The 57671-nt window shown below is 63.8% G+C and carries 48 protein-coding genes and 1 pseudogene (2 of these 49 running past the window's edge); 25 read left to right on the top strand and 24 right to left on the bottom strand.

The window, feature by feature from the left end:
* Together PQR32_RS19090 and PQR32_RS19085 are read left to right on the top strand one after the other, a co-directional pair.
* On the top strand, positions 1-236 hold the 3' portion of the coding sequence (locus PQR32_RS19090) for an RraA family protein (protein ID WP_408230037.1). Its footprint begins 433 nt before the window's first position; 236 of the gene's 669 nt are visible here — the last part of the coding sequence; its start codon lies off the left edge, out of view; its stop codon occupies positions 234-236.
* Between the two features lie 11 nt (positions 237-247).
* Positions 248-646 carry a hypothetical protein gene (locus PQR32_RS19085; RefSeq protein WP_408230104.1) on the top strand — a complete coding sequence of 133 codons (399 nt, stop codon included), beginning with the start codon at positions 248-250 and terminating at the stop codon, positions 644-646.
* Between the two features lie 22 nt (positions 647-668).
* On the opposite strand, the gene PQR32_RS19080 is transcribed toward PQR32_RS19085, so the two are convergent.
* The 5 genes from PQR32_RS19080 to PQR32_RS19060 all read right to left on the bottom strand — a co-directional run bounded on the left by PQR32_RS19080 (position 669) and on the right by PQR32_RS19060 (position 6844).
* The gene (locus PQR32_RS19080) at positions 669-1523 is read right to left on the bottom strand and encodes an AraC family transcriptional regulator (RefSeq protein ID WP_408230034.1); all 855 of its coding nucleotides are present in this window, start codon (positions 1521-1523) and stop codon (positions 669-671) included.
* 20 nt (positions 1524-1543) lie between these two features.
* On the bottom strand, positions 1544-2257 hold the full coding sequence (locus tag PQR32_RS19075) for an alanyl-tRNA editing protein (protein ID WP_408230031.1): 714 nt from the start codon (positions 2255-2257) through the stop codon (positions 1544-1546).
* 151 nt (positions 2258-2408) lie between these two features.
* Complete coding sequence (locus PQR32_RS19070) at positions 2409-2858, bottom strand: hypothetical protein (RefSeq protein WP_408230029.1); 450 nt, start codon at positions 2856-2858, stop codon at positions 2409-2411.
* Positions 2803-3747: a hypothetical protein gene (locus PQR32_RS19065; RefSeq protein WP_408230026.1), complete on the bottom strand. Its 945-nt coding sequence runs from the start codon at positions 3745-3747 to the stop codon at positions 2803-2805. The genes PQR32_RS19070 and PQR32_RS19065 overlap by 56 nt, the downstream gene beginning before the upstream one ends.
* Positions 3725-6844: a hypothetical protein gene (locus tag PQR32_RS19060; RefSeq protein WP_408230023.1), complete on the bottom strand. Its 3120-nt coding sequence runs from the start codon at positions 6842-6844 to the stop codon at positions 3725-3727. The genes PQR32_RS19065 and PQR32_RS19060 overlap by 23 nt, the downstream gene beginning before the upstream one ends.
* A 420-nt stretch (positions 6845-7264) precedes the next feature.
* Between PQR32_RS19060 and PQR32_RS19055 the strand changes: the two genes are divergently transcribed.
* On the top strand, positions 7265-8185 hold the full coding sequence (locus PQR32_RS19055; RefSeq protein WP_408230020.1) for a LysR family transcriptional regulator: 921 nt from the start codon (positions 7265-7267) through the stop codon (positions 8183-8185).
* A gap of 10 nt (positions 8186-8195) precedes the next feature.
* Here the strand turns inward: PQR32_RS19055 and PQR32_RS19050 are convergent, their stop codons facing one another.
* The 12 genes from PQR32_RS19050 to PQR32_RS18995 all read right to left on the bottom strand — a co-directional run bounded on the left by PQR32_RS19050 (position 8196) and on the right by PQR32_RS18995 (position 22108).
* Complete coding sequence (locus PQR32_RS19050) at positions 8196-11222, bottom strand: ATP-binding protein (protein WP_408230017.1); 3027 nt, start codon at positions 11220-11222, stop codon at positions 8196-8198.
* Positions 11223-11405: 183 nt separating this feature from the next.
* The gene (locus PQR32_RS19045) at positions 11406-11921 is read right to left on the bottom strand and encodes a DUF3331 domain-containing protein (protein ID WP_408230014.1); all 516 of its coding nucleotides are present in this window, start codon (positions 11919-11921) and stop codon (positions 11406-11408) included.
* 52 nt (positions 11922-11973) lie between these two features.
* Entirely contained in the window at positions 11974-12852 is an 879-nt protein-coding gene (locus tag PQR32_RS19040) for an alpha/beta fold hydrolase (protein ID WP_408230011.1), read from the bottom strand.
* Positions 12853-12896: 44 nt separating this feature from the next.
* The gene (locus tag PQR32_RS19035) at positions 12897-13847 is read right to left on the bottom strand and encodes an MBL fold metallo-hydrolase (RefSeq protein WP_408230101.1); all 951 of its coding nucleotides are present in this window, start codon (positions 13845-13847) and stop codon (positions 12897-12899) included.
* A gap of 117 nt (positions 13848-13964) precedes the next feature.
* Complete coding sequence (locus tag PQR32_RS19030; protein ID WP_408230008.1) at positions 13965-14129, bottom strand: hypothetical protein; 165 nt, start codon at positions 14127-14129, stop codon at positions 13965-13967.
* A gap of 53 nt (positions 14130-14182) precedes the next feature.
* Positions 14183-15718 (bottom strand): alginate export family protein, encoded by a 1536-nt coding sequence (locus PQR32_RS19025; protein WP_408230005.1) that lies wholly within the window; start codon positions 15716-15718, stop codon positions 14183-14185.
* Entirely contained in the window at positions 15708-16658 is a 951-nt protein-coding gene (locus tag PQR32_RS19020) for a VOC family protein (protein ID WP_408230002.1), read from the bottom strand. Before PQR32_RS19020 ends, PQR32_RS19025 begins: the two co-directional genes overlap by 11 nt.
* 48 nt (positions 16659-16706) lie before the next feature.
* Positions 16707-16958 (bottom strand): DUF1427 family protein, encoded by a 252-nt coding sequence (locus PQR32_RS19015; RefSeq protein ID WP_408229999.1) that lies wholly within the window; start codon positions 16956-16958, stop codon positions 16707-16709.
* A gap of 99 nt (positions 16959-17057) precedes the next feature.
* Positions 17058-17699 carry an HD domain-containing protein gene (locus tag PQR32_RS19010; protein ID WP_408229996.1) on the bottom strand — a complete coding sequence of 214 codons (642 nt, stop codon included), beginning with the start codon at positions 17697-17699 and terminating at the stop codon, positions 17058-17060.
* Between the two features lie 139 nt (positions 17700-17838).
* Positions 17839-19308 (bottom strand): mechanosensitive ion channel domain-containing protein, encoded by a 1470-nt coding sequence (locus PQR32_RS19005; protein WP_408229994.1) that lies wholly within the window; start codon positions 19306-19308, stop codon positions 17839-17841.
* A 39-nt stretch (positions 19309-19347) separates the two neighbouring features.
* Complete coding sequence (locus PQR32_RS19000) at positions 19348-21216, bottom strand: amidohydrolase (RefSeq protein ID WP_408229991.1); 1869 nt, start codon at positions 21214-21216, stop codon at positions 19348-19350.
* A 256-nt stretch (positions 21217-21472) separates the two neighbouring features.
* Positions 21473-22108, bottom strand: coding sequence for a hydrolase (locus PQR32_RS18995; protein WP_408229988.1), 636 nt, complete (start codon positions 22106-22108; stop codon positions 21473-21475).
* Positions 22109-22626: 518 nt separating this feature from the next.
* Between PQR32_RS18995 and PQR32_RS18990 the strand changes: the two genes are divergently transcribed.
* The 3 genes from PQR32_RS18990 to PQR32_RS18980 all read left to right on the top strand — a co-directional run bounded on the left by PQR32_RS18990 (position 22627) and on the right by PQR32_RS18980 (position 28121).
* Positions 22627-23448, top strand: coding sequence for an alpha/beta fold hydrolase (locus PQR32_RS18990; RefSeq protein WP_408230098.1), 822 nt, complete (start codon positions 22627-22629; stop codon positions 23446-23448).
* 540 nt (positions 23449-23988) lie between these two features.
* On the top strand, positions 23989-24906 hold the full coding sequence (locus tag PQR32_RS18985) for a helix-turn-helix transcriptional regulator (protein ID WP_408229985.1): 918 nt from the start codon (positions 23989-23991) through the stop codon (positions 24904-24906).
* A gap of 278 nt (positions 24907-25184) precedes the next feature.
* On the top strand, positions 25185-28121 hold the full coding sequence (locus tag PQR32_RS18980) for an ATP-binding protein (protein ID WP_408229982.1): 2937 nt from the start codon (positions 25185-25187) through the stop codon (positions 28119-28121).
* A gap of 69 nt (positions 28122-28190) precedes the next feature.
* On the opposite strand, the gene gcvA is transcribed toward PQR32_RS18980, so the two are convergent.
* Positions 28191-29081, bottom strand: coding sequence for a transcriptional regulator GcvA (gene gcvA / locus PQR32_RS18975; protein WP_408229979.1), 891 nt, complete (start codon positions 29079-29081; stop codon positions 28191-28193).
* Positions 29082-29213: 132 nt separating this feature from the next.
* Between gcvA and PQR32_RS18970 the strand changes: the two genes are divergently transcribed.
* From PQR32_RS18970 to PQR32_RS18940, 7 genes are all read left to right on the top strand, one after another.
* Entirely contained in the window at positions 29214-30059 is an 846-nt protein-coding gene (locus PQR32_RS18970) for a transketolase (RefSeq protein ID WP_408229976.1), read from the top strand.
* Complete coding sequence (locus PQR32_RS18965) at positions 30056-31054, top strand: transketolase family protein (protein ID WP_408229973.1); 999 nt, start codon at positions 30056-30058, stop codon at positions 31052-31054. The genes PQR32_RS18970 and PQR32_RS18965 overlap by 4 nt, the downstream gene beginning before the upstream one ends.
* Before the next feature lie 83 nt (positions 31055-31137).
* The gene (locus tag PQR32_RS18960; protein WP_408229970.1) at positions 31138-31902 is read left to right on the top strand and encodes an SDR family NAD(P)-dependent oxidoreductase; all 765 of its coding nucleotides are present in this window, start codon (positions 31138-31140) and stop codon (positions 31900-31902) included.
* 158 nt (positions 31903-32060) lie between these two features.
* Positions 32061-33104: a TRAP transporter substrate-binding protein gene (locus tag PQR32_RS18955; protein WP_408229967.1), complete on the top strand. Its 1044-nt coding sequence runs from the start codon at positions 32061-32063 to the stop codon at positions 33102-33104.
* A gap of 4 nt (positions 33105-33108) precedes the next feature.
* Positions 33109-34968 (top strand): TRAP transporter large permease, encoded by a 1860-nt coding sequence (locus PQR32_RS18950; RefSeq protein ID WP_408229964.1) that lies wholly within the window; start codon positions 33109-33111, stop codon positions 34966-34968.
* A gap of 135 nt (positions 34969-35103) precedes the next feature.
* Positions 35104-37167 (top strand): transketolase, encoded by a 2064-nt coding sequence (gene tkt, locus PQR32_RS18945; RefSeq protein ID WP_408229961.1) that lies wholly within the window; start codon positions 35104-35106, stop codon positions 37165-37167.
* Between the two features lie 18 nt (positions 37168-37185).
* The gene (locus PQR32_RS18940) at positions 37186-38151 is read left to right on the top strand and encodes a D-2-hydroxyacid dehydrogenase (RefSeq protein WP_408229958.1); all 966 of its coding nucleotides are present in this window, start codon (positions 37186-37188) and stop codon (positions 38149-38151) included.
* A gap of 58 nt (positions 38152-38209) precedes the next feature.
* On the opposite strand, the gene PQR32_RS18935 is transcribed toward PQR32_RS18940, so the two are convergent.
* Positions 38210-38986 (bottom strand): SDR family NAD(P)-dependent oxidoreductase, encoded by a 777-nt coding sequence (locus tag PQR32_RS18935; RefSeq protein ID WP_408230095.1) that lies wholly within the window; start codon positions 38984-38986, stop codon positions 38210-38212.
* A 196-nt stretch (positions 38987-39182) separates the two neighbouring features.
* On the opposite strand from PQR32_RS18935, the gene PQR32_RS18930 reads away from it, so the two are divergent.
* Entirely contained in the window at positions 39183-39770 is a 588-nt protein-coding gene (locus tag PQR32_RS18930; protein ID WP_408229955.1) for a TetR/AcrR family transcriptional regulator, read from the top strand.
* Between the two features lie 91 nt (positions 39771-39861).
* Here PQR32_RS18930 and PQR32_RS18925 read toward each other — a convergent pair whose 3' ends face one another.
* Positions 39862-40833, bottom strand: a complete 972-nt coding sequence (locus PQR32_RS18925) for a LysR substrate-binding domain-containing protein (RefSeq protein WP_408229952.1) — start codon at positions 40831-40833, stop codon at positions 39862-39864.
* A 101-nt stretch (positions 40834-40934) separates the two neighbouring features.
* On the opposite strand from PQR32_RS18925, the gene PQR32_RS18920 reads away from it, so the two are divergent.
* The 6 genes and pseudogenes from PQR32_RS18920 (at position 40935) to PQR32_RS18895 (ending at position 47279) form a co-directional block, all read left to right on the top strand.
* A complete protein-coding gene (locus PQR32_RS18920) occupies positions 40935-42014 on the top strand; it encodes an ABC transporter ATP-binding protein (RefSeq protein ID WP_408229949.1) in 1080 nt (359 codons plus the stop codon).
* Positions 42015-42078: 64 nt separating this feature from the next.
* On the top strand, positions 42079-42792 hold the full coding sequence (locus tag PQR32_RS18915; RefSeq protein ID WP_408229946.1) for an HAD-IA family hydrolase: 714 nt from the start codon (positions 42079-42081) through the stop codon (positions 42790-42792).
* A 4-nt stretch (positions 42793-42796) separates the two neighbouring features.
* A pseudogene (locus PQR32_RS18910) lies at positions 42797-44133 on the top strand (NAD(P)/FAD-dependent oxidoreductase).
* Positions 44130-45038: an ABC transporter permease gene (locus PQR32_RS18905; protein ID WP_408229943.1), complete on the top strand. Its 909-nt coding sequence runs from the start codon at positions 44130-44132 to the stop codon at positions 45036-45038. The pseudogene PQR32_RS18910 and the gene PQR32_RS18905 overlap by 4 nt, the downstream one beginning before the upstream one ends.
* Positions 45035-45829, top strand: a complete 795-nt coding sequence (locus PQR32_RS18900) for an ABC transporter permease (protein WP_408229940.1) — start codon at positions 45035-45037, stop codon at positions 45827-45829. The genes PQR32_RS18905 and PQR32_RS18900 overlap by 4 nt, the downstream gene beginning before the upstream one ends.
* Before the next feature lie 22 nt (positions 45830-45851).
* On the top strand, positions 45852-47279 hold the full coding sequence (locus tag PQR32_RS18895) for an aldehyde dehydrogenase family protein (protein ID WP_408229937.1): 1428 nt from the start codon (positions 45852-45854) through the stop codon (positions 47277-47279).
* A gap of 104 nt (positions 47280-47383) precedes the next feature.
* On the opposite strand, the gene PQR32_RS18890 is transcribed toward PQR32_RS18895, so the two are convergent.
* The 3 genes from PQR32_RS18890 to PQR32_RS18880 form a co-directional block, all read right to left on the bottom strand.
* Complete coding sequence (locus PQR32_RS18890) at positions 47384-49063, bottom strand: GMC family oxidoreductase (protein WP_408229934.1); 1680 nt, start codon at positions 49061-49063, stop codon at positions 47384-47386.
* A 126-nt stretch (positions 49064-49189) separates the two neighbouring features.
* Positions 49190-50251: an ABC transporter substrate-binding protein gene (locus PQR32_RS18885; protein WP_408229931.1), complete on the bottom strand. Its 1062-nt coding sequence runs from the start codon at positions 50249-50251 to the stop codon at positions 49190-49192.
* A gap of 220 nt (positions 50252-50471) precedes the next feature.
* Entirely contained in the window at positions 50472-51467 is a 996-nt protein-coding gene (locus tag PQR32_RS18880; protein ID WP_408229928.1) for an ABC transporter substrate-binding protein, read from the bottom strand.
* Positions 51468-51737: 270 nt separating this feature from the next.
* On the opposite strand from PQR32_RS18880, the gene PQR32_RS18875 reads away from it, so the two are divergent.
* From PQR32_RS18875 to PQR32_RS18855, 5 genes are all read left to right on the top strand, one after another.
* The gene (locus PQR32_RS18875; protein ID WP_408229925.1) at positions 51738-52742 is read left to right on the top strand and encodes an aliphatic sulfonate ABC transporter substrate-binding protein; all 1005 of its coding nucleotides are present in this window, start codon (positions 51738-51740) and stop codon (positions 52740-52742) included.
* A gap of 146 nt (positions 52743-52888) precedes the next feature.
* A complete protein-coding gene (locus PQR32_RS18870) occupies positions 52889-53521 on the top strand; it encodes a hypothetical protein (protein ID WP_408229922.1) in 633 nt (210 codons plus the stop codon).
* A 396-nt stretch (positions 53522-53917) separates the two neighbouring features.
* Positions 53918-55066, top strand: coding sequence for a peptidyl-alpha-hydroxyglycine alpha-amidating lyase family protein (locus PQR32_RS18865; RefSeq protein ID WP_408229919.1), 1149 nt, complete (start codon positions 53918-53920; stop codon positions 55064-55066).
* Positions 55067-55547: 481 nt separating this feature from the next.
* Positions 55548-55838 (top strand): hypothetical protein, encoded by a 291-nt coding sequence (locus PQR32_RS18860; protein WP_408229916.1) that lies wholly within the window; start codon positions 55548-55550, stop codon positions 55836-55838.
* Positions 55839-56242: 404 nt separating this feature from the next.
* A complete protein-coding gene (locus PQR32_RS18855) occupies positions 56243-56926 on the top strand; it encodes a glutathione S-transferase family protein (protein ID WP_408229913.1) in 684 nt (227 codons plus the stop codon).
* Positions 56927-56998: 72 nt separating this feature from the next.
* Here PQR32_RS18855 and norR read toward each other — a convergent pair whose 3' ends face one another.
* Positions 56999-57671 carry the end of a nitric oxide reductase transcriptional regulator NorR gene (gene norR / locus PQR32_RS18850; RefSeq protein ID WP_408230092.1) on the bottom strand. The gene runs 920 nt beyond the window's last position, so the window shows 673 of its 1593 coding nt (coding positions 921-1593); its start codon lies off the right edge, out of view — the gene reads right to left on this strand; it ends in the stop codon at positions 56999-57001.

The raw sequence follows: 57671 nt of genomic DNA, 5'->3' as shown, positions 1-57671 counted from the left end.
GACCGGGCGAAATCAACGTACCAGTCACGGTCGGCGGCACGGTGGTGCATCCAGGAGATATCATTGTCGGCGACGAAGACGGTTTGCTCGCGATCGCGCCCGCCGACGTGGCAGCGGTGATCGAAGGCGCGCGCCGCCAGCACGCGAAAGAAGCGGCGGCGTTGCAGTCGATTGCCGACGGCAAGTTCGACCGCTCGTGGGTCGTTCCGCAACGGGAACGGATGATGAACAACTGATCGTGGACTTCATGGCGCGATATCTGAACGCTGCAACACTCCTCGAACTCGCGCGCGCTGCGCAGACGCGCGCCACCGCGCCCTGCACGTGCACGAAAACACCGCTGGACGGCTGGCAATCGCAACCTTTGTCGCTCGACGAAACGCAGTTCGAGGAAATCGGCACGTTGTTGCCGGAGGACGATCCGGAGCCGACGTTCAGCGAGTATCTGCCGGGCAAGACGACATACTGGGCGGCGGATGCGCCTATCGCGCCGCGGTACTTTCCGTATAACCGCTGCGCCGTGTGGCAATGCTCACTGTGCGGACGGCTTTATCTGCGTTACGTGGAAGGCGGCGGCTATTTCGTCGACCGCAGGATTCGCGCGGTGCAGGCGGAGTTGATCGAGGATGTGCCTTTGCCGGTGTGAAGGCCGGCGAAACGCGTGCCGCCTAATGCCCCGGCTTCAACGCCGCATACACCCCTGGCGTGATCCCATACGCCCGCTTGAACAGCCGGTTGAGATGGCTTTGATCGTAGAACCCCACAGCCGCCGCAGCCGTCGCCGCACTCTGGCCCGAGGCAAGCATGCGCTTCGCCGCCAGCAACCTCACCTGCGTCGCGTAGGCGTGCGGCGGCAGCCCGAACTCCTTGCAGAACGCCCGCGTGAGGTAATAGCGGCTCAGCCCCACCAGTTCCGCCAGCTCATCGACCGAGATATCGCGCTCGTAATTCGCGGCGACGTACTCGCGCACCTGCTCCATCTTGCGCAATTCGCGCCGGGGTTCGACCGCCTCCTCACCCGAGCGTCCATAGCGGCCGACCAGCATCCCCATCGCAGCCCACCAGTTCGCCTGACGCTCCATCAGCGAGACGGCGCCCTGTTCGTCCAGGCTCGCATGCGCCTTCACCAGCAAGCCGGCGAGGTGCGGATCCTGATACAGCCCCGGCGGGATCAATAGCGGTTTGTCGGCGCGCGCGTCGGGAGAGAAGACCGCGCTGAGCGCGCCGAGCCCTTCCATGTCGAGATAGATCGCGCGATAAATCCATTCGCGGCCTGCCCAGACCTCGCCGCTATGGTATTCGCCCGGCCCGAAGACCAGCACGCTGCCGGGTCCGGCAACCTCGCTGCCCGCGCGCGTATGACATTGGCCCGCGCCGGTCTCCGTCATGACGATGACGAGTTCGTCGTGCAGATGCCGGTCGAACTTGTGATTGCCGTAACGGGCGCTGGCGAGACACGCGCCGTCGAGCGCGCCGTCGCGCCAGCAGACCACTTCCGGCTCGCTTTTATCCGATGTCTCCATAGCTCGCGCCCCCATGCCCTTCAAACCAGTTCGATTCTGACCCGGCGATTACGACGGCCCTTGTTTTCGATCTTCGCGATGCGGATGGGCCGCGACTGCGCGGTGTTGGTCAGATGAGTGCCGCCGCACGCCTGCCGGTCCAGATCGCCGATCTCGACGATGCGCACCGTTCCGTCCGGCGTCGGCGGCGGCGCCACCGAGAGGCTGCGGATCAGACCGTGCGTCGCTTTCGCTTCGTCAGCGCCGACATAGTAGGCGCGCACGTCCATCGCGTTGCGGATCACCTCGTTGACGGGTTCTTCCAGCAGGCGCAGCGCGTCGTTATCCGCGTCGGGCAGATCGAAGTCCATGCGCGCGGTGCCGTCGGCATTGATCTGCGCACCGGTCACGAGCGCGCCAGCAAAGCGCTGATACACCAGCGCGTTGAGAATATGCGTGCCGGTATGGAGTTGGGCGACCGTGGCGCGCCGCGCCGCGTCGATGGCCACGTGCACGTTGCCGGCCAGTTCGAGCGGTTCGTCGAGCAGATGCCAGAGTACGTCGCCTTCCGCCGCGACGCCGGTGATGCGCACCGCGCCGTGCGCGTGCGTCAGCGTGGCCGCGTCCGACACCTGGCCGCCGCCGCCCGGATGCAGGGCGGAACGGCCCAGCACGACCGCGCCGGGCCGCGCGGCGATCACGGCCGTTTCAAAGTCCAGCAGGTCCGGCTGCTCATGGCAAAGATAATGCGGCACCTTGATGTCCTCGCAGGAATTGACTGAGTATGCCTAGCATACCCAGTCCCGTGGGAGGCCGTCTTGGTTAAAAATGCCCTGCGGGGGCGGATCGCCGCGAGTTGGCTTTCGATCGGGCCCCTGCTCCACTGCTTGAAGGAGACTTGAACTGTCAGCTGATGTCCCCGAGGCGCCCCGCGAAAACACCGATGACCTCTCTCAGGTCCTCCGCCGGCAAATTTCGCACCAATACCAGGATCGTGCCCGAGAACACCTTTCCCTTCCAGAACTTGAACATGAGCGATGCAAGAGCGGTTAGCGAAACACCGGTCGCGGCGAACAGCGCCGTAATAGCCGATACGTTGTTGCGATTGACAAAGACGAGCAGGCAGCCGCCCAGAAACAGGATCGCGGTCATGGCAATGCACAGCTGGAAGTACTTGTCGCTGCGTGACTGGACGAGTGCCAGGTCCGCGACAAGGCGTTCCTGAGCAACGCGGCGCTCCTGTCTCAGATCGTCTTCGGCGGCAGGATTGACTGGAGCGCCCGGTACGGCGACGGGGTTTTCACCGAAGTGCGCGCCGCCGAGAAAGCGATCCAGCAGTCTTCCTATTTCTCTCATGATCCACCTCTGATTGGATGAGCGTACGGATCTTGAAGACAGCCTCCTCGAAAGATCCTGGGCGCTTTGACAGTAATTTCATGACATGCTGATAGATCAACATACGCGGGAGCGGATAGGTCAGCAGTTCGTTGCATGCCACATAACACCCCGGTGCTTTCTGCTTGACGCGCATGGCCATCAGCACGCAGGTGCAAACGGTGAGATCCAGCAGTCTGTCGAAGGTGCTCGGAATGAGGTCGACAATGGACTCGATTGTTTGCAGGCCGTCGGCAAACTCGATCGAAGCGCCTCCTCTGAACAGTCGGGGCGCGCACGATTCGAGATGCAAGCGCCGCTCATGCCAGAGAGTCTGCAACTCGCTACGACGTCCGGGCGGCACAGGACTCGAATCCGTCACCGGCGCATCGACTCCTCGCTTGAAAAGCGCGCGGTTCAATTCTGCCAATGGTTCGGCACCGCACGCCGGCGAGCCCGCCAACTCTTCCACGGCGCAATGAAGTGCATGCTGCGGGTCAGCCAGCGCCGCGCGCAGCGCCTGCGCATCGCACAGATCAGTCGAGCGAAAGATTGCGCTGCGCCAGTGAGAAAAGATGGTAACGACTTCATAGCGGTCCAACAGCGCCACCACGTCCGTCAACTGCGCCTCGCGCCGCACCTTCACGCCCATGCGCTCGACGCTTTTGAACTGCGTTTCGAGGCGTCCCGCCGCGTCGCTCCAGCGCCGCCATGCCGCATCCGGATCGCGCGTGCGCACCACGCCGGCAATCATGTTCTCGTGGATGAAGCTCCCCTCTTCTGCGGCAAGAAAGCGCTGAACGAAATGATCACGCGTCAGCGCCACGCCGACCGCGATCGCGCAATCACTAGGCGAGACGCTCGTTTTCATCGGGTACGTCCAGACGGGAACGATCGACCATGTAGAAATCCTTGCTCTCCTTGTCGATGACATGAATCGAACTATCGTCGAGCGGGCCGTAGACGTGATACAGGTCGTGCCTCAACGTCCTCGACGCCGCAAAGATTCCAGGAGTCTGGATACCTTTGAGCATGGCGCTGATCGCCTCGACATGCACCTTGGCAGCGTCGGCCAGAGTTTTGAAATAGAGCCGTATTCTGATCAGCAGGGACGCGCCGCTATCGACCGCGGGCACTGTCACTTCGATGTCGACCGCCACCTGCTCGCCAACCGTGACGGGTTCCGAGATGCGCACCGATTCCGCCGCCTTTGTCCAGTCGTAGCGAGTCTCAAGTACGGCCTGGATCGCATGCGGCTCCATCGTGCCGTCACGCGTCGCAATCAGCCGGAAATCCGTGGCTTCAGGATCCTGAAGCTTTGTCGAATGCAGAAGCGAACGTGTTGAACGTTCGTCCATGTCGCGGAAATGGAGGTGCAAGGAGCCATCCGGGTGCTCTGAGGCGAGCGTGCGCAACGCGTCCACCACGGCGGGCTGATTGCGTGCTTGAATAAACAGTCCATTCGGACCGTGTACGGCAAAATTCAGATTTTTATCGCGAGAGACGATAAGCGGAATAGCCGCTCCACTGTCTTTTTGCGTCGTCGCGAACGCCGAGATAAACGCGCTGTCCGGATTGCCGGCAGGTTCGGGCGCAAAGCTCCAACCTCCACCAGACCCACCCGGAGGAAGATGGCCGCCTCCCATTCCGCGGCCCCCGCCCTGCGCCGCGTCGGCCGTCAGATGCAGCGTGTCGTTCAGACTGCGGGTGTCCTGCGCAGCCTGTTTGAACGCACTTTCGACATCCCGCTCGATCAGGCTGGGATCCCTGCTCCCCGCGTCCCGGCCGACAATGCGTTCGACCGCCGGCAGACCATCGCGGTCTGCTTCGTTGTACAGGGCGACGACGCGTCCATTTTCCTCGACGAATTTCACCGTGCCACGTGCAACGGTGGAATCGGTTTGATACTCCAGAATAGCCGCGGAAAGGTTGTGCCCTCCTGTGATATTGCTGCCCAGCCTCTGGGCGGACGACAACACGATGGACGGCGTACGGATCCATTGATTTGACGGGCGTTCATCCCAAGCGTGAATGTAGATCCGGGCGGCATCCGCTCTCGCGCGACTGTCGAGCGTGAGAGCAATGGCCTCAGAGGTCTTTACCGACAACTCGATCATTTTTTGCGTCTGCTCGTCGTCTTTTCCCACCGCTGCACGAAATGTGCTCGGATCTGCGATGATGTCCACCAGCGCATCCTTCTGCGCATCAGTGGCCGTTTGCAGGTAAGTGCGTAACGCGCTCTGTGCCGCGCTCATTCTGGCGAATTCGTTTCTGCTGTCCTCATCCATCGAGTCGTTGGCGTAGGCGGCAAAATCTATGGCAAGAAACCAACGAATCAGGCCGTCAGTCTGCTCGTGCAACTGATTGGCGCCGGGTTTTTGCGGCTCGGATTCCGCTTTCGCGTGAATATCGTAATGGACGAATAGCTGATAAAGCGCCGCATATTGGACGACTCTCGCAAGGTTCGCGTCTCCCAGCGTGCTGAACCAGTCGTACGCGACATCTTCGGCGTTGCGCATGTTGGAATCGTCGCGGGCAAGATAATCGATCGGCAGTGCGCCTGTTCTATGCAAGGCATACACGTCGAAATCGCCGCGTTGGGTGGCGTAGCCTGCCCCTTTCGTATTCCAGTTGAATGTGACGCTGCTCTTATGGACGGCATCCTGCAGCAAGGGCGTGGCGGACGAAAACGAAGTCGGGCTGGCGTATCTGAAGTTGACATATTGGACCCCGCCGCCCATTGACCACGACTTGAGCATCTGATCCGTGACATTCAAAAGGCTTCCGTACTCGGTGTCGATCAACTGGTCACTGAGATAGATAGGCGCCCAATCAAGCTTGCGTTTCTGATCGACTCGGCCGGCCCAGGCGAACTTTCTTTCGTAACTCTGCGCGAGCTCGTTCCTGTCGGCCGACGCGACCAGCATGATCGTCTCGACCCGCAAGGGTGGCAGCGCGTCGACCCGGTTGAGCCGCTCCCTGCCGATGATCGCCACGTAGTTACCGAACCCCGCGCCGCCTAGCACCATGTCGCTATCGAGCGCAAACTGCCGTGCCTGCGCCTTCGACTTCGCCAGGTCCTGATCCTTGGCAAGACACCAGACGATGAAACCGCGCTCGGCCGAGGCATAGACGCCGACCGCACCGCGATCCAACACCTGTTGCAACGTAACGGGTGGTCCACCCTCCAGCGACTGAAGACGAACGACACCGGCGGACGGCGGAGTTCCTGCGTCCGGGATCAGGCCCACGACGATCGACCCGCAAACGACCATCCATACAGCGGTGAGAACAAAGCGGCGCCGACGCACGAGTCGGTAACCGAGTGCGGCGCCGAGCAGTACGGTCAGCACGATACCCGCGACGCCTTTCAGGGTCCACGCCTCGGCCTCGCGTTCGCGGTTGTCGCCGATCAGCCAGTTCCAGATCTGATTCGAGCTCAGGCTGACGTCGATGCCGCTCAGACGGGAGTTGGGCGGCGTTTCCGCAATAGGCAGCGCATAGGCTTTGTAAGACGTCCCGTATAACCGGGACGACAGCGCCGCAACGAGTGAATCGACATCGGGCTGGGACACAGGAGGAAGGTCGACCACGACATCGGTCAATTGCCCGTTGTATCCGATCCGGGACGTTTTGATCATGAGCCGGCTCATGAGCGGCGATACGTCCTTGATGTCATCGACCGTCACGTCGGGCGGCGGCTCCGAGACAACCATCGTTCGATGTCCCTGGGCATCGGCGGCGGACAATGCGATCGTCTGCATATTGAGCGGATAAACCGCCCGGAAGCGGGCCCAGTCCGATGCCGCCTTTTGTGCGTCCGCCCATGCAACAGACGCGGATGCCAGAGACAGCAGGAGAGAAGTGAGAAGGAGCGCGAAGAAGGTCCCGTAAGGACGCACTCTTTTAAGAACATTCCTGCGAGAAACAAACACGCGAGACACGCCGGCCGACAGGTACGATTGCATCTTGGAGCACATCATGCCCTCCAGATTTACGAGTACTGATGCAGTGGCTCCCCATGCCGCGAACAGGACGCTTACCTGGCGTCATGTCTGGAATTTTATTTTTGACGAGCAGCCCGGGCATGCAACGACTGGAACCTGTCGGTTTCGCCGTCGATATGGATGAAGGGAGGGTAGCCTTCGAATCGTGTGCCGTCGTACTGTGGCTTTCGCTGCGCGAGGCGCCGCGTTTTGCGAGGCGTTGCTGCGTCCGACGGAGCCAAAGCCATCACCGTGCACGAAGAACGAGCGAGAAAAGACTTTTTTCAAAGCAACGAATCCGCGCCGAAAGCACGCTGCAAGCGGCCGGATCATTGCGGAGCTCAGGAAATCCAGTATCCTGAACGTCCTGCTGAACGTACCCGACAGATCCGGCTCTTCTCCATGAATCTATCTTTTGAAGTCCTGCAGGTGCTCGATGCAATCGATCGAACCGGCACGTTTGCGAGCGCTGCCGAAACGCTTCACAAGGTGCCGTCCTCGTTGAGTTATCTGGTTCAGAAACTCGAACTCGATCTCGGCGTCAAGCTGTTCGACCGCACCGGCCGGCGCGCCACGCTGACGCACGCGGGGCGTGTGGTCGTCGAGGAAGGCCGCCGTCTGCTGGAAGCGGCCGAAGCGCTCGAATTGAAGGCGAAGCGCATCGAGCACGGCTGGGAGTCCGAACTGCACATCGCCGTCGACGAGATCATTCCGTTCGACCTGCTCTGGCATCACGTCAGCGAGTTCTACAAGCTCAAGCTGGACACGAAGCTGCATCTGTCGAAAGAAGTGCTGGGCGGCTCGTGGGACGCGCTGCTCACTCGTCGCGCGGATTTGATCGTCGGCGCGGCCGGCGATCCGCCGCCCATTCCCAATCTGATCGCGAAGCCGATCGGCTCGCTGCGGCATGTGTTCGTGGTGGCGCCGGATCATCCGCTGGCGTCGATACCCGGACCGCTCACGCTGGACATCGTCGCGCGCCATCGCGCGGTCGCCATCGGCGATACGTCGCGCAAACTCGCGCCGCGCACGATCGCGCTCGCCGTCAATCAGGAAGTGCTCACGGTGCCGACGCTCGAAGCCAAACTTGCCGCACAGATCAGGGGCCTGGCAGCGGGCACGATTCCGGAATGCCTCGCCGTCGATGCGCTGAGCCAGGGCGAACTGGTGCAAAAGGAAGTGATCGGCATGCGCGACGTCACGCATTTCTATCTGGCGTGGCGCGACAACGAATGCGGCAAGGCGCTGCAATGGTGGGTCGAGCAGTTGGACCGGCCGGACCTGATCGACGACGTGGTGCAACAGCGGATGCTGCACGGTTGAGGTTGAACTACTAGCAGGCTTCGCTGATTTCGTCCGGCGGCGGTGTGTCGAACGAAGCCGCGGCCGCATCCGCACTCAGATCCATCCGGGTCTCCACGTTGGCGCAAGCACCGATCTTCGCGCACGCTTTAGCCGCGACGCGCAGCAGTTCCTGAGCGGCTTTGAAGTCGTCCCAATCGCGGCCCTCCGTGATTTGCGCGCTGGCGGACTTCACCAGTTGCACCGCCTCAACGCTTCGGCCTTGCGCATGCCAAAGCCGCCCGAGGCTGGTCGCTACCCGCAGTTGCAACGAGCGGCAACCCTGCTCCAACGATTCCTCCAGTGCAGCGGTGAGACTCGCCTGTGCCTGCGTCGCCGCATCGCCGAATGGTGACTGGCCGGCGTACTCCATCAGCAGCAATTCGGCGTGCACGCGTCTGAGTTCGGCGGCATACCACTGGTCGCCGGTCTCGTCGCCCCGCGCGAGCGCATCGACCACGGCGGCGATGCCCTCCTCCCGTTGTCCCGCACGACCGAGCGCAAGGCCGTATTGCGCGGCGAGCATGGCGCGCGGCGCGGCGCAATCGAGCGCGTCGAGATCGTCCAACGCGGCGCGAAAGCTCTGCACACGCTGCGCACTGGTGTCGTCCAGCGAGTGCAGGTATTCGTCGAAGCAGCGGCAGCACGCATGCGACACGCGCAGCCCGACGCGCGCCGACACGTCCCGCAACAACGCGATGGCCTGGGCCGCCCGCTTTCGCTGGCCCGCCAGCAGCGCCAGCGGAATTTCCGCCTCGACCAGCACGTAGCACGTGACGATCGCCTGTTTCTGCCGGCATGCTTCGGCAACACATGCCTCGGCGACCCTGAGCGCCTGATCGCGCGCGCCCTGCAAGCCGAGCAGGCGGGCAAACGTCGCGCGGCCGACCGCGCCCTGATCGATCGATTGCCCGAGCGGCAGCCGATGTTGCAGGCGGCCGGTGTGCTGCAAGAACTGATCGAGCGAGGCGCGCGCCGCCTGCTGATCGCCCGCGTAGTGCGAGGCAATGCCGAGCAGGCGATGAGCGAGGATCCCGTTGGCCGTATCGCCCGTCTGCGCGGCGAGCGACGCGAAGCGCTGCGCGAACGCCAGCGCATTGCGCGCCGCACCGGCCGACTGGTTCGCGTTCCACATGCCCCACAACGCACGCGCTTCGAAGGTCTGATCGCCTGACGCGATCGCGAGCGCCAGCACCTCGGCCCAGATGCCGAGCGTTTCCCGGTTCGGTCCGTTGACGTAGACGAGCGCGGCGCCCAGCGTGGCCAGCAGTTGCATGCGCACGCGCAAATGGCGCGGCGAGCGCGAACCCTGATGCATCGCGTCCACGGCGTCGAGAGTGCGCGTTGCCCAGACGCAGCATTCGTCCACCAGCGAGAGTTCATAAAGCACCGACACGAACTTCACCGCCAGCGTTTCGCCCAGCGCGGCGTCACCTTTGGGTGATAACGCCCAGGCCAGCGCGGCTCGCAAATCGTCGAGTTGCTCGCGTATGCGGTGATGCCAGCGGTCCGGATCGACGCCCGCGGCGCTCGTATCACGGGCTTCATGCGCGTCGCTCGATGAATCGCGTTCGAGCAGGTCTGCAAAATAGCGCGCGTGCTTGAGCGTGACGAGGCGTCGCTCGCCGTTGTCGTCGAGCTTTTGCATCGCGTAGGCACGCGTGGTTTCCAGCAGCCGGTAGCTTGCCTTGCCGCGCTCCGCGTGCATCACCACCAGCGATTTTTCGACGAGTCCGGATAGCGCAGCGATCACGTCGGATTCACGCAACCCGGCGTCACTCACCATGGCGATCGCCGAGTCGATCGTGAAGCTGTTCACGAAGACACCGAGCCGGCGCAACGTCGCGCGCTCCGCGTCGTCGAGCAAGGCGTGACTCCAGTCGAGCGTCGCCTTCAAGGTCTGGTGGCGCGGTAGCGCAGTGCGATTGCCGCCCGTCAGCATGTTGAAGCGATCGTCGAGATGATCGGCGAGCGTCTCGATGCCGAGTATCGCGGCGCGCGCCGCCGCCAGTTCGATTGCCAACGGAATGCCGTCCAGGCGGCGGCACACGGTGCCGGTCAGATGAATGCTTCGATCATCGGACGAAAAGCGCGCGTCGATCGCGCGGGCGCGTGACAGGAACAACTGGACGGCGCTGCGTTGCAAAACATGCTGGCTCTCATCGTCGCGAGCGGGCACATCGAGGGAGGCCACCCAGTACAGATGCTCGTCCACGACACGCAGCGGCTCGCGGCTGGTCGCGAGAATCCGGATGGCCGGACTCACGTTCAATAGCGCTTCGGCCAGTTCGGCGGCAGGGCCGAGCACATGCTCGCAGTTGTCCAGCACGAACAGCACACGCCGTTCGCCGAGTTCCTTGCTGACGCGCGCCAGCGTAAGCGGGCCGCTCGCCGCACTCACGCCGACGCTATTGGCGAACATGGCAAGCACGCTATTCGCGTCCACGGTGGACGCAAGCGGCACCAGATAGACCCCTTCCGGAAAGTGCGTCAGCGAGCTGCGCGCGATCTCGATGGCCAAACGGGTCTTGCCGATCCCGCCGGGACCGACGAGCGTGACGTGGCGGGTCGAAGCGAGCGCCTGCGCAACGTCGCTGATCGCCTGATCCCGGCCGATCAGCGCCGAGCTATTGGCAGGCAGATTGTTGGGAACGTTGCGAACAGATGGGATTGGCCCGGCGGTCTCGAGTGCGTAGTCGCGAACGGTGTTGCCCCGCTGTTCCGCGGACGCCTCTCTCGATACCAGCCGGTAGCCTCTTCCCGACACGGTCTGTATCAGGTTGCGGCTCTCGCCCAGCACCTTGCGCAAGGCGGACATATGCACCTGAAGATTGTTCTCTTCAACGATGGTGTCCGGCCATACCTGCTCCAGCATGGCGCTCTTCGACACCAGCGCGCCGTTCGCGGCGATCAGCACGGCGAGTATGTCGAAGGCACGGCTGCCGATGCGCACAGGCTGTCCGTCGAGAAACAGCTCTCGGCTGGCGAGGTCCACCTGAAGCGGGCCAATGCGGGTCATTGCCTGAGTATCCAAGACACAGCGGGATGAGGAACCACTGAGGACTGACTGCTCAGCGTGGTGTCCCCGAAGTCTAGACCAACCGCGAGTACGCATGCGCGGAAAAAACTGATCGTATCGTTCAAATTTTTTGTAGTAAGCAGGCGGCTGCCGGATACGGATCGCGCGGCCGGCCTGGGCGTTCTAGCGCGAGTCGCCTGACATGACAGTGGGCGGCATACGCGCAATGACAGAAGCAAGAATCATGGCGTCCGCATTGGCTGGGATCGCGCTGCGTATTCTCGGCTTGTAGATCGCATCGTCACGGCGAATCGTCGCGCCGCTCAATGCGCAGCGTCCCTTGATGCGGGCGCGGCAGCAGATCCACACCTGGTCGACATACTGGCAACGGGTCGCGTCCTGCCAGAGCACGGCAATCGACGTGTCCGACAGACGCTCGAGCACTTCGATCTGGATATGCTGCGACGGCGCGTCCGCGGCGGCGACGCGTTTCGCCGGCGCCTTCAGATAGGCTTCCCCTTCGGTCTCGTTGCAATAGCCCGCCAACAGCCGGTTGATCACGTGATTCCACACGGGCGCGCGGCCGTCGTCCGGCATCGCCGACGGGTTCTCGCTGACCTGGCAATACGCTTCACCACGAACGCGCGTCTCGTGCCGAGCCGTCTCCGTGCGTTGCTTCAAGGGGGTTTCGATATGCATGATGCTGCTCCCGAAGTGTCTGCGGGTAGGGGTTGGCTCGTTCGGAGAATCATCAACTGCCCGTCCAGCCGCGCAGAAAATCCACCAGCAGTGCGTTGACCCGCTCCGGCTGCTCCTCTTGCGGCAAGTGTCCGCACTGCGCAATGGGCTCCGCGCGCAGATGGGTCGCCATGCCTTCCCAGACCGCCTTCATGTCGAACAGGCCGCCGACCGCGTAAAAGTCTTCGCCCCACAACGCCATGGTCGGACAGGCAATCTTGATGTCCGCATCGACCAGGTCCTGCGCGACGTCCTCGGCATTCGCGCGATAGTCCGACATCGCGCCCCGCACGGCGCCCGGCCGCTTGTAAGCCTTCATGTAGGTATCGAAGTCCGCGCCTTCGATGGTGTGCGGGTTGTAGCACCAGTCCGCGAAAAAATGATGCAGCCACGCTTCTTCCTTGCCGGCGATCAGCGTTTCCGGCAGATCGGCGACCAGATGGAACAGGAAGAACCAATAGGCGCGCGCCGTTTCGGGCGTCATGTTCTGCGCGACGACCCGTGTCGGCACGTTGTCCATCACGACGAGCCGGTCCACCCGTTCGGGATGATCCTTGGTCAGGCGCGTCGCCACGCGCGCGCCGCGATCGTGGCCGACCAACGCGACCTTGCCGATACCCAGTTCATCGAGCAGCCGGATGATGTCCAGCGCCATGTTCCGCTTGTCGTAGCCGGCCCCCGGCTTGTCGGTCTCGCCGTAACCTCGCAGGTCCGGCGCAATGACGCGGTATTGACGAGCCAGCACGGGAATCTGATGGCGCCACGCAAAACTCGTCTCGGGGAAACCGTGCAGCAGCACGACCACCGGGCCGCTGCCCGCGTCGAGATAGTGCTGACGGATGCCGTTCGCACGACGCGTGTGGTGCGTGACCGAAATCGTGTCGGTTTCCATGATTCGTTCCTCGAAGCAATGAGCGGGCGAAATGCGCCCGCGTGTCATCGGCCGGGTGCGGCCTCGTAGTTGACCGGCACCCAGTCATACGTGCGGCCGTTTTTTCTGACGTGCCCCAGGCCCGGGAAGGCGATATGCGCGGCGCCGATCAGATAGCGTTTGTTGGCGGCGAGTTCGAATGAGGAGCGGCGCGAGCGCTGCGCGTCGGCCGCGCTGGTGTCGTATTCGACCGAAGCTGCCGGATTCTGCAACTGGATCGACGCAACATGGACGATGTCGCCCCACACCAGCAGATCCTGCGATTCGCTCTCCACCAGATAGCCGGTGTGGCCCGGCGTGTGACCGGGCAATGCGACCGCGCGAATACCGGTGTCGAGTTCGACGTCGCCGCTGAAGGGCTTGAAGCGTCCGGCCGCGACATAAGGCGCGACGCAGGCGCTCGCGGCGTCGAAGAATGTGCTGAGAAAACCCGGCGCTTTCGACTTGTTGACCGGATTCAGCCAGTAGTCCGCTTCAACCTGGCTCACTCGCACCACCGCGTTCGGAAAAGTCATCTGGCCGTTCGACACGATGCCGCCGACATGGTCCTTATGCAGATGCGTCAGCAGCACTTCGTCGATTTGCTCGGGTTGATAGCCGGCCGCGCGCAAGTTGTCGAGCAGCTTGCCGCAGCAGTCGCCGTAGAGCACGCCCGCGCCGGAATCGATCAGGATCAGCTTCGAACCGGTGTTGATCAGAAACGCGTTGATGGAGCCCTGCACCGGCGCCTGCAGAAAATCGCGTTGGAGATCGCGTGCGATGTCGGCCTTCGGCACGTCTTTCACGACCGTGTCGATTGGAAACGGATGCGTGCCGTCGAGCAGCGCGGTCACCTCAAAGCCGCCGAGCATGATCCGGTAAAAGCCCGGCCCCTGAGTCTTCACCTGAGGCGCGGCGGCGAACGCCGAAGCGCTCGCCACACTCGCCGCCAGGCTCAATACGAATACGCGCCACATGCCCGTATGCGTCGCCCATTTGCGCTGTATCCACTTCATGATCCGATCCCTGGTGTTCTGCGTCAATCTTGCTGAAAAGCATAGCGGCCACCTGCCCGGCACACTCGCTAATTTTTATTAATCATCCTGAGTAGTCGCCGTCGCGAGTTGGCTCAGATACGCGCGAATCCGCGCGGGCGAAACGCGCGGGACCATCTGATGCTGCCGGCATTCCAGCAACGAATACGGAAACCCGAGTCCGGACGGCATCGCCGCTTCGACCTGTAGATCAGGCGTGCTCATAAAAAATCACCTCTTCTGACACGCCTCGCCGATGACGTGGCGCCGCTACCGCGTTACCAGCCGAACTTGAGTTCGGCGCCTACATAGTCGGAGTTGCGCGCACCCAGCTCGCGCAACGACGGTCCGACCTGGAAATGCACGGCTTCGAGCGCGGCGGCGAGATTCGCGGTGACCGCATAGTCGGCGCGCAGCTGCGTATAGAAACCGGTCCAGCGGCTACCGTGTCCGGCGGTCCCCGGCACGACCGCCGAGCCTTGTTGATACACCGCATCGGCGGTGGTCTCGCGCCATTGCAGCCCCACGCCCGCGAGCAGCGACAGCTTGCTATTCGGTTTGACGATGAGCGACGGCTTGACGTGAATCACGTTCGAGTAGCCCGTATAGCCGGCGAGCGCGAAGTAGTAGCCGTTCGGAAAGAGCGGGTTGAAGGTGCCGATGCGGCCGTCTCCAGGATGCGTGTCGCCCGAGGCCGCATCCACTTGCAGACCAAGACGCGGCGTCCACGGCAGCGAAGCCAGCGTGTAGCCGGCGAGCGTGCCCACCGCCCACGCGCCGATCGTCTTGTTGCCGACATGGCCCGACTGATACATCGCCTCCGCGTCCCAGTCGATGTGATTGACCGAACCGGCGTAACGCGTGTCGAACACGTCGCGATGCTCGTCGCCGGTGGCATCGAGAAAGTGCGCATTGCTGCGGTTGTAGCGGGAATAATAGGCGGACAGATCGCCCGGGCCGACTGCCTTGCGCTCTACCCGCACGCCGCTGAACGTCAGGTCGCGATTGGAGACGTCGTCGAAATCCGAGTTGTCGCGGTACTGCACCGGCTGCGTCGCATAAGCGATCCAGCGCCACGGCCCGGTTTCATAATCGGCCCAGATGGCGTCGAAGGCCTGGCGCACGTTCGGGCCGTCACGCACGGAGATGAACCGCTGCAAGTCGAACGCCATCTCCTGCCGGCCGACACGAAACTTGAAAGTGCCGGGCCCGAGCGGTTCGGTGATGGCGACGAACGCCTGGCGCAGGTCGAGCGGATTCTTGTCGACCGGCGAGACGCTGTCCTTGCCGAAAGGGCGCGCGTCCTCGAACTGCGTGAAAATCTGCACATGCGGGCCGAGGCGCACGTCCGCGTGGACTTCAAGACGTTGCAGCACGTACGTGTCGTCGCGGCCCGAACCGAGACCGAAGAGCGGCGCGTCGTTCATTTCGAGCCGCTCGCGCAGCACCATGCCGAGCGAGATATACGCGTCAGGATTGCCGAACAACGGAATGTATTTCAGCGAGTCGAAGGGTTTCTTCGGCACGCACGGATTGGCGAGCGCCGACCAGTTCTCCTGCCAGCGATTGAACATGACAGCCGGCCGTGCGCATGAAGCGCTGGCGGTCCCTGCCGCCGTGCTGCTGGGCGTACCGGTCGTGCTGGTGTCGTCCGCGCCGCCGAGCGCGGTATCCGCGGCCGACACCGGCAGCGCCGCCGCCAGTCCCGTGCTGATCAACAGCGCACGGGCGGCACGCAGCGCCGAGCGCCGCCGCAACCGCTGGCGCGGCCGCAGCGCCTGCACTGTCTGCATCACGCCTGCTTTACTGGCCATCGTGCACTTCGGCGATGTACCCGCCCGGGAATTCGAGCACGGCGCTCTTGCCTGCTTCGCTGCTGTATGGCTGCGACAGCACCTTCGCGCCGGCCGCTTGCGCGCGCTCGAGCGTCTGCGCCAGATCGTCGACGGCATAGCCGGTCGTCTCACGTCCGAACGGGAACGGCAGCTTGCCGTCCGTGACGAACACCACCATGCGGCCGAAGCCCGAATTGATCCGGATCTCGCGAATCGTCTCGCCAGCACGGCCGATCACGCCGGCATCCGCGCGCGGATTATCCGACACCACCTTGCCATGCGAAAAGTGCAGCCAGCGGCGCACGAAATTGTTGGCTTCATAACGCGACACATACACGCGGTTATCCGGCACGCTGTGCAGCGGCGCGTAGTTTGGCGCCTTGGTGTGCCAATAGAGCTGCATCGTCAGGCCGCCCGGCCACTGGATGATCGCGTCCTTGCCGATCGGATCGTCGAAGCTATCGACGAGCACGTCGGCGCCCGCCGCGCGCGCCGCCTTCACCGCCTGGTCGATGTTGGTGACCAGGTAGCCGGTCCGCTCATTGCCGAACGGATAGGGAACCGGCGTCTCGAAGCCGAACACCGACAGCATGCCGACCGGCGTCTGCACGTATTGCGACGCGGTCTTGCTCGGCGTCGGCGTCACGGTAAACACCGCGCGCGGCGATGCCTTGCCGCCGAACGTGGCGAGAAAACTGGTGACGAACGCGTCGAGATCCGCCGAGGCGACATACACGTGTGTCGTGTCGTACTGCGCGCCGACCGAGACGTCGGGCATGCGCGCCGCGAGCGCGGTCTTGCTGTTCGAGACTTCCGGCGGGCCGTTATCGGCGAAGGCGGACGACACCGGCGCGAGGCCGATCAGCAGGGCTGCGCAGAAAGCCGCAAGGGGACGGAAGCGTTGAAGCGAAGTGAACATGTGATTACCCGATGGTGTTAGCAATATCTGAATGGCCGGCTTGCAGGATCAGCCGCCCTCTTTTGTCGCGCCGGGCGTGGCCGGCTTTTGCGCCGAGGTGCTCTGCTGCGGGTCGTCGACCTGAACCGTGGCCGTCTGCGCGAAAAACTGCGCCTTGACGACCGGTATCGCGTGCTCGCCCAGCACCATCCCAAGCAGGCCGGCGAGCGCGATCAGCGGCGGCGCCGGCGACTGCACCTTGAGCAGCCAGTAGAGAAGTCCGATGCCGAAGCCAACGCCCAATGAAATGATGTAGCCCATTCTGATTTCCTTTCGATGCCCGCTTGCGGCGTTCGCGTGGCCCGGTTCCAGGCAGCGTCCGACACACGGCGAGCCAGTCGTCATATGCGGCGAACCGCGTCAATTCGCCCAGTCCGAACCCAGCACCAGCCCGCAGAAATTCAGCCGGCGATAGTTCGGGTCCCACCGGTCCAGCACGTCGGCATTCACGGTGCCGAACGTCGTCTCCGGACGATGCTCCATGCCGCGCGCGTAGGCTTCGATGATCTTCTTCTTGAAGCCGGCTTCACGCGGACAGGCCTGCACGATCTCGTCGCGCTGCTGCGCGGTGAATTCGTCGTAACGGGCGCCGCGAATATCCATCTGCACGCCCGCGCTCACCAACGCGACGAGCGGCGACAAATGTTCAGGAATGCCCGGCGTGGTATGCAACGCGATCGCCGCCCAGACCTCGTCGATCGCGCCGGCGGCGGCACCGTACTGCAGCATGAAGTCGCGCGCCGCATTCGCGCTGTCCACCTCGTAGCGATAGGGGGAACGCCGGTGTTGCACGTTCAAACCGACGTTGTGAAACAACGCGCTCACGTACAGCAACTCCGCGTCGAACGTCAGCTTGTCGCGCAAGCCGGTCAGCGCGCCGAACAGAAACGCCCTGAGCGCGTGATGAAACATCAAGCTGGACTCGGTGGCCCGGATCTGATCGGTTGCCGCCCGCGCCATTGGACTGTCGGGAATGTCGATTCCCGCAATGGACTTCTTCACGTCATCTCCTCCCTATCCGACACTCCGCTGCGGGCGCGCATCGCCGACCGGCTATTCAGTGCAGCGTAGCGAATTAACCTCATAAAGACTTTGGCGAATCCTTAAAAAGACTTAATCGATGCGGCACTTCTCGCTGCGCTCACACCGTGAGTTCATGGATGCGCCGAACGCCGTCGCGAATCCATTGCAGCAGACCGCCGGAGCTTTGGTCGGCGTCGTCCGGCGACGCCAGCATCAGCTTCTCCGTTTCATGGTGTTCGGACAGCAGCCGGCACATTTCGCGCGCCACTTCGGGACGCCGCACGAGAATCGGCGTCAACGCGGCCTTGTCGAGCTGGAACACCGTGGCGTGCGTCATCGCATGAACGATCACGCCGGTCCTGACGCCGGCGAGAATGCCTGACTGACCGATGGAGTCCCCCGGCGCGAGCCGGCGCAATTCGACCTCGCCGCTGTCCTTCGGCACGGTCACTTTCGCCACGCCGCGCGCCAGAATGTGCAACGCGTGGCCGCTTTCGTCGGCGGCGCTGTAGATGGTCTCGTCGATGTCGAACTCGTGGCACGTCAGTTGCGCGGCCAGTTCCGCGATCCCGCCGTCGTCGAGCGTCTGGAAGATGAGCACGTCGCGCAGCAGGCGCTGCTTTTCATCCGCGGCGTCGACCACGGGTTCGGGCACGGACAACGGACGCAGCACCACGCCGCGCGATAACAGATGCCGATGCGCCAGATCGAACAGTTCGTTGCGCACCTCGGTCTTCTTGCCCAGCGCATCGACGTAGCAGACGATCTCGTACTCGATCGCGTCATTGGTCGCCCGCCGCACGCTGACGGCCGGCTTCGGATCCGCGAGCACGTTCTCCGAACTCGCGGCGGCGTTGGCGAGCGCCTGCAGCACGGTAGCAGGCCGGATCGACGGCTCGACCGGCAGCAGCACGCTGATGCCGTGCGTATGCGAAGGCTGGTTGGCGTTGACGATATTGGTGCGTGCCGCCACGCTGTTGGGAATCACGACGATATTGCCCTGACCGTTGAGCAGGCTGGTCGCGCGCCAGTTGGTCTCCACCACCTTGCCTTCGACCTCGCCGATGGTGACCCAGTCGCCGATCGCAAAAGGCTCGGTCGCGTTGAGCACCACGCCCGAAAACACGTCGTTGAGCGTGCTCTGGATCGCGAGGCCGAGCACGATCGCGAGCGCGCCCGAGGTCGCGAGCAAACCGCGCACCGGCAGTTCCAACACGAAGGCAATCGCGCCGACCGCGGCCGCCAGAAACACCAGCGCGCCGAGCACGTCCTGAAACAGGCGCTCCTTGTGCCAGGTCTCCGGCAGCACGGTGCGATCCAGCACGATCGTCACGAGCCGCGCGCCTTGCAGCCACCACACCACCTCCAGCAATTGCGCGAGCAGATGGCGCAGCGGCTCGTCCGGCCACGGCGCCGCGCGCAGCGGATTCATGCCGTAACTGAACAGCACGTAAGTCGACAAACCAAACATCAGCGTGCGCAATGCGAGACGCCCTTTGTCCGTTTTACGGCCCATGAAGCGCCAGAAGAGGAAGTCGAGAACCAGGATACCTAGCCCATACAGCACGCCATCGTTGAAGGTCGGCATGACGGTTCTCGCTCGTCGGGTGGCACGAAGCCGTGGATGTCAGAACGCAAAGCAGCTACATCCTAGCGCACCCCAGAAGCCGTTCGAATCGCTGACTGGCACGTTCTTTCGCCATGCCCAGCCGTGCGCGTGGGCATGCACGCCGCACAGATTGACACAGCCGTCCACGCACGCCACAGCGGTGGGCTTGTAACGGCTATAGCCACCAAATTCGGCGACCGGCGACCACGACGGGCTGACCGGAAGATCAGGCGGCGCGAGTGGCGCGAACTCGTCGTCCGCATAGACCACCTTGCCGCCCACCACCGTCATGGCCGAGGTCAGGAACTTGATGCGGCTTTCGTCGACCGTGAAGTAGTCTTCGCTGAGCACCGCGAAGTCCGCGAACTGGCCCGGCACCAGTGCGCCCTTGCGCTCTTCTTCATTCGAGAACCATGCGCTGCCCACCGTGTAGCGGCGCAACGCCTCCATCCGGTCGAGCTTGTTCTCGCTCGAATACATCGACGTGCCGCCCACCGTCTTGCCTGATACCATCCAGTACAGCGAGACGAACGGGTTGAAACTCGCGACGCGCGTTGCATCCGTGCCCGCGCCGACCGGCAGGCCGGCGTCGAGCATGTGGCGGATCGGCGGCGTGCGCTTGACGGCCTCTTCGCCGTATTGATGAATGAAGTACTCGCCCTGATACGCCATGCGATGCTGGATCGCAATGCCGCCGCCGAGCGCGCGCACGCGGTCGATATTTTTCTGCGTGATGGTCTCGCAGTGATCGAAGAACCAGCGCAGGCCATTGAACGGAATCTCGGCATTCACGCGTTCGAACACGTTCAGGAAGCGTTCGATCGATTCGTTGTAGGTCGCATGCAGACGGAACGGCCAGCGGTTCGCCACCAGCAGTTTGACGACCGCTTCGAGTTCGTTTTCCAGCGTGTCGGGCAGATCGGGGCGCGGTTCGAGAAAGTCTTCGAAGTCCGCCGCGGAAAACACCAGCATTTCGCCGGCCCCGTTCACGCGCAGGAAGTCGTCGCCCTCGCCGGGCCTGGTCATCTTCACCCACTTCGCGAAATCTTCGATTTCCTTCCTGGCGTTCTGCGTGAACAGGTTGTAGGCGATCCGCACAGTCAGTTCGCTGTGCTTCGCCATGTCCATGATGACGGCGTAGTCGTCGGGATAGGCCTGATAGCCGCCGCCCGCGTCGATCGCGCTCGTCACGCCGAGGCGGTTCAACTCGCGCATGAAGTGGCGCGTGGAATTGCGCTGATCCTCGGGCGCGAGCTTCGGGCCTTTCGCGAGCGTCGCGTACAGCAGTCCGGCGTTCGGTCGCGCGATCAGCATGCCCGTCGGATTGCCGCGCTTGTCGCGCTGGATCTCGCCGCCGGGAGGATTGGGCGTGTCTTTCGTATAGCCGACCGCGCGCAATGCCGCTGCATTCAGAAGCGCACTGTCGTACAGATGCAGGATGAACACCGGCGTATCCGGCGCAATCGCATTGATTTCTTCGAGCGTCGGTCCGCGGCGCTCGGCAAACTGGAATTCGTTCCAGCCGCCCACCACACGGACCCATTGCGGCGCCGGCGTGCGGGCCACCTGCTTGCGCAACATGTCGAGCGCGTCAGTCAGCGACGGCACGCCGTCCCAGCGCAACTCCATGTTGAAGTTCAGGCCACCGCGAATGATGTGCAGGTGCGAGTCGTTCAGGCCCGGAATGACGGTGCGGCCTTTCAGATCGACGTGCCGCGTGGCGTCGTTGGCGTGCCGCATCACGGCATCGCGCGACCCCGCGGCGACGATGCGGCCGTTCGCCACGGCGAGCGCATCGGCGAAGGAGCGCTTGTCGTCCTGCGTGGCGATCTTGCCGTTGAAGAAGACAACCTCGGCCGGCGTCGGCGCGGAAGGTGTGGAAGTCATGGCGATCCTCATGGGAGAGCGCTCCGGTTGACGCGCACGGAGCTACGTCCGGGCAAGCCCGGAACTCGGGAAAATCAAGGGAACGGGGAAGCCCGGAAGCGCGCCGTCGCACACTTTCCATCGGGTATTCGTACGGGGGCCGGCGCGAACGTATCGGGGATGCCGCCTCACGGTCATCGAACTGCGCGGCATCCATCGATACGTGATTGGCCGGCGTCATGCCATGCCCGTTGCGCCGAATCAGCTCATCAGCCCATCAGCCCCCTTCGCTCGCGTGCTCGCCGAGAATAGACTTGGCGTAACGCACGCCGATGCCGTATGCGCTGTGCGCCTTCAGGATGTCCATGCAGCCTTCGTACGTTTCGCTGCGTCCCCAGTCGCGTTGCAGTTCGAACATGTACTGGAGCGAGGTCATCGGCACCGCGCCGGCCTGGATGATGCGTTGCACCGCGCGTTCGTGCGCTTCCGTGGTGACGTCGCCGCAGGCATCGGTCGGCACGTAGATTTCGTAGCCTTCGTTGATCATCTGGATGGTCGGGAACGACACGCACACTTCCGTCCACAGGCCGGCGATCACGATTTTCTTGCGGCCGGTCGCCTCGATGGCCTTGCGGAAGTTCACGTCTTCCCACGAGTTCATCGACGTGCGGTCGATCGGCGTGTACTCGGGAAATACCGATTGCACTTCCGGCACCAGGTCGCCGCTGAACGACTTGGCGGCCACGGTGGTCAGGATCGTCGGGACCTTGAAGAGCTTCGAGGCCTTCGCGAGCGCCTGGACGTTGTGCAGGATGGTGGTGCGCTCATGCGACGTCGTTCCAAAGAACATCTGCGGCTGGTAGTCGATCAGGGCAATCGCACATGAATCAGGGGTCAAGAGTTCTTTCGGCATTACGGGCTCCGTATTGAATGGACAAAGCAGTCTGAGAGACGTGCCGTGCTCGCTCGGGCAGCGAGTGAAACTGAAACCGAGTTTATCGACGGCGCTTCGCGGAGTCCTTGTCGAAGTCCTTAATCGTTATTAAAAAATCCCAAATGAAAGCTTGCGACGCGACCCGCGGCGTGGCTGAAGACGCCGACCGGCGAGGATCCGCATTCAGAACAATTAAGCAATCTGAAGTTCTCTACAGTGCCTCGCACCGTACGATCGAAAGCTGCGATGTCGCGTCATGCGTCGTCAGGACGGGACGTCCTTCAACATCACAAGACTGGAGAGCAAACTTGACTAGCCCAACTGGAATTCCGTCGGCGAATCGCCGCCAGCTACTCGTCGCGGGCGCGGGTGCAGCCGGCGCCGCAGTCGCTGCGATGGCCGCGCCGGGCGTCGCGATGGCCGCCGCGGCGGCCGGCGGCAGCAGCAGCACACACGCAGGCAATGGATCCCACTCACAGCATGGAGAGCGTCATACGATGAACACGGTAACCACTAAAGACGGCACGCGAATCTTCTTCAAGGACTGGGGCACCGGCAAGCCCGTCGTCTTCTCGCACGGCTGGCCGCTCGACGCCGATGCGTGGGATGCGCAAATGCTGTTTCTGGTGCAAAAGGGCTATCGCGTCATCGCCCACGACCGCCGTGGCCACGGCCGTTCGGATCAGCCGTCGCACGGCAACGACATGGACACCTACGCCGACGACCTGGCCGCGGTCATCAATGCGCTCGACCTGAAAGGCGCGACGCTCGTCGGCCATTCGACGGGCGGCGGCGAAGTGGCGCATTACATCGGCCGCCACGGCACCTCGCGGGTTGCGAAGGCCGTGTTGATCGGCGCCGTGCCGCCGCTCATGGTCAAGACCGAAGGCAATCCGAACGGCCTGCCGATGTCGGTGTTCGACGGCATTCGCGCGAGCGTGGCGTCGAACCGTTCGCAGTTCTACCGGGACCTCGCCATGCCGTTCTACGGCTTCAACCGCCCCAATGCGAAAGTCTCGCAAGGCACGATCGACGAGTTCTGGCGCGAAGGCATGCTCGGTTCGATCCAGGGCCAGTATGAATGCGTGAAGCAGTTCTCCGAAGTGGACTACACGGAGGACCTGAAGAAGATCGACGTGCCCACGCTGATCCTGCACGGCGACGACGACCAGATCGTGCCGATCGACGACTCGGCCCGCCTGTCGGCGAAGCTGGTGAAGAACGCCACGCTGAAGGTCTATCCGGGCGCACCGCACGGCATGTGCACGACGGAGGCGGACAAGGTCAACGCCGATCTGCTCGCGTTCCTGCAAAGCTGATGACATGCCGGGCGCCGGCCGTGGATCGATCCCCGCGGCGCCCGTTCGCTACACGCGGCGCCGCGCCCCTGACGGACTCAGTTCGCCGGGGCGCCGCGCCGCGTTGTCTTTCCTGCCTCGAATCAACCCATGCAATGTGGGCCGGCGATCTTCAGGCTATCTGCTTCCGCTATTTCCCGAGCGCCGGCTTTACCATTTTCATATCACATCCTCTATCTGTTACGCCAATATGTCGGCGCAAGAATAAAGACTTTCGACAAGGTCGGCCAAAATAAAACTGGCCGCCGTCATGGCCGATGGCGCACCGCCAGCGTTATCCGTTCAACGCTTGCAAGTCCGCCGCACGCGGGCTGGCGGGTGATCGGCAAACTGCTGATTGAAATATTTTCTCCTGCCTATTCTTAACGCAGCGAACGTTTAACTCACAATTTTCACATTTTGAGCCGATTAAGCCATAATGGCGACAGCTTACATTTTTTAATTTTTGGGTAAATTGCTGGAAGCAGTGCGACCGCTGCGCGACGATCGAGGCGACCCATTATGTTGAATGACATTCAGACAGCCACCACCGCCACTGCCGCGCGATCCAAAGACTCGCTGGGATGCCTGTCGAGCCATCTCGGCCGGGACCTCGAACTCGACACGGGCGAGTTCAAGTTTTATCGCAAGTGCACAGTCGACGACAAGGCAAGCGCGGTCGCCATGCACGGTTCGGATCGTGGCTTCCTGATCGGCGTGTCGCTGAAGCCAGGACACCGGCGGCGCATTTACTCAGCGCACCGCTGGACGACGCACGACTTCGGACAGGACAGCGTCTATATCCGCGACTTCGCGGACGACTACAAGGCCGATCTGCAAAGCGGATTCGATTTCGTGCTGATCGAACTGTCGCGTGCCTTCATCGCGAACGCCTGTTATGAGCGCAACGGTTCGAACATACCGTGCCTTTCCACGCTCGCCGGCCGCAAGGATCCGACGCTCGCCCATTTCGCCCAGATCCTCTCGCTCACGCTGGATCGCAAGAGCGAGGCAAGCCCGCTCTTTGTCGAGCAGTTGGGCGTCGCCATCGGCACGCATCTGCTCGATCAATACGGCGACACGGCGTGTTCATCCTTCAGCAGGACCCGGCGCCTTTCGAGTCTGCAGGAAGCGCGCGCCAAAGACATGTTGCTCGCCAAGTCGCAAGGCAACGTTTCGATCGAAGAGATCGCCAACGCATGCAACCTCTCGCGTAGCTACTTCATTCGCGCCTTCCGGGAAACCACGCATCGCACGCCGCATCAATGGCTGCTCGAACGGCGCATCGACCGGGCCCGCGATCTCCTGAAAAATTCGGACTATTCCCTGTCCGAAATCGCCATCGCATGCGGCTTCTCCGATCAGAGTCACTTCACGCGAACCTTCTCGCAACTGGTCGGCACGCCGCCCGGCACATGGCGTCGGCAAGCGGCCGGTTGAGCGGCCGGGCCGTTGACCAAGCGCTGCTGAACGCGCCGCCTGTCCCTGGAATTCGTGCCCGTCATGCGACCTCGGGGAGGTGTTCGCACGCGCCGATGGACTTTCCTACAAAGCATCGCACTAACCGACAAGACGCGCGCGATTTGCCACGGTACTTTCGAGCCCATCGACGATGGCCGTTCGAGCGTGCGTCGACACAGCGAGGACATACAGGACGCTAGGCACGATCGAGCGGCACATCCCCTATCACGCTCATTGTCCCGGGACTTGAAAACGACATGATTGAACTAGGCCGCTTTCAAATCGATCTGGAGATGCGCACCTTGCGGCGGGACGGTGAGGCGCTGCATCTCGGCTCCCGCGCCTTCGACCTGCTTGCCGTGATCATTTCCGCCGCCGGGCGTCTCGTCACGAAAGACGAATTGATGAATGCGGTCTGGCCGAACACCGTGGTGGAAGAGAACAACATCCAGGTGCATCTCTCGGCGCTGCGCAAAATTCTCGGCGCGGACCGGCATCTGATTCTCACCGTGCCTGGCCGCGGCTATCAGCTTGCCCATCGGCAAAAGTCAGCACCCGCGCGGCCCGGCAACCCGGTTTGCGCCGGGCGTCCCTTGCCTTCGCCCAAAACCCGCCTCGTGGGCCGCGACGCGGCAATCAAACAGATCCGCGCGATGCTCCAGGACGCACACGTGCTGACGCTGGTGGGTGCGGGCGGCATCGGCAAAACCAGTCTCGCGATCGAAGCCGCGCGTCACGCCGCCGAGGATTTTGCCGAGCCGGTCTGTTTCGTCGAGCTGGCCACGCTGACCACGCATGACGGCGTGCTTGGCGCCATCGCCGATGGTTGCGGACTGCTCACTGACGGCGCGACGCCCGCCGCCGCGCAGGTCGCCGCGGCGCTCGCGCACAGGCACCGGCTGCTGGTGCTCGACAACGCCGAGCATGTGGTCGGCTTCGTGGCCGAGACCGTGGAGGCATTGATCGCGGAAAACGATTTGCTGCGTGTGCTCGTGACGAGCCGAGAGCCGCTGCGCATCATGCCCGAAGCCGTATTTCGCGTGGACCCCCTGGACGTGCCGCAGTTGCATTGCACCGATGCGGAAATCCTCCAGCAGTCGGCCGTGAATCTGTTTCTCCTGCGCGCCAACTCATTGCAGCGCAAAGTGGCGGGCGACAGTCCCGAGCTGCGGCTCGTCGGCGAGATATGCCGCCGGCTGGACGGCATTCCGCTCGCAATCGAACTGGCCGCGGCACGCGTCGCGGCGCTCGGCGTGGAAGGCGTGCATCGGCGGCTGGACGATCGCATGGCGATTCTCGCGGGCGGGTATCGCACCGCGCTGCCACGCCATCAGACCTTGCGCGCCACCTTCGACTGGAGCTTCGCCCTGCTCGACGAAGGCGCGCAGTCGCTCTTCAGACGGATCGCGGTGTTCGGCGGCGTGTTCACGTTCGAGGCGATGTGCGCGGTCGTGTGCGACCCGGCGTTGACGATCGCGGATGCGATCAGCGGGATCAGCGAATTGCTGGCCAAATCGCTCGCCAATGTCGAATTCGACGGTCCGGTCGCCAAGTACCGGCTGCCCGAGTCGACGCGAGCCTATGCGCTGGAAAAACTGCAGGCTGAGGGCGAGCGCCCGGCGTTCGCTTCGCGCCATGCGCGCTATCTCTCCACCTGCTTCCAGGCGCGCACGGCGCAGACCGTTCGCCGCGATGCCGATCACGTCACGGGTCTCCAGCACACGTTCGACGACGCGCGCAGCGCGTTCGATTGGGCCTTCTCCGCCGAAGGCGATCAGCGCCTCGGTGTCGATCTCGCCTCCAACCTCGCCAGTGCGCTGCTCGATGGCGGCATGATCGCGGAGGGTTGCGCGCGCGCCGAACTGGCGGTCGGCGTACTCGACCAGCTTGCGCCCGCCACGGTGGACGCCGCGTGCGAGATGCGGGTGCGCGCGGCATTGGCGACGGCATTGCCTTCCGTTCGCGGGTGCGTTGCGCGGTCGGCTGAACTGTGGCGCGATGTCTTCGCGCTGGCAATCGCGAGTGGCGACCGGAAGTTTCAGGCGCACGCGCTGTGGGGCCTGTGGAACATGATGCTCTCCAGTGGCAACATCCACGAATCGATGAAGTTCGCGCGGCAATTCCAGCGCCTCGCCGAAGACGAAAGCAATGCGTGGCAACGCGTCCTGGGAGACCAGGCGGTGGCCATTTCGCAGCATTGTCTCGGACAGCACGCGGAGGCCAAACGGAGATTGCTGAGCGCGCGAGAACGCTTTGCACAACTCGAGGGGGAGTCGCAGCGCGATAGCACGTTCGCCGTCGATCCGCTCGTCTACTGCAACGGAACGCTCGCGCGTATCGCCTGGCTCGAGGGCGAGCCCTGCGAGGCCATGACGCTGGTCGATACGCTCGTGAGCCAGGTGCGGCCCGAGACGATGGAGCCGTCGCTCACGCACGTGCTCGGCACTGTGGCCGCGCCGCTCGCGCTGATGTCGGGCGATCTGAGCCGCGCCGCGGCGTATCTGGAGATCATGCGTTCGCAGGCCGCGCTACATCGCTTCGATGTGTGGGTGGAGTACTGCGACTTCCTGAGCGCTTACCGGGACATTCTCGACGGACACGCGGCGCGGGCGCTGCCGGTCCTCGCCGCATCGCTCGATGCGTTGATTGCGCGCGGCTTCCGGCGCCTCGTCACGTTGTTTGTCGTCGTCTATGCCGAGGCGCTGGTGAACGCCGGGCGAACCCGCGAAGCCACCGGCCGGCTGACTGACGCATTGGAGTTTTGCCAGCATAACGGCGAGCTGATGTTTGTTCCGGAAATCTGGCGGGTGCTGGGGCGAGCCGCGCACGCTGAAGCCGGCGCGCAAGCCGGCGCCGGCGAAGCCTTCGGCGGCACCCTTGTTTATGCGACCACCTGTTTCACGACCGCACTCGAACTCTCCCGCGCGCAGGGCGCGAGAATGTGGGAACTGCGCGCCTCGATGGCCATGGCGGCGCTGCTGCACGACGAAGGCCGGCGTGACGAAGCGATCGAAGTCCTGGAACAGATCACCTCGTATTTCGACGCGTCTTCCAGCGCCACCGATGTGTTGTCCCTGTTCGCGATGATCAGAACGCTGCGCTCACGCCAGGGCAAAGCAGTCCGGCGAGCGGTGCTGGAAATGCCACAGCGCGAGGCGCACTGGTTTAGCGGCTCCGTCGAGCGCGTTGGCTGAAGCCGCTATGTCTCGTTGAATCGAGCAGCGGTGTCGTGCAATCGTCCACCCTATTGCGCGTAACGCACCTCACCGCTCCAATTCAGCAAACAACCAGTCCTGAAAGCTGCGCAGCTTCGGCAAGTCGGCACGCGACTTCAACAGATTCAACGTGTAGCCATTCACGCTGAGTCCGTCCACGCCGAACGGCGCGACGAGCCGCCCGGTTTCCAGTTCGCGCTGCGCGAGCAGGAGGCTCTCGAGACACACGCCCAAACCGTCGACCGCGGCGCTCAGCGCCATAAACGAACGATCGAAACGCGGCCCGCGTCCAATATCGACCCGCGTCTTGCGATGCAAACGCATCCAGTCCCGCCAGCCGACCAGACAACCCTCGCTGTGAATCAGCGGATGGTGCTGCAGGTCCGCGACGCTGCGCAGCGGATAGTCGCCGCTCATCAGCGCCGGCGCGCATAGCGGCACGATCGTCTCCGGCGGCAACTCCAGCACCAGGGTGCCGGCCGGCTGCAGCTTGCGCGGACCATAGCGAATGTCGATATCGACCGCTCCTGAAATCAGGTCCGCCGCTTCCGATGACGCATTCAAACGCACGTCGATATCGGTATGCGCCGCGCTGAAGCGCGCGATGCGCGGCATCAGCCATTGAGTCGCGAAACTCGGCGTGCAGTGAATCGTGAGGATGTCGCTCTTCGCCACGCGGCCGATCTCGCGCGTGGCGGCATCGATGCGCGCGAACGCCGAAGTGATTTCCTCTGCGTATTGCCGCCCCGAGTCCGTCAGCAACACGGTGCGATGCAGCCGATGGAACAGACGAATGCTCAATTGCTCTTCGAGCAGCTTGATTTGATGGCTGACCGCCGAGGGCGTCACGAACAGTTCCTCTGCTGCGAGCGCGAACGACGAAAGCCGGGCGGCTGCTTCGAAGGCTTGTATCGACTTGAGAGTGACGCGATTGTGCATGGCAGCATCCACGTGAATTCAATTCATCTATCGGCCCATCTTAATTCGTTTGAGCGATGCCTGGCGTGAGATTACGCTTGTCATCACTGGCTGCGGCGTCAATGCGGCCCACGCAAAATAGGAGACGAGACAGTGAACCTGAGAGAACCCGCACCGTACGCCCAACTCGCGGAGCACGCGTACCAGATCCGCCGCAACGCGCTGCGCATGGGCGAGGTACAAGGGCAAGGCTATATCGGCCAGGCACTCGACATCGCCGACGTGCTGGCGGTCGCCTACTTCCGCGCCATGCGTTATCGCGCCGACGATCCCGACTGGGAAGGCCGCGATCGTTTCCTGCTCTCCAACGGCCATTACGCGATCGCGTTGTACGCGGCGCTGATCGAAGCCCGCATCATCGCCGACGAAGAACTGGAGACCTACGGCAGCGACGACAGCCGTCTGCCCATGTCCGGCATGGCGAGCTACACGCCCGGCATGGAGATGTCCGGCGGCTCGCTCGGCCAGGGGCTGACGATCGCGGTGGGCCGCTGCCTCGGCCTGAAACGCAAGGGTTCGGACGCCACCGTCTACACGCTGTTCTCAGACGGCGAACTCGACGAAGGCGCGGTATGGGAAGGCCTGATGTCCGCCGCGCACTGGAAGCTCGACAACCTGATCGCGATGGTCGACGTCAACAACCAGCAAGCCGACGGGCCGTCTTCGGCGGTCATGGCGTTCGAGCCGCTGGTCGAGAAGCTGCAGGCGTTTGGCTGGTTTGTGCAACGCGTGGACGGCAACGATCTCTCGGCGGTGGTCGCCGCGTTCGATGCAGCGCGCGCGCATCCTGAAGCGCAACCGCGGATCATCGTCTGCGATACGCGCATGGGGTATGGCGTGCCGTTCCTCGAAGCACGCGAGAAGAACCACTTTATCCGCGTCGACGCGCACGAGTGGCAACTCGCGCTGCAGGCGCTCGAAGCCGGGAGAACCGTATGAGCGCCGCCGTACCGAAACCGCGTCTGAAAACCTCGGCGATGATCGCCTCGATCGCCGGCGAAGGCCAGATCACCCGCTCCGCTCCGTTCGGCCACGCGCTGGTGGAACTGGCGCGCAACCGGCCCGAAGTGGTCGGCATGACCGCCGACCTCGGCAAATACACCGACCTGCATCTGTTCGCGAAGGAATACCCCGAGCGCTTCTATCAGATGGGCATGGCCGAACAACTGTTGATGGGCGCCGCCGCCGGCATGGCGCACGAAGGCGCGCAGCCGTTCGTCACCACCTATGCGGTGTTTGCCGCGCGCCGCGCCTACGACTTCATTCATCAGGCGATCGCCGAGGACAACCTCGACGTCAAGCTGGTCTGCGCGCTGCCCGGCCTCACGACCGGCTACGGCCCGAGCCACCAGGCAGCCGAAGAACTCGCCCTGTTCCGCGCCATGCCGAACCTCACCGTGATCGACCCGTGCGACGCGCTCGAAATCGAACAGATGGTGCCGGCCATTGCGGACCATCGCGGCCCGGTGTACGCGCGGCTTCTGCGCGGCAACGTGCCGGTCGTGCTCGACGAATACGACTATCAGTTCGAACTCGGCAAAGCCAAGCTGCTACGCGACGGCAATGAGGTGCTGATCATCTCGTCCGGGATCATGACGATGCGCGCGCTCGAAACGGCCAAGGCGCTCGCCGCCGACCGCATCGACGTGGGCGTGCTGCACGTGCCGACTATCAAACCGCTCGACGCCGTCACCCTACTGCGCGAAGCGCGCCGTCCGGGCCGCCTCGTGATCGTCGCGGAAAACCATACGGTGATCGGCGGGCTCGGCGAGGCGGTGGCCACCGTGCTGCTGACCAACGGCGTCACGCCGCCCTTCCGTCAGATCGGCCTGCCCGACGCCTTTCTCGATGCCGGCGCGCTGCCGACCCTGCACGACCGCTACGGCATTTCCACCGAGGCGATGTGCGACACCATCAAAGGCTGGCTGCGCTAGATTTTTTCCACACAAGCCAAGCGTAGTCACCAATAGCCAACGACGTAGCAAACCATAAGCATCACATTCAGGAGATCCGCATCATGTCAGAGTCACGTCTTCTCGACGGCAAGGTCGCCGTCATTTCCGGCGGCGCGTCGCCGCGCGGCATCGGCATGGCGACCGCACGCAAATTCGCCGCTCACGGCGCGCGCATCGCCATTTTCGATCTCGACGAAAAGGCCGCCATAGAAGCCGCCGCTTCGATCGGGCCGGAGCATCGCGGCTATGTGTGCAACGTCACCGACCGTGGCGCTTGCCAGGCCGCCGTCGAGCGCACCGTCGCCGATTTCGGTTCGATCGATATCCTGATCAATAACGCCGGGATTACTCAGGCGGCCAAATTCCTCGACATCGACCCGGAAAGCTGGGACCGCATTCTCGACGTCAATCTGCGCGGCGTGCTGTATCTGTCGCAAGCCGTCGTGCCGCAAATGAAGAAGCAGAAGAGCGGGTCGATTGGCTGCATGTCGTCAGTGTCGGCGCAGCGCGGCGGCGGCATTCTCGGCGGCCCGCACTACTCGGCGGCCAAAGCCGGCGTGCTCGGTCTCGCGAAAGCGATGGCGCGCGAACTCGGCAACGACGGCATCCGCGTGAACTGCGTGACGCCGGGCCTGATCCAGACCGACATCAACGCCGGCAAGATCAGCGACGACAAGCGCGTCGAGATTCTTTCGGGCATTCCGCTGAATCGCCTGGGCGTGCCCGACGATGTGGCCGGCGCGTTCCTGTTCCTCGCGTCGGAGCTGTCCTCGTATATCACCGGCGCGGTCATCGACGTGAACGGCGGCATGCTGATTCACGGCTGATCTGCTCCAGCAGGACGAACTGCACGGCGGGAGGCCGGCTGCGGCGATGGAGACCCAGTAGTAGATAACAAACAGGCGCGGCGCGCGACACGTGCAGCCGCCGCGCTCGAAGTTCGAAAAACATAACGACGCGCGATCCAGGTTTGGAGGAAGACACCATGACTAACCGTTCGAACGCCCCGCAGGGCATCAGCCGCCGCACCTTTCTGAAAGCCGGTGCGACCTTGTCCGCAGCCGTGCCGTTATGGAGCGTCTCGCGGCGCGCCATGGCGGCGCCCGAGTTTTCGTACAAGCTCGCCACCGGCCAGGATCCGACTCATCCGGTCAATATCCGCGCCCAGGAGGCGATCAATCACATTCGCGAAGCGACCAACGGCCGCCTCGACATCAAGCTGTTTCCGCAGAACCAGCTCGGCTCCGACACCGATCTGCTCTCGCAGGTACGCAACGGCGGCGTGGAGTTCTTCAACCAGGCCTCGTCGATTCTCGCGACGCTCACGCCGGCCGCGGGCATCGTCAACACCGGCTTCGCGTTCAAGGACTACGACGCCGTGTGGAAAGCGATGGACGGCGACCTCGGTAATTACATCCGCGCGCAGATCGGCAAGTCCGGCATCGTGTCGGTCAGCAAGGTATGGGACAACGGCTTCCGGCAGATCAGTTCGTCCACGCGCGCGCTGCGTGCGCCGGCCGATCTGAAAGGCTTCAAGATCCGTGTGCCGCAGGCGCCGATGCTGACCTCGCTGTTCAAGGCGCTCGACGCGGGCCCCGCGCCGATCAACTTCAACGAACTGTATTCGGCCTTGCAAACCGGCGTGGTGGAAGGCCAGGAGAATCCGCTGCCGATCATCGCCACGGCCAAGCTCTACGAAGTGCAGAAGTACATCAGCCTCACGTCGCACGTATGGGACGGTTACTGGATTCTCGGCAACCGCGCCGCGTGGGAACGGCTGCCGGCGGACATGCGCACCATCGTCACACGCGAATTCGAAAAGGCCGCGATGCTGCAGCGCGGGGACATCGCGAAGCTGAGCAGTTCGCTGCGCGACGATCTGAAAACCAAGGGCATCACCTTCATCGACGTGGACCGCGAGGCTTTCCGCGGCGCGCTGGCCAAGACGAGCTTCTATCACGACTGGAAGAGCAAATACGGCGATGAAGCCTGGGGTCTGCTGGAGAAGTCCGCCGGAAAACTGGGGTAATGCCATGATCTCGATCTCATATTCGCACGAGCGGCAACACCGCTTTGCCTGTGCGCTCGATTCCGCGCTCGGGCATCTGGTGGAGATTCCCGCCGCCTTGCTGGTGCTGGCGGAAATCGTCGTGCTGCTGGCCGGCGTGACGAGCCGCTATATCCTGCACGCGCCGCTCGTCTGGTCCGACGAGCTTGCCTCCATGCTGTTCCTCTGGCTCGCCATGCTCGGCGCCGTGATCGCGTTGCGGCGCGGCGAGCATATGCGGATGACGGCGCTGGTCGGCATGGCGCCACCGCGTGTGCGAGCGTTTCTCGACGTGGTGGCGATCGCCGCGCCGATCGCGTTTCTCGCGATGGTGATCGGCCCGGCAATCAGCTTCGCACAGGACGAGTCGTTCATCACCACGCCAGCGCTCGAACTGTCGAACTCGTGGCGCGCTGCCGCGCTGCCGGTCGGCTCGGCGCTGATGCTGCTGGTCGCCGTGGTGCGGCTCGCGCGCCTGGGCAACTGGCGCCTCGTGCTGGGCGCGGTCGCGACGGTCGGCGCGCTGGTCGGCATTTTCATCGCGCTCGGGCCGCTGTTGCGCGACCTCGGCAATATAAACCTGCTGATCTTCTTCGTCGGCCTCGTGGCGCTCGGCGTGCTGAGCGGCGTGCCCATCGCGTTCTCGTTCGGACTCGCGACCTTCGGCTATCTCGCGTTGACCACGAACACGCCGATGCCGGTGGTGGTCGGCCGGATGGACGAAGGCATGTCGCATCTGATCCTGCTCTCCGTGCCGCTCTTCGTGTTCCTCGGCCAGTTGATCGAGATGACCGGCATGGCCGCGGCGATGATCGCGTTTCTCGCGAGCCTGCTCGGTCACGTGCGCGGCGGTCTCTCGTACGTGCTGGTCGGCGCCATGTATCTGGTGTCCGGCATCTCGGGATCGAAAGCTGCCGATATGGCAGCGGTCGCGCCGGTCCTGTTTCCGGAGATGAAAGCGCGCGGCGCGAAACCCGGCGACCTGGTCGCGTTGCTGGCCGCGACTGGCGCGCAGACCGAGACGATTCCACCTAGCCTCGTGCTGATCACGCTCGGCTCGGTGACCGGCGTCTCGATTTCGGCGCTCTTCACGGGCGGCATGCTGCCGGGCATCGTGCTGGCGATCACGCTGTGCATCGTTGTGCAATGGCGCTATCGGCGCGAAGACATGTCGAACGTCAAGCGTGCGACCCGCGGCGAGATTGTGCGCAAGCTGGTGATCGCGTTTCCGGCGATCGCGCTGCCGTTCGTGATTCGCGCGGCGGTGGTCGAAGGCATCGCGACGGCGACCGAAGTTTCCACCATCGGCATTGCGTATGCGGTGCTGGCCGGCTTGCTGATCTACCGCCGTTTCGAGTGGACGCGGCTCAAGCCGATGCTGATCGATACGGCGACGCTGTCCGGCGCGATCCTGCTGATCATCGGCGCGGCTACCGCCATGGCGTGGGCGTTGACGCAATCCGGCTTCTCGGGGCAACTCGCGCAGACTCTGGGCGGTTTGCCGGGCGGCGCGGCGATGTTCATGGCGGCGTCGATCTGCATGTTCGTGATTCTCGGCAGCGTACTCGAAGGCATTCCCGCCATCGTGCTGTTCGGCCCGCTGATGTTTCCGATTGCGCGGGCCATGCATATCCACGACGTGCATTACGCGATGGTCGTGATCCTCTCGATGGGCGTGGGCCTGTTCGCGCCGCCGTTCGGCGTGGGCTACTACTCCGCCTGCGCGGTGAGCCGCATCCATCCGGACGAAGGCATGAAGCCGATTCTCGGCTACATCGCCGCGTTGATGGCCGGGCTGATCATCGTGGCCGCCGTGCCGTGGATTTCGACGGGCTTCCTGCATTGAGCCCATGACGCGCGAGGCATGCGGCCAGTCCCACCTCGCGCGATGTTCTTCCGCCCGCTTCGTCGGGCCGGTTCGTTAGATCTGTCTGATTGCCGCCGCTGCGCATGACGCAGCGGCGTAGAGGAGCCTTTTGCCATGTCCACCACCGAAGCCCCGTCTGCTGCGCTGAACGCTTCGTCTGTTTCGATCGCTGCGGCGCCGCAGGTTGCGTCGGTATCACCCACGCAAGCGGCGCCCTTGCCGTTGGCCGACGCGATCCGCTTTCTCTCCATCGATGCGATTCTGCGCGCCGGCGAAGGCCATCAGGGCGTACCGCTCGGCATGGCGGAAATTGCGACCGCGCTATTCACCCGCCATTTGAAATTCAACCCCGCCGATCCGACCTGGCCCGACCGCGACCGCTTCGTACTGTCGAATGGCCACGGCTCGCTGCTGCTGTATTCGCTGCTATATCTCACCGGCTATGACGCCATCGGACTCGAGCAGATCAAGACTTTCCGTGAACTCAGTTCGCATTGCGCGGGGCATCCCGAGTACGAACCGGCGCACGGTATCGAGGCCACCACCGGCCCGCTCGGCCAGGGTATCGCCAACGCGTTCGGCATGGCTATCGCCGAAGCGTATCTCGCGGCGAAATTCGGCAGCGACCTCGTCGATCACTACACGTATGCGTTCGTCGGCGACGGCTGTCTGCAGGAAGGCATCGGTCAGGAGATGATTTCGCTGGCCGGGCATCTGCAACTGGGCAAGCTGATCCTCTGCTGGGACGACAATCAAATTACCGACGACGGCAGCACCTCACTGTCGATCAGCGAGGACGTCTGCGCGCGCTTTCGCGTCGGCGGCTGGCATGTCGTCGAAGTGAACGGGCACGATCTCGAAGCGGTGTCGGCGGCGCTGACGATCGCTCGCGCGGACCCGCGGCCTTCGATGATCGCGTGCAAGACCGTGATCGGCCGCGGCATTACGCGTCTGCAAGGACAGCGCGGCGGCCATAGCGGCAAACTGTTCCAGGCGGACGCCGACGCGGCGCGCGACGCACTCGGCTGGCCGCACGCGCCGTTCGAAATACCCGCGGAGATTCTTGCAGCATGGCGCTCGGCCGGACAGCGTACCGAGTTGCAATACCGCGCGTGGCAGGAACGTGTCGCCGCGTTGCCCGATGCGCAGCGCGCCGAGTTCGAACGGGTCCAGGGCGGCCACCTGCCGCAAGGCTGGCGCGACGTGCTTGACGACTACCGCAAGCGCGCCGTGGAGCGCGACGAGCCGCAGCCCGGCATCACCGTATCGGGCGAGATCAGCGATCTGCTTGCGCCGCTGTTGCCGGAACGCATGGTCGGTTGTGCCGATCTCGAAGCGCCCACGGGCCACAAGCGCCAGTTGCACGCCTTCACCGCCGCCGACCGCAGCGGCGCCTACGTCCACTGCGGCGTGCGCGAGCATGTAATGGGCTCGATGGCCAACGGCATGGCCGCGCATGGCGGCGTGATCGCGACCAGCGTCACCTATCTGGCGTTCTCCGACTATCAGCGTCCGGCCATGCGCATGGCGGCGCTGATGGGCCTGCCGGTGCACTTCGTGTTCAGTCACGATTCGATCGGCGTCGGCAAAAATGGACCGACGCATCAACCTGTCGAAATTCTCGCGTCACTGCGCGCGATGCCGAACATGCGTGTGCTGCGTCCCGCCGATGCCGTCGAAGCCGCCGAGTGCTGGGCGCTCGCGCTCGAACATCGGCGCGGGCCGAGCACGCTGGTGTTCGCGCGCCAGGCGTTACCGTTGGTGCGCCGTGAATATGGCGCCGAGCTGCTCTCGCAACGCGGCGCTTACGTGCTGGCCGAAGCCGAGGGCGGAGCGCGCGCCGTGACGCTGTTGGCAACCGGCTCCGAAGTCGCGTTGGCCTTGCTGGCGCGCCGCCAGTTGCAGGACGAAGGCATCGCGACGGCCGTGGTGTCCATGCCGTGCTGGGAGATTTTCGACGAACAGGACGAGGCCTATCGTGCAGTCGTGCTCGGTTCGGGCACCGTGCGAGTCGGCGTGGAAGCGGCGTTGCGTTTCGGCTGGGACCGCTATCTCGGCGAACGAGGCGGCTTTGTCGGCATGACGGGTTTCGGCGCGTCGGCCTCGGCGGAGACGCTGTACGAGCACTTCGGCATCACCGCGCAGCATATCGTCGCTGAAGCGAAGCGGCATCTGTAAATCATCGGGGACATGACCATGCATAAGATCGTTTTTCTGGACCGCACGACCCTGGCGCCGCAGATCGTGTTGCGCGAGCCGCGCTTCGAGCATCAGTTGATCGAGCACGACCGCACCACGCCGGAGCAAGTGATCGAGCGTCTGGCCGGTGCGTCGATTGCGATCACCAACAAGGTGGCGCTGACGGGCGACGTGCTGGAGCAATTGCCGCAGCTGAAGCTCGTCGCGGTGGCCGCGACCGGCACGGATTGCGTCGATAAGGCGGCCTGTCAGCGGCTCGGCATTGCGGTGAGCAATATTCGCGGCTATGCGATCAACACCGTGCCGGAGCATACGTTCGCGCTGATCCTCGCGCTGCGGCGCAATCTGGTCGCCTATCGCGACGACGTGCTCGCCGGCGAGTGGCAAAAATCCGGACAGTTCTGTTTCTTCACGCATGCGATTCACGATCTGGCCGGCGCACGGCTCGGCATCATCGGCGAAGGGGTGCTGGGGCAGCGCGTGGCGGAACTTGGCAAAGCCTTCGGCATGCAGCCGATGTTCGCCGCGCACAAGGGACGCGAAGGGCTCGGTCCGCTGTACACGCCGTGGGATGAGGTGCTCGCGACCAGCGACATCATCACCGTGCATAGTCCGCTCACGCCGCACACGCGCAACATGCTCGCCATGCCAGAGTTTCGCGCGATGAAGCGCCGGCCGTTGATCATCAACACGGCGCGCGGCGGCCTCGTGGATGAAGCCGCGCTCGTGCAGGCGCTCGATGAAGGGCTGATCAGCGGCGCGGGTTTCGACGTGACCGCGGGCGAGCCGCCCGCCGACGATAACCCGCTGTTGCGCGCCGCCGGGCGGCCGAATGTGATTCTGACGCCGCATGTGGCGTGGGCGTCAGAGGAAGCGCAGCAGAGTCTGGCGAATCAGTTGATGGATAACATCGAGAATTTCGTCAACGATACGCCGATGAATCTGGTGAGCGGAGCGTATTGAGCTTGATAGCCGCGCCGCCTGCATGCCGAGCGACGCGGCGTCCTGTCTTTAACGCCGCTCAAGCTTGACGGAAAATCGGCGCGCCCCACGGTGCCCCGATCGTGCCGCCATCCACGACGATTTCCGCGCCCGTCATTCCCGACGCGTCGCTAGACGCGAGGAACAGCACGGCTGCCGCGACTTCTTCCGGCGCGGCGAGGCGTTCCATGGGAATGCGCGGTGCGAATGCCTGTTCGGTTCCGTCGAGCGTCGCGCCTTCGCGTGCGCCACGCGTCCAGATCGGCGTGCGCGTGCCGCCGGGGATCACTGTATTCACGCGAATACCACGCTGCACCAACTCCGACGCGAAGACCTTCGCCATACCCGTGATGCCTGCCTTGGTGGCTGAATACGCCGACGAGCCAGGCGAGCCGAGTTCACGCATCACCGAACCGTTCAACACGACCGCTCCACCCGCGCTCATCAACGGCAATGCGGCTTGCACCGTCAGAAAGACCGCCGTCAGGTTCGTGCGAAGAATGGCCTCGAAAGCCGCGGCCGTCGTGCCGCCGAGCGGCGTCGGACCGGAGATGCCGGCGTTGGCGAACACGATATCGAGCGACCCGAATTTGCTCTTGATCTGCTCGAACAACGAGTCGATATCCGCTTCGTTATCCAGATTGGCCCGCACGCCCAGCGCATTTTCGCCGAGTTCGGACACGGCCTGATCCAGCTTCGCACTGTCGCGGCCGGTGATCACCACTTGCGCGCCTTCGGCAATCAGCAGCTTCGCCGTGACGAAACCAATGCCGCTATTCCCACCGGTAATCAACGCTGTTTTTCCCGTAAATCGCATCATCTCTCTCCTGGATTGCGCCGCCAACGCGCCGGAAATCACGGCCGTGCGACGCCTGTAACGATTAAGCGGCCAGAAACGCCGCCGCGTACGGACATCCGCCAAAGACGCCCTCATCTAACAATCTGCATGTTGATCATCATGCACATTTTCAGTATTATGCTCGTCATGCAGATTGTCAAGAGGGGTGACGGAAATGGGCTACTCGCAGGCGCAAAAAGCAGAAAGCCGTCAGCGTGTGCTGGAAACAGCAGCGCGGCAGATTCGGGAAGATGGGATCGAGGCGCTCGGCGTGGCGGACTGCATGCGGCGCGCCGGCCTCACGCACGGCGCGTTCTACGGCCACTTTGAGTCGCGTGACGCGTTGATCGTCGAGGCGCTGGAATATGCCGTCGCGCAAAGCGAGAAACGTATCGCCGCTTCAATGGCGGCGGCGAACGCGAACGGCTCGGCGAAGAAAGAACCGTTGCGGGCGATCGCCGAAATGTTTCTCAGCGAGAAACACCTCAAGAATCCGGGCAACGGCTGCGCGTTGTGCGCGCTTGCCGGTGAAGCGCGGCACGCGGCACCGGAAGTTCGCGATCGTCTCACGCAATACGTGCACAAGCTGGCATCGCGAATCGCGCAGACGTTGGCGGGTGATAGCGAAAACCTGGCGCTCGGCATCGTCGCGACGATCGTCGGCGCGGTGACGCTTGCGCGTGCCGTCGACGATCCTGAACTCGCTAAATCGATTCTCGCCGGCTCGCTCAATCTGATCGTGGCGCAGGGCGGAGACGCGTAGCTTGATGAGCGGCGCCGGCATAGACCGGCGGCAAACATTACCCATCTCGCTGCCCGGGAAAGCGCCCGGGCAAGCACGCACCCGCGCCACCCTACCCGATCACCAACCCCGCCTCACCTAGCGAACGCTTCAGCCCCAACTTCGGATACGCGCGATCGACCGCGCGCACGTCGGCGCGCGTTTCCTCGATGATCCAGTCGCGCACGTCGGCCGCGGCCGGCCGCAGCGCACGGCTCTCCGGCCACACCAGACAGCAGCGCCGGTTCGTGACGATCAGTTCCTGTTCGGCCGGCTGAAGCGCGCCCTCCAGCAGCCAGTGCGACACCACGTTGAGCCAGCCGAGCGCGACGCCCTGGCCGAGCAACGCGGCCTGCACGACGATCGCGTAGTCGTTGAAGCTCAGCATGCTCGCGGCATGCCGCCCGTGTGCGGCGAACGCTTCAAAGCGGTCATGCCAGCCGCGCTCGCCGTCGTCCATGACGATCACGGTGTCGCCATGCGCGCGGCCCGCCTCGGTGGCCGCGATCTCGTCATAGCGTCGGTTGCACACCGGCAGCAGCGTCTCCGGCATGACCAGCACACTGTTCTCGCCGATCTCGTCCTCGCGCCGGAAGCGCATGCCGAGATCCACATCGACGAGCGGGCCGCCGATCCGCCCCGAGATCAGTTGGAATCGCAAGTCGACGTTCGGGAACGCCTGATTCAGCCGGTTCATGCGCGGCATCAGCCAGTGCGTGGTGAAGGCCGTGGACACCGACAGCGTGACCGACTCCACACCCGTGGCGCGCGCCTCGATCTCGCGGATCGCGCCTTCAATGCCATTGAAGCCCTCGGAAATCTTCCGGTAAAGAATCTTGCCGTTCTCGGTCAGCTCGATGCCGCCGCGCACGCGCTCGAACAGGCGCACGCCGAGATGGTCTTCCATGCGCGCCAGCATGCGGCTCACTGCGGGCTGGCTCACATATAACTCCTGCGCCGCGCGTGTGAAGTTGCCGCAGCGCGCGGCAGCTTCGAACACGAACAGCGCATTGGCGCTCGGCAGTTTTTTGCGAAGGTTAGGCATGATCTGATGTTATGCCTTCTCCAACAATTTGGGAATTGCCGCCAAAAAGGACGCAGCCTATATTTTCCCTAACGCAGGCCTCTTCAGCGAGACAGAACGCAATGGACGCACGAGCGAAAACAGGTGTTTCGATCCGATCGGCAGCGAAACGTTATGGCCAGGTGGTGGCCCTCGACGACGTTTCGCTCGACATCGCCCCCGGCGAATTCGTCTCGCTGCTCGGCCCTTCGGGCTCGGGCAAGACCACCCTGCTCGGCATTCTCGGCGGCTTCGTGCAGCCGAGTTCGGGCGCGGTCTGGGTCGGCGAACGCGACATTACATTTGCGCCGCCGCACAAACGCGACATCGGCATCGTGTTTCAGAACTACGCGCTGTTTCCGCATATGAGCGTCGGCGAGAACGTCGCGTTTCCGTTGCGCGCGCGCCGTCAGCCGAAAGCCACGTGGGCGAAGAAAGTCGCCGACGCGCTCGCGATGGTCGAACTCTCCGGCTACGAAAGCCGCGGCATCAGCCAGCTTTCCGGCGGCCAGCGGCAGCGCGTGGCGCTGGCCCGCGCGATGGTATTCGAGCCGCAACTGATCCTGATGGACGAGCCGCTCTCCGCGCTCGACAAACAACTGCGCGAAACCATGCAGATCGAACTGCGGCGGCTGCATCGCAAGCTCGGCGCAACGATCGTCTATGTGACGCACGATCAGCGCGAGGCGCTCACCATGAGCGACCGCGTGGCCGTGCTGAAGAACGGCCGGCTGGTGCAGATCGACACGCCCGAGCGGCTCTACGACCGGCCGTGCGACGCGTTCGTGGCGAGCTTCATCGGCGAGGCCACACTGCTCGACGTGACGCGCGCCGGCGACGACGCCGTGCGTCTCGGCGATACCGTTCTACGCACCGCGCATCCGCTGCCGCACGGCAACAAACTGCTGCTCGCGGTGCAGACCGAAAAACTCGTGATCGACGGCGGCGGCGAGCGGCATGACGGCGTGAACCGTCTGTCGTGCCGCGTCACCGAAGTGCTGTATCAGGGCGAGAGCCTGCGCGTGTTCGCCGCGCTCGCCGACGGCACCGCCATCAGTCTGCGGCAACCCGGCGGCCACGACGCGCGCCGCCGCATTCCCGAGCCGGGCGCACAGATGAGCGTGACGCTCGACCCGCAGGACACGATCGTCGTGCCCGCCTGATTTCTCCGCCCACGCGTGGGGCACTCTCTCTCCGATTCACCGCATACTGCAAAAGGATGATTTCATGAAGCTCACCGATTTCAAGGTCCTGACGTTCGACGTCGTCGGCACACTCATCGACTTCGAGCGCGGCGTGCTCGCCTCCGTGCGGCGCATTGGCGGCCCGAAAGCGAAGGACCTGACCGACGACCAGATCTTCGAGCCGTATATGCGCGGCCGCGCCACCTATCCGGGCCGTTCGAGCCACGAAATGGCGAACGTCTATCTCTCGCTCGCGAAAGAACTCGGTCTGCCCGACGACGCGCAATCGGCCGCCGCGTTCCAGCGCGACGTGCTCGAATGGCCGGCGTTCGCGGATTCGGTCGCGGCGCTCAAGCGTCTGCGCAAACACTTCCGCCTGGTCGCGATGACCAACGCGGACCGCGTGGCACTCTCGGCCTACGCGCACACGCTCGGCGACCCGTTCGACGACACCGTCTGCTGCGACGAAACCGGCGTCGCCAAACCCGACCCGCAATTCTTCGCATACAACCGCGGCCGTCAGGCGGCGTTCGGCTACAAGTTCGGCGAAATCCTGCACACCGCGCAGAGCCAGTATCACGACATCGGTATCGCCACGAAACTCGGCTACGCAACCTGCTGGATCGAACGCCGTCAGAACGTGAAGGGCTTCGGCGCCACGCCCGTGCCGGAAGCCGTGACCACGCCGACCTTCAGGTTCGCAACGCTCGGCGCGCTCGCGGACGCCGTCGAAGCCGAAGCGCGCCTCGCCGCCTGAGCCGATGCTCGCGCCGATGACACTGCACACGCCCGCGCCTGATTCGCTCTGGCGGGCGCTCCTTGCTGCATCGCCAGGCGCCGGTGCGGCGGTCAGCACCGGCGTGCCGCTCGCGCGCGATCTCGACGTCGAGGTCGCCGTGATCGGCGCGGGCTACTCGGGTCTCGCCGCCGCGTATGCGCTGCAAACGCGTGGCGTCGACTGCGTGGTGCTCGATGCGAATCCGGTCGGCTGGGGCGCGAGTGGGCGCAATGGCGGCGTGGTGTCGTCGAAGTTCAGGCTGTCGTTTCCCACCATCGACAAGTTGCACGGCCTCGATACCGCGAAACGCATGCATCGACTCGCGCATGAAGGCGTGCGGGTCGTCGAGATGCTGGTCGACGAGTTCCAGCTCGCGCGCGCCCGCTTCGAACACACCGGCAGTCTGCGCTGCGCTCATACAGAGGCCGCGTTCGCCGCGATTCGCGCCGAGGCCGACTGGGTTCGCTCGCATCTCGGCGATACCTCGATGAGCGTGCAATCGCGCGCCGACATCGAACGCGAGACGGGTTCGAAGGGCTTTGTCGGCGGCGTGCTGAGCGCGGACGCCGGCACCATTCTGCCGCTCGAATACGTGCGCGGACTCGCGCGCGGCCTCACGCTGCGCGGCGTGCCGATCTACGAATCGACGCCGGTGCGGCAGATGCAACGCGCGCCCGGCGAGACGCGCGTGACGCTGCGCACGCCCGGCGGCACGGTGCGCGCGAAGCAGGTCATCGTCGCGACCAATGCGTATTCGGATCTCACGGCGGCGACCGCACCGTATCAACGCGAACTCGTGCCGTTTCGCAGCGCGATGATCGCCACCGAGCGCCTTCCGCGGACCTCGACGCGCGCCTGATGGTCGAGCGCCGCAGCTACACCGAAACGCGCCGCATGATGAAGTGGTTTCGCAAAGTGGACGGCCGCATGCTGTTCGGCGGACGCGACGCGTTCGGCAAGGAAGGTCAAACAACCGGCTTCGACGCGCTGCAGCGTGCCATGGTCGCGCTCTTTCCCGATCTCGCGGATGTGCGTGTGGAATATCGCTGGTCCGGTTATGTGGGCATGACGTTCAATTCGCTGCCGCATGTCGGACGCAGCGACGACGCCACGACCTTTTGTCTGGGGTATAACGGAGCAGGCGTCGCGATGGCAAGCCTGCTCGGCCAGCATGCCGCCGCGCTCGCGCTCGGCGAAACGCCCGAGCTATCGCTGCTCGGCGCGCCCGGCCTGCGGCCCGTGCCCTTTCATTCGCTGCGCGCGCCGGGTGTGAGACTCGTCGCGGCGTGGTATCAGTTTCTCGACGCCGTAGGTGCATGATGACAACCGCCAAACGGATGCTCCAGGGAACCACCTTGATGCAGGCCACCGAGTCCGATCCCGCCGCGCGCTATCAACGCCGCGAAGATCGCACGATGCTTCTCCTGATGACGCCGGCACTCCTTGTGATCGTCGTGCTGCTGGTCGTGCCGCTTGCGTGGCTGTCGTGGCAGTCCATCTATCACGACGGCTTCACGCTCGAAAACTACCGGCGCATGTTCACCAGCGCCTACCTCGAAACGTTTCTGCTGACGTTCAAGCTGAGCATCATCGTGACCGTCATCACGCTGCTGCTCGGCTATCCAGTGGCCTACTTCGCCGCCTCGCTGCCGCCGAAGCTGAGCGCGCTCGTGCTCGGCATGGTGATTCTGCCGTTCTGGACCAGCGTACTGGTGCGCACCTACGCGTGGCTCGTGCTGTTGCAGCGCACGGGTCTGGTCAACAAGGCGCTGATCGCCTCGGGCCTCGCCGACCGGCCGGTGCAGCTCGCGTACAACCAGTTTGGCACGGTCATCGCAATGGTGCATATCCTGCTGCCGTTCATGGTTCTGCCGCTCTATTCGGCGATGCAGAAAATCCCGTCGAATCTCTCGCAAGCCGGCGCGAGCCTGGGCGGCTCGCCGCTGCACGTGTTCCTGCGCGTGTTCCTGCCGCTGTCGATGAGCGGCGTGTTCGCGGGCGTCACGCTCGTGTTCGTGCTGTGCCTCGGCTTCTACATCACGCCTGAACTGATGGGCGGCGGCAAGTCGATCATGGTGTCGATGGTGGTGAGCCGCAACGTCGAGATCTACAACAGTTGGGGCGCGGCGAGTGCCGTGAGCGTCGTGCTGCTGATCTGCGTGTTCGCGATTTTCTATGCCGCGAGCCGCGTGGTGCCACTCGAAAAGACCTTGGGCGCGAAATGAACAAACTCCCGTTCGGACGAATCGTCCTCGGCGCGAGCGTCGTGCTGATTCTGCTGTTCCTGATGGTGCCGGTGCTGATCGTGGTGCCGCTGTCGTTCTCCGATACGCGCTTCATGACCTTCCCACCGCCCGCCTACTCGCTGCGCTGGTATCACTCGTTCTTCGACAACCCCGCATGGATCGACGCCGCGCGCACCACGCTGAGCGCTTCGATCTGCGCCGCGCTGATCGCCACGCCGCTCGGCGTGGCCGCCGCGTACGCGATCCAGAACGGCACGCACTGGATCATGCGCTATCTGCGCACGCTGCTGATGCTGCCGTTGATGGTGCCGATCATCATCGTCGCGGTGGGGGTGTTCTTCGTGTACTCTCAGGCGGGCTATGTGAACACGCTCGGCGGCTTGATTCTCGCCGATACGATGCTCGGGCTGCCGTATGTGCTGATCTCGGTCGGTGCCGATCTGCGCACCTTCGACCGCACGCAGGAGATGGTTGCGCGCAGTCTCGGCATGAATCGCTTTCGCAGCTTCATGACGGTGACGCTGCCGCAGATCAAGGCCAGCGTGATTTCCGGCGCGGTGTTCGTGTTCATTCAGGCGCTCGACGAAACGGTGGTCGCGCTCTTCGTGTCGGGCGGTTCGAACCAGACGCTGACACGCCGCATGTTCGTGACGCTACGCGACGAGATCGATCCGACCATTGCCGCGATCAGCACGATGCTCACCGCACTGACGCTGTGCCTCGTGATGATCGTCGTGGTGAGCCGCCGCTCGGGCGCGGCGCGTGCCTAACCTCTCTGAAAATAGCCATTACATGACCAATGCACTGAAGTTCTATATCGACGGCGCGTGGGTCGAGCCGTCCACCAACGCACGCCGCGCCGTTGTCGATCCCTGCACCGAAGAAGCCTTCGCCGAAGTGGCGATGGGCACGCCCGCCGATGCCGATCGCGCGGTAGCCGCCGCGAAACGCGCATTCGTGTCGTTCTCGCAGACCACACCGGCCGAACGCCTCGCATTGATCCGCCGCATTCTCGACGTATTTCTCGAACGTCACGACGAGATGGGCGACACGATCTCGCGCGAACTCGGCGCGCCGCGCGCAATGGCGCATGCGTGGCAAGCAGGCATCGGACGACGGCATCTGGAAGAACTGATTCGCACGTGCGAAACGTTCGCGTGGCAGCGCAGGAAAGGCACGACGCTCGTCAACCACGAACCGGTCGGCGTGGTCGCGCTGATCACGCCGTGGAACTGGCCGATCAATCAGATCGTCTGCAAGGCCGCACCCGCCATCGCCGCGGGCTGCACGATGGTGCTCAAGCCCAGCGAAGTCACTCCCCTCAATGCCCTGCTGTTCGCGGAGATACTCGACGCGGCGGGCGTGCCGCCGGGCGTCTTCAATCTCGTCAACGGCGACGGGCCGATGGTCGGCGCGGCGCTCGCGGCGCATCCCGATGTCGATATGGTGTCGTTCACCGGTTCGACACGCGCGGGCGTCGAGATTGCGAAGCTCGCGGCGCCGACTGTGAAGCGCGTGCATCAGGAACTGGGCGGCAAGTCCGCGAACATTCTGCTGGACGACGTCGATTTCGAAGCGGCCGTCACGGCCGGCGTCAACTCGTGCTTCAACAACAGCGGACAGTCGTGCAATGCGCCGACGCGCATGCTCGTGCCCGCGGCGCGCCATGACGAAGCGGTGGCGATCGCGCGGCGCGCGGCGCAAGCGCAGCGCGTCGGCCCCGCCGATCACGAGCGCACGACCATGGGTCCGGTTGTCAGCAGCGTGCAGTTCGAGCGCGTGGAGCGGCTCATTGCGGCCGGCATCGACGAAGGCGCGCAGGTCGTGGCCGGCGGCCTTGGACGTCCACGGGGTCTGGAACGCGGCTACTACGTGCAACCGACTGTCTTCGCGGATGTGCGCCCTTCCATGACGATCGCGCGCGAGGAGATTTTCGGCCCGGTGCTCGCGATCATGCCGTACCGCGATGAGGAAGAAGCGATTGCGATTGCGAACGACAGCCCGTTCGGTCTCGCCGCCTATGTTCAGTCCGCCGATCTGGAACGCGCGCGGCGCGTGGCGTTCAGGCTCCGTGCGGGCAGCGTGTATCTGAACTATCCGTCGTGGGATGCTGGCTCGCCGTTCGGCGGGTATAAGCAGTCGGGCAACGGGCGCGAATATGCTGAATGGGGACTCGAGGCGTTTCTCGAAGTGAAGGGTATTGTGGGGTTTGGCGATTGAGCGTGCTTGGGCCTTCTTGGGCCTTCTTGGGCTTAGTTGGAACGCTCACCGCTTGACACATGCGCCGGGTCATCGCGTTGCAACGCCGCGGCCCGGCATCGCATTCACGCAGGGCCGCGCAACATATCCGCAATCCGCTCCGCGATCATGATGGTCGGCACATTCGTGTTCGCGCACGGTATCGACGGCATCAGCGACGCGTCGCACACGTAGAGTCCGCTGACGCCATAGACCGCGCCGCGCGCGTCGCATACGGCGAGCGCATCGTCGGCGGCGCCCATGCGGCAGGTTCCGGATGGATGCCAGGTGCCGCCCACCGAGCGCGTCACGAAACGCGTCAACGCGTGATCGTCGGCGAGCAGTTCGTCGAGCGTCACGCCTTGCGTGACCACGCGCCGCACCAGCCACGCGCGCAACGGCCCGGCAATGTCCAGCAGCGCGCTCAGCGCGCCGCGTTGCAGTGCATTCCACGCCCCCGGCACGGCCACGCTCGCGACACGCGGCGAATAGCTCGAAGGCAGCAGCGTGGCGCGGTGCTGCGCCATCATCGGATCGGCCAGCGTGCGGGCGCCGAAACGCACCGCGAGCTTGAGCCGTTCGAGATCGCGCGCGTCGGACAGCATGTTGAAGTCGACAACCGGTTCGTCGTGCGGATCAGCCGACGCGAGACTCACGCGGCCGCGCGAGTACGACTTGTTCACCCAGAAGAAGATCGTGCCGAGCCGGTGGCCAACCGAATGCCAGCCCGAACGCGACAGGATCGCGCCGTGCATGTCGCCGGGCACTCCCCCGCTCACGCCCGAGGAAAAGCGCACGATCGCCTGCTCGTGATGCTCGTCTGGATATAACGTGCGAGCGGCGCGCGGCAGAAACGCCGAGACGGCAATCGACGGATGCTCCATCAGATTGCCGCCGACCCCGCCTCGATCCGCCACCACCTCGATACCGAGCCCGGCGAGTTCGGCCGCCGGGCCGATGCCGCTTCGCATCAGCAGCGCCGGGGTGTGGATCGCACCTGAGCAAATGATCACATGTCTGGCGCGCAACGCTTCGCCCGCGCCGTCCTGGCCGATGACCCGCGCGCCAATGGCGAGCTTGCCGTCGAACAGCACGCGTTCGACGAGCGTTTGCGTGCGGATCGTGAGATTCGGGCGAGCGCGCACGGCGTCGCCGAGATAGCAGACCGAGGTCGGGATGCGCTCGCCTGCTTCACTCACCGCGATCGAGCCGATAAACGTGCCGTCCTGCCACTCGCCGTTCTGGTCGTCACGCCGTGTGTGGCCGCGTGCGTCGAGTGTGGCGAGCACCGCGCGCACGAATGGCGAAATGCACGCCCACGGCGCGCGCTGGATGCGAATCGGCCCGCTCTTACCATGCAGCGCGCCGCCGAAGTCGCAATCGGTTTCGAGCTTGCGGAAGTACGGCAGGCAGGCACTCCAGTTCCAGCCGTGCGCGCCGAGCGCGTGCCATTCGTCGTAGTCGGCCGGCGCGCCGCGATTCGCCATCAGCGCGTTGATCGCCGAGCCGCCGCCGAGCAGACGCGCCTGCTCATAGCGGCGCGGCGCGGCCGAGGCGCTCATTCGTGCCTTCAGGCGCTGCCAGATGTTCGCGGTGTCGAGATAGGCTCGGCCCGGATAGCGGCTGCGCACCGCCGCGGGCATGTCGGTTCGCGAGATATTGCGGCCGGCCTCGACGAGGCAGACGGTCTTGCCGGCGTCTTCGGACAGGCGTGCGGCGAGCACACAGCCGGCCGAGCCGCCGCCGAGAATCAGATAGTCGATCACGTTCGATGAATGCGCAGACGGTAAGCCGTGCGGGACGCGCGAGAAGCGCCAAGAGTTGCGCGCGGGTTTCGGCGTCCTTGGCGTCCAACGGACCCGAATCCCGCGCGCAAGAAGATACGGTTGCGCTTACTGCATGAACTTGAGCCAGCGCGCCTTCGCCTGAACGCCGGCGTCCGACGCCCACCATTCCTCCGACATCAACGTCTGCTTCGACGCATTTTCCGGCGAGCTCGGCAGCTCGCTCGCGCGCTTCGCGTCGATCTTGCCCGTCTTGAATGCCGCCGGATTGCCCGGACCGTAGTCGATATAAAGCGGCAGGTTGGCCTGCAATTCGGGCGACACCGCCGCGTTGACGAACTTGATCGCCTCGGGCAGGTTCGGCGCGTTCTTCAGCACGCAGAGCTGCGTGTTCTGCAGAATGCCGTCGTTGAACGTGAAGTCGACATCGGGATTGTCCTTGCGCACCGCGCTCGCGCGGCCGTTCCAGATCATCGTCATATCGACTTCACCGTCGTGCAGCAATTGCGCCGACTGGCCGCCCGAGGTCCACCAGACGGTCACATCCGGCTTGATCTGCTGCAGCTTCTTAAACGCGCGATCGACGTCGAGCGGATAGAGCTTGTCGCGCGGCACGCCGTCGGCAAGCAACGCGGCTTCGAGCACGGTCTGCGGGTCGTTGCGCAGCGCGCGCGTGCCGGGGAATGCCTTCACGTTCCAGAAATCGGCCCAGCTCTGCGGCACCTTCTTCAGCGTCTTCTTGTTGTAGCCGATCACCGTCGAATAGAACTCATAGGCGACCGAGTACGGCGTGCGATATTTCTCCGGCATGGCCGCCGCATTCGGAATCTTCGAGAAGTCGAGCTTCTCCAGCAGGCCTTCCTTGCCGCCGCGCAGGCAGTTGGACGTCGGCGTGTCGACCACGTCCCAGATCGGCTTGCCGGTTGCAGCCTGGGCTTTGATCTGCGGCCACGCGTCCGGAATACTGTCCTGGTTCACGGTGATGTTGAGCTGCTTCGCGGCCGGGTCGAGGATCGCCTTGGTCTGCGCCTCCTGATAGGTCCCGCCCTGCGAGACGAAGGTAATCTTGCCGGCTGCGGCAAACGCGGGCGTCAAACACGCGGGCGCGAGATTCGCGACGCCGAGGATCAGAACAGCGGCAAGCGGGCACAACATGGGCTTCTTGATCACGACGGGGTCCTCGAGACGGTTGAGCGAACATATCGTCGATGTCATGCATCGTTGAGCCCAATATAGTGAGTCTATTTATCCGCGACAACGCCCGAATTGTTTGAGTGCCCATGACGTCACGTTATGACGCCGTTTATCCGCTCAATGCCGTGAAAACGCCGGGTGCGTAAGCGTGTAGCACGCACCGCTTCGGCTATGCCAGGTTATCGGCGGCTGCGTGTCACGCGTTCGCAATGTGAGTGTCGGAAATCGCGCGCACGTCGATGCGCCGCGGCAGAATCGCGTCGCGATTGGCACTGTCGGCAACCTTTTGCAGCGCGTTGATATCCGCCTCGTTGACGAAGTGCTGTTTCAGCGACGCGCGCTGCGTGATGCGCTTCGCGGCATCGAGCGGCGAACGCGTCAGCGTCGCGTAGATCTGCGCGTAGGCGTCGGGATTCGCGAGCGCCCAATCGCCCGCGCGCTGGAATCGCAACAGCACGTCGGCAATCGCCGCGCGTTTGCGCGGTTCCGCGAGGGCCGCGCCCGAGGCCGTAATGAAACCAAGGCCGCTATTGATGCCGGTGCCGTCGCGCAGAACGCGCGCGCCGCGTTGCACGGCGATGCCGTAGTACGGATCGAACGTCGCCCACACCTCGATCGATCCGGACGCGAACGCGGCAAACGCATCGACGGGCAGAATGAAACGAACGTTGACGTCATCTTTCGCGAGACCGGCTTCGGCTAGTGCACCGTAAAGCTGAAACTGCGAAATACTCCCGCGCGCCGATGAAACGAACACCGTGCGGCCTTTGAGGTCCGCGACCGTGCGAATCTTCGAATCCTGCGCGACCAGAATGCCGAGTTGCGCGCCGGAACCGACGCGCGTTGCGACGATCTTCAGCGTCGGGTCGCCGACGGCCGCGGCAAGCACCGGCAAATCGCCTGCAGGCGCGAGATCGACAGCGCCCGCGCGCTGCGCTTCGAAGAGCGGCGCCGCGCCCTGGAAATTGGCCCAACGAAACGCGTACGGCACGCCGTCCAGCACCTTGGCCGCTTCGGCCAGTGCACGCGTACCGCCGGCCTGATCGCCGAGCATGAGTGTGACCGATGCGAGTTCGCCTGCGCGGACATCGAGCGAATTGAATGCGCCGGATGCGGCGAATGCCGGTACGGCGCTCAAGAGTTTGAGCGCGCGCCGCCGTGCGGAAAACGAAGTAGAAATAGAACCGGCCATATGCCCTCGCTGACGATCTGCCCGCAAGCGTAGCGACGAAGACGGCACCTGAGAATTATTCTCTTTCTATATGTTTATATCGAATCAATATTTATCTTTTGCATTTAATGGCGCAAGCGAATCGCGTCGTTCGCTCTGTATTTCGATGCACGGACGCGCTTATGCGCTGGCGTTCGATCTTTAGCTGAAACCATCAGTTCGCGCCGCGCAGAGTCGTTGCTAGCATGGCCGATTGGCCTTCTTCCAGACTCGACTCAAGGACTATGAATCATGGCGCTGCTCACCAGACGGGGTTTTATTCGCGTCGCGCTGGCTTCCTCGCTGACTACGCTCGCGACGCGCAGCTACGCGCAAACATCGGCCGCGAACGGCGAACCCATCGCGCTGCGGATCGGCTATCAGAAGTCATCGACGTTGATCACGCTGCTCAAGGCGAGCGGGTCGCTCGACAAAGCGCTCGCGCCGTTGGGCGTGCGCGTGTCGTGGAACGAGTTTTCGAGCGGCCTGCCCTTGACCGAAGCGCTCAACGTCGAGGCCGTCGATTTCAGCGCGGACGTCGCGGACACCGTGCCGATCTTCGCGCAAGCCGCGCATGCGCGCTTCGTCTATGTCGCGCAGGAAGCGCCGTCGCCGGGCGCCCAGGCGATCATCGTCAAACAGGACAGTACGCTGCGCACGCTCGCCGATCTCAAGGGCAAGCGCATTGCCGTGACCAAGGCCGCCGGCAGCCACTATCTGCTGCTTGCGGCGCTCATCAAGGCGGGCCTCACGCCCGCCGATGTGCGAATCAGCTACCTCACGGCGGCCGACGGCCGCGCGGCCTTCGAGCGCGGCAGCGTCGATGCGTGGATCACGTGGGATCCGTACGTCGCATCCGTCGATCGAGACGCCGACGTGCGCATTCTCGCGGATGGCAAGGGACTCGCGTCGTATCAGCGCTACTATCTCGCGTCGAATCGCTTCGCAGCGGCGCACCCCGAGGTCATCCAGATCGTGTTCGACCAGTTGACGCAAGCGGGCGTTTGGCTGCGCGCGCATCCTCAGGAAGCGGCCCAGACGCTCGCGCCGATCTGGGGACTCGACGCCGCCACGATCGAACGTGCGAATGCGCGCCGCAGTTATCTGGTGCGGCCTGTTATCGCGCAGAATTTCGGCGAGCAGCAAAAGATTGCGGATACGTTCTTTCAGGCCGGATTGTTGCCCGCCAAAGTCGAGACTGCGCAGGCGCAGCGCTGGGACTTCGGAACTAAACGCGGAGAGCCGGCGGGTATCTGATGGACTAGCTGACGGGGGATGTCAAAACGGTGTCAAAACGCGTGGAAAAAACCGAATAAATCGCATTGCAAAACGCCGCCCAAAATGTTTTTTGGCGGTCGATTATGATGATTCGATCATTTCACTCGAACGACTCGGTGTTGGATATGACGAATACAGGCAAGGCGTTGATAATCGCGCTGGTTCTGGTGGACGTGGGATTCATCTCTTACCAGCTTCTCCCTAAGGGCAACCGCTCCGAGGCGCCGCCGGAGGCGGTAACGGCCAACTCCGTCACGACGACGGCGGTCGATCCGCGCGTGGACGGCACGCATGTGAGCGCGGGCAACGTGGTTTCCACTTCGCCGTCCGCGAACAATACGGGCGAAATCGCGGGCGCACCGCTGCCGTCTAAATCGGGCCCCGTCGCCAGGAACGCGCAAACGGAAGCGCCGCCACCAGCATCGCGACATAAACAGCCGGGCCGCGCGCCCGCATCGGCGGAGACGGGCGAATCCGTCGCTGCGAAGGCAAACACCGCGCAGCCGATCGGCCGCGCGCGCGACGATCTGACCCGGCACGGCTCGAACGCCGTCGCGGCGGCCATGACGGAACAGCTCGTCAGGGAATCTTCCAAACCCGATCCGTCGTTGCCGATGCCGCCAGCGACGCAGGCCGGGCCGACCAGCCAGGACCACCGCGGTTCGAACCCCGTCGCCGCCGCGATGACGCAGGAACTGGTGAGGGAATCCGCACGGGTGAATGCGGCCTCGCAGGCACCACCGGGCGGCACGCAGTAAGATTGCAGTCCGAACTAATTGAATGGCCACTGGCCTTCGATCAACGGGTAATCCGATCAACTACGCGGCAGCATGGATGTCGCGTGCCTCTCAAACTCGGCAAGTCGCTGCAATCGACCGCATCGCCGAAAACATGCGCATGACGCCGCGCACACTTCATCGCAGACTCGAAGTTGAAAGCAGGTTGTATTGCATTTAGCGAGTCTTGCTCTCCACACGTTGCCGGTAGCCGCACGACGACTTGGCTATCGCGCGGAATGTGCACTACGATTGCTCCTGCGCGTTCGGCACGTTGGCTTCCCCACACGGGACCGTACGCGATACCAACGCAACCATCTTGCATGGGACCATGCGTAAGGCGCTAAAGCGCCAACTCTGATCGACAGGAGACATCGGATGAGCGAGCAATATGGGTCGTTTTGCCCGTGCTGTGGCAGCGCCGAGCATCGGGCAATGAGTCGCCGCACTTTCTTGAGCCTCGTCGCCGGCACTGCCGCCGGACTCGCGATACCACCGGCTCTCGCGGACTCACCCGCCGTACCCTCGATTGCTTACGACTCGATTCCAAATCCCGTTCATTTGCCCAAAGACGTGTATTTCGGCGAGTGTTCCGGTGTTTCACTCAATTCGCATGGACATATCTTCGTGCTGTCGCGCGGCAACTCGACCGGACCGGCGTATGGCGCGGCGGCGGCGCAACTTCTCGAGTTCGCGCCCGACGGACGCTTCGTGCGCGAGATCGGACACAACCTGTATGCATGGTCGTTCGCGCATACGGTCAAGATCGACCGGCAGGACAACATCTGGGTGACGGACAAAGGCTCCGACATGGTGATCAAGTTCACACCGGACGGACGCGTCGCCATGGTGTTCGGCCGCAAACAGGAAGCCGCCGACGAAGAAACCGCGCCGCTGAAACACCCCAATCCGCCGCTGCCCGCCGAGCCTGGGCGCTTTCGCCAGGTCACGGACGTGGCATGGGACGTCGCGGGCAACACGTACATCAGCGACGGCTATATCAACTCGCGCGTGGCGAAAGTCGATCGCGACGGCAACTGGATCAAGTCATGGGGCGAGCGCGGTACGGGGCCGGGGCAATTTCATACGCCGCATAGCATCGCGCTCGACGCGCACGACAACGTCTATGTCGCGGACCGCAGCAACCGGCGCATCCAGGTGTTCGACACAGAAGGCACTTTCCTGCGGCAATTCACGATCGACGTGCCGGTGCCGCCGGACGCGCGTCCGGCGATCGGCGACATGCCGGACGAAGCGGCAATCGCGGCCGGCACGTTTGCACCCGGCTCGCCGTGGGCGATCTGTATCTCGCCGGGACCGAATCAGGTGCTCTATAGCGCCGACGCTTTTCCGGGCCGCATCTACAAGATGACACTCGACGGCAAGGTAATCGGCGTACTCGGCAAAGCCGGCAAGCAACCGAAGCAGTTCGGCTGGATTCATCAGATGGCGTGTCCATCGGAGAACGTGTTGTTCGTTGCCGAACTGCTGAACTGGCGCGTGCAGAAACTGGTTCTGCACGCTTGACGCACCGTTGTGTGAGACGGCGCGGCGGCTGCTGAAGACGCTGCTGGGGGGAAGGCTTCGTGCGCCCGGCGCGTCGGACGACAGTTTTCGTTTGACTCTGCGGGTTAGTTCGTTAAACGAAGTTTTACGGATAACGAACGGATTGCGCCCATGCGCCGCCTATCGTGGAACTGTTGTTGCGACGTGTTGCGTGACCGTCGGATCTGACACACCGGACGGCGAGATGGTTGCGGCACTCGAGTCGCAGGATGAGGCGGGCGGAACGAAGCAGGAGTGAAGGACGACGCGGCAGGCTCGCGTCGATGGAAACCAGTGACACGTGTAGGCGCGCCGGCAGCGCCGCCATCCGCCTATTCTTCAGCAGAATACTTGGACTTCCCAATCATCGAGGATTGACTAAAAAACAGGCTTCTATTCGCCCGATTGAAATCCGATCGAGCGGAGCACACTGACATCGTGCCAATTGCGCAAGGAGCCTGCGATGTCTACCCGCCACGATAAAGATAACGAGTTCGAAATCGGCCTGCCGGCTGCTTCGACGACAGAATGGACCAGCCCGGTGCCGGACGCCGACGCCGAAACGATGCGTGGGTTGCACCTCGCGTCGGAGAGCGTGCTGTGCCTCGCGACGCAGACCTATGACGCCGCCGCACGCGGCGACGCGGCGGGCGCGGAAGCGGCGCGGGCGTCGCTCGAACAGCAACTGGCACTGGCCACGCGTCTGATCGACGAACTTCTGTTTGACGGCAATAGCCCGCATACGACACACTGACCGGCCCGCAGGCCGAACAGCACTAATCGCAGTCTCTACATCTGAAAACTCAAATGAGCGCTCTGACGGTAATTTTCTGCATTTGGGCCATGGTGGCCTTCTGCGCAATTCTCTTCATACGCGGCGCCACCTCGCGCGTGGAGCGTCCGACCAAGGCACCGCAAAAGCGCCCGTCGCGCTTTTCGATCGCGGAGTAACGGCAGGCGGGCGATCTCGATGCGTTCGTGACAACACGTGCGAATCCTTCGAACGTTCTCATCGGAATAGTCGTACGGCAAAAGCGGCCCGGCAGCCCATCATCACCACAGGTCGCAACGACCGGGCAGCCACCGCAGCGTAAATCCGAGCGGCGCTGTGCCGCCCGGTCGTCATCTGCCCTACCCCTTATTCCCCTGGAGATCGTCATGCTGAAGTTTTACTTCCACCCCTCGCCGAACCCGATGAAAGTCGCGTTGATGCTCGAAGAACTGCAGACCCCGTTCGAACTTATCGCGGTCGACACGTTCAAGGGTGAACAACATCGCCCCGAGTTTCTCCGGATCAACCCGAACGCAAAAGTCCCCGCGATTACCGACGACGGCGTGACCGTGTTCGATTCGCACGCCATCCTGCTGCACCTCGCGGCGAAACATGGACGTTTCCTGCCGGCATCGGCTGCCGAACGCGCGCAGGCCTTGTCGTGGCTGATGTTCATCGCAACCGGACTGTCGCCCTTCTCGGGCCAGGCGGTGCACTTTCTGCACCACGCGCCGACGCCGCTGCCCTATGCGCGCAATCGCTATCTGAAGGAAGTGGAGCGGCACTATCGCGTGCTGGATGAGCGCCTCGCGACGTCGAAGTATCTGGCCGGCGATGCTTATTCGGTCGCGGACATCGCGCTGTGGGGCTGGGCCAGCTTCGCCGGCTACATTGTCGGCGAGGCGGGTCTGAGCGCGTATCCGAACGTGAAGCGCGTCGTGGATGAAATCTCCGCGCGTCCGGCCGCGGCTCGCGCACAAGCGTTGAAGGACAAGCTGACGCTGAAAGCCGAGTTCGACGAAGAGACACGTCGCGCGCTATTTCCGCACAACGAGGACGTAGCCGCTTAAGCATCGACCGTTAGTCGTGCCGCGCGACACGCCGCCGTCTTGCAGCGGTTGCGCGGCTCATTGCGTTGCCCGTCATTTGAGGCCAAGCCGTTTGGCCAACCGGTTCAGATTCGCCCGATCGAGACCGAGTTCGCGCGCGACGGCCGCCCAATTCTGGTTGTGGCGAGACAAGGCGTCGAGAACGGTGGTTCGCTCGAACTCGGTCACCGCGCTGCGAAAGTCTTTCAATCCGGTTTCGGTTGTCTCGGCTGGCGTCTGGCTTTTGTCTTCAGACGGTGCGGCTGATAGCGCAAAGTCGGCGGCCGTCAACGTCAGGATCCGCCGGCGCTCGCGATTCGCAGCCAGTGCCTTGAGCGCGCTTCGGCCGATCAGGTGTTCAAGTTCACGCACGTTCCCCGGCCACGGATAGCGCAGCAGCATGGCTTGCGCATCCGCCGAGAGCCGCAGACTCAGCAGGCCGAGCCGCGAGCGATTCTCTTCGAGGAAAAACCCCGCCAGCAGCAACACGTCGCGGCCGCGTTCGCGCAACGGCGGCACGCGTAACGGATAGACGCTGAGCCGGTGATAGAAGTCCGCGCGGAACCGCCCCGTGCGCACCTCTTCGGCGAGATCGCGATTCGTTGCGGCGATCAGCCGCACGTCGACCTTGTGTTCGTGATCCGAGCCGATGCGCTGCAACTGGCCGTTCTGCAAAACCCGCAACAGCTTGGCCTGCACCTGCAGCGGCAGCTCGCCCACTTCATCG

Origin of the sequence: Paraburkholderia dipogonis (assembly GCF_046027395.1) — a bacterium.
In the GTDB taxonomy this organism is placed as follows: domain Bacteria; phylum Pseudomonadota; class Gammaproteobacteria; order Burkholderiales; family Burkholderiaceae; genus Paraburkholderia; species Paraburkholderia dipogonis_A.
This window is presented reverse-complemented; position numbering and strand designations above follow the sequence as displayed.

Coding starts and splice junctions, on each gene's coding strand:
- gcvA (WP_408229979.1), bottom strand. CDS start 29,081: ATGCACAATCGCGTCACTCTCAAGTCGATACAAGCCTTCGAAGCAGCC.
- PQR32_RS19085 (WP_408230104.1), top strand. CDS start 248: ATGGCGCGATATCTGAACGCTGCAACACTCCTCGAACTCGCGCGCGCT.
- PQR32_RS18875 (WP_408229925.1), top strand. CDS start 51,738: ATGGCGCTGCTCACCAGACGGGGTTTTATTCGCGTCGCGCTGGCTTCC.
- PQR32_RS19030 (WP_408230008.1), bottom strand. CDS start 14,129: ATGAGCACGCCTGATCTACAGGTCGAAGCGGCGATGCCGTCCGGACTC.
- PQR32_RS18990 (WP_408230098.1), top strand. CDS start 22,627: ATGAACACGGTAACCACTAAAGACGGCACGCGAATCTTCTTCAAGGAC.
- PQR32_RS18965 (WP_408229973.1), top strand. CDS start 30,056: ATGAGCGCCGCCGTACCGAAACCGCGTCTGAAAACCTCGGCGATGATC.
- PQR32_RS18915 (WP_408229946.1), top strand. CDS start 42,079: ATGAAGCTCACCGATTTCAAGGTCCTGACGTTCGACGTCGTCGGCACA.
- PQR32_RS19020 (WP_408230002.1), bottom strand. CDS start 16,658: ATGTTCACTTCGCTTCAACGCTTCCGTCCCCTTGCGGCTTTCTGCGCA.
- tkt (WP_408229961.1), top strand. CDS start 35,104: ATGTCCACCACCGAAGCCCCGTCTGCTGCGCTGAACGCTTCGTCTGTT.
- PQR32_RS19070 (WP_408230029.1), bottom strand. CDS start 2,858: ATGAGAGAAATAGGAAGACTGCTGGATCGCTTTCTCGGCGGCGCGCAC.
- PQR32_RS18995 (WP_408229988.1), bottom strand. CDS start 22,108: ATGCCGAAAGAACTCTTGACCCCTGATTCATGTGCGATTGCCCTGATC.
- PQR32_RS18855 (WP_408229913.1), top strand. CDS start 56,243: ATGCTGAAGTTTTACTTCCACCCCTCGCCGAACCCGATGAAAGTCGCG.
- PQR32_RS19055 (WP_408230020.1), top strand. CDS start 7,265: ATGAATCTATCTTTTGAAGTCCTGCAGGTGCTCGATGCAATCGATCGA.
- PQR32_RS18895 (WP_408229937.1), top strand. CDS start 45,852: ATGACCAATGCACTGAAGTTCTATATCGACGGCGCGTGGGTCGAGCCG.
- PQR32_RS18870 (WP_408229922.1), top strand. CDS start 52,889: ATGACGAATACAGGCAAGGCGTTGATAATCGCGCTGGTTCTGGTGGAC.
- PQR32_RS18985 (WP_408229985.1), top strand. CDS start 23,989: ATGTTGAATGACATTCAGACAGCCACCACCGCCACTGCCGCGCGATCC.
- PQR32_RS18940 (WP_408229958.1), top strand. CDS start 37,186: ATGCATAAGATCGTTTTTCTGGACCGCACGACCCTGGCGCCGCAGATC.
- PQR32_RS18930 (WP_408229955.1), top strand. CDS start 39,183: ATGGGCTACTCGCAGGCGCAAAAAGCAGAAAGCCGTCAGCGTGTGCTG.
- PQR32_RS19080 (WP_408230034.1), bottom strand. CDS start 1,523: ATGGAGACATCGGATAAAAGCGAGCCGGAAGTGGTCTGCTGGCGCGAC.
- PQR32_RS19050 (WP_408230017.1), bottom strand. CDS start 11,222: ATGACCCGCATTGGCCCGCTTCAGGTGGACCTCGCCAGCCGAGAGCTG.
- PQR32_RS18955 (WP_408229967.1), top strand. CDS start 32,061: ATGACTAACCGTTCGAACGCCCCGCAGGGCATCAGCCGCCGCACCTTT.
- PQR32_RS18925 (WP_408229952.1), bottom strand. CDS start 40,833: ATGCCTAACCTTCGCAAAAAACTGCCGAGCGCCAATGCGCTGTTCGTG.
- PQR32_RS18905 (WP_408229943.1), top strand. CDS start 44,130: ATGATGACAACCGCCAAACGGATGCTCCAGGGAACCACCTTGATGCAG.
- PQR32_RS19060 (WP_408230023.1), bottom strand. CDS start 6,844: ATGCAATCGTACCTGTCGGCCGGCGTGTCTCGCGTGTTTGTTTCTCGC.
- PQR32_RS19035 (WP_408230101.1), bottom strand. CDS start 13,847: ATGTGGCGCGTATTCGTATTGAGCCTGGCGGCGAGTGTGGCGAGCGCT.
- PQR32_RS18880 (WP_408229928.1), bottom strand. CDS start 51,467: ATGGCCGGTTCTATTTCTACTTCGTTTTCCGCACGGCGGCGCGCGCTC.
- PQR32_RS19005 (WP_408229994.1), bottom strand. CDS start 19,308: ATGCCGACCTTCAACGATGGCGTGCTGTATGGGCTAGGTATCCTGGTT.
- PQR32_RS18920 (WP_408229949.1), top strand. CDS start 40,935: ATGGACGCACGAGCGAAAACAGGTGTTTCGATCCGATCGGCAGCGAAA.
- PQR32_RS18960 (WP_408229970.1), top strand. CDS start 31,138: ATGTCAGAGTCACGTCTTCTCGACGGCAAGGTCGCCGTCATTTCCGGC.
- PQR32_RS19040 (WP_408230011.1), bottom strand. CDS start 12,852: ATGGAAACCGACACGATTTCGGTCACGCACCACACGCGTCGTGCGAAC.
- PQR32_RS19065 (WP_408230026.1), bottom strand. CDS start 3,747: ATGAAAACGAGCGTCTCGCCTAGTGATTGCGCGATCGCGGTCGGCGTG.
- PQR32_RS19025 (WP_408230005.1), bottom strand. CDS start 15,718: ATGGCCAGTAAAGCAGGCGTGATGCAGACAGTGCAGGCGCTGCGGCCG.
- PQR32_RS19000 (WP_408229991.1), bottom strand. CDS start 21,216: ATGACTTCCACACCTTCCGCGCCGACGCCGGCCGAGGTTGTCTTCTTC.
- PQR32_RS18900 (WP_408229940.1), top strand. CDS start 45,035: ATGAACAAACTCCCGTTCGGACGAATCGTCCTCGGCGCGAGCGTCGTG.
- PQR32_RS18950 (WP_408229964.1), top strand. CDS start 33,109: ATGATCTCGATCTCATATTCGCACGAGCGGCAACACCGCTTTGCCTGT.
- PQR32_RS19045 (WP_408230014.1), bottom strand. CDS start 11,921: ATGCATATCGAAACCCCCTTGAAGCAACGCACGGAGACGGCTCGGCAC.
- PQR32_RS18865 (WP_408229919.1), top strand. CDS start 53,918: ATGAGCGAGCAATATGGGTCGTTTTGCCCGTGCTGTGGCAGCGCCGAG.
- PQR32_RS18860 (WP_408229916.1), top strand. CDS start 55,548: ATGTCTACCCGCCACGATAAAGATAACGAGTTCGAAATCGGCCTGCCG.
- PQR32_RS18980 (WP_408229982.1), top strand. CDS start 25,185: ATGATTGAACTAGGCCGCTTTCAAATCGATCTGGAGATGCGCACCTTG.
- PQR32_RS19015 (WP_408229999.1), bottom strand. CDS start 16,958: ATGGGCTACATCATTTCATTGGGCGTTGGCTTCGGCATCGGACTTCTC.
- PQR32_RS18935 (WP_408230095.1), bottom strand. CDS start 38,986: ATGCGATTTACGGGAAAAACAGCGTTGATTACCGGTGGGAATAGCGGC.